Raw genomic sequence first — 56053 nt, forward strand, 5'->3', positions numbered from 1 at the left:
ACTGCCACGACAGCCCACTGATGGCCCCGACGGTGGACGCCATCCCGCCCCTGCGCAACGGACGGCGTGGACGCCCCCGCCAGCGCCCCGACAAGCTGCACGCCGACAAGGCCTATGATGCCAGAGCACGGCGTCGGGAGTGCCGGGCACGTGGGATCACACCGCGGATTGCCCGGCGCGGTATCGAGAGAAGTGACAGGCTCGGGCGGCATCGCTGGGTGGTCGAGCGCAGCCACGCCTAGTTCAACCGTGCCCGCCGCTTGCCCGTCCGCTATGAGCGGCGCGCCGACATCTACGAGGCTTTCACGCTCCTGCAAGCCAGCCTCATCACCCTCCGCCAGATCAGGCGGTTCTGTTAGGCGCTCTAAGTCATTGTCTTGTCGCATTTTCTTCGATGAACCGGCATCCACTTCGTCGGAAAATGCTCTAGAATCGCAGGCTCCGACGGCGATGCCGTCGCGGCCGCGCGATCCGCCGGCCGGGGCGGGATCCGATCGATCGTCCCCCCTTGCGGCCTCGCCCTACCCCCGCCCCGCCCGCCGCGCCGACACGGTCGCCAAAGCCGCCAGGTCCTTCTCGCCGTCGCCGTGGGCGAGCGCGTCGAGCAGGCTGTCGCGGAGCACGCTGGCGAGCGGCATCGGCACCCGGACGGCCTCGGCGGCGGCGAGCGCCAGGCGCACGTCCTTGGCGCCGAGCGCCAGCCCGAAGCCCGGCGGCTCGTAGCGGGCGGCCGCGATCGAGGCGCCGTAGTTCTTGTAGACCGGTGCGGAAAAGATCGTGTTCGTCAGAAGGTCGAGGAGGTCGGCCGCCGGCACGCCGTGGGCTTCGCCGAGCGCCGCCGCCTCGCCCATCGCCTCGATTGCCGCGACGATCATCATGTTGCCGGCGAGCTTGACGGCGTTGGCCCGGGCCGGCGCCTCGCCGAAGCGCCAGGTCTTCGCCCCCATCGCGTCGAGAAGCGGCTGCGCTGCGGCGATCGCCGCCTCGGGGCCGGCGGCCAGGATGTTGAGCTTGCCCGCCTCCGCCACGTCCGGCCGGCCGAAGACCGGAGCCGAGATATAAGGCACGCCGGCCCGGCCGTGGACCGCCGCCAGTTCCTCGGCGAGCGCGACCGAGATGGTGCTGGTGCCGAGATGGAGCCCCGGCCGCTCGGCCTGGTCGAGCAGGCCGCCCTCGACGATGACGGCGCGCAGCGCGGCGTCGTCGGCCAGCATCGTCACCGCCGCGTCGCCCCGGAAAGCCTCGGCCGGCGTCGCCACCGGCTCGGCGCCGTGGGCGCGCAGGTCCTCGGCGGCTTGAGCCGAGCGGTTCCACACCCGGACCCGGTGACCGGCCTTGACCAGGTTGAGCGCCATCGGCCGGCCCATCCGGCCGAGCCCGAGAAATCCGACATCCATCGCGATCCGTCTCCCGCGTCGTCGCGCGGGAGATAAGGCGTAATCGCCCGGCGTCAGGGCCTCACAGGCCGAGGAGCGCCGCCTTGTCGACGGACAGTACCTCGGCGATCTCGTCCAACGCCTTGTGCTCCAGCTCGCTGATGCCGCCCTGGTCGGCGACGTCGGCGGCGATGAGGAAGACGTCCTGGCGCTGCTCCAGCGGCCGGTCGGCGATGCCGCCGACGAAGCGCAGGTTCTCCAGCCGCCCGGCCCGGCTCTTGGCCCGGGCGATCGCCTCGTGCAGCTCCTGCTCGAGCTTCAGCACGCCGTAGGACTTGTGCAGGATCGGGTTGTTGCTGAGGTCGGCGAGCGCCGTCTCGATCTCCTGCTCGTCGATCTCCTGGTCGGCCAGGATCACGGCGGCGGCTGCCGAGCAGGCGGCGTGCAGGAAGGCGGTGTCCCCCGCATAGGACATGACGACCCGACCGACCCGGGTGAAGGCATCCTGAAACAGCCCCATGGCACGTCCTTCGGTCAAGGTCCCTCGGCCGGCCGCGGACGGCCCTCCCCACGCCCGTCCGGGCGCCGATCGAGCATGGATGCCCGGGCCCGCGCCCGCCGGCAAGGGCGGCACCGGCCCGCGCGGCGCGGCGGAGTGCCGAGGACGGCGCTTCAGCCTACGAAAAACCGCCGGCGTGCCCCGCCCGACACGCGCGGGGCCCTACCCGGTGACCTCACATGGCGATGACCTGCCGGATCGCCTCGCCGCGGTCGAGCCGGTCGAAACCCTCGTTGATCTGGTCGAGGGTCAGGGTGCCGGTCATCAGCTTGTCCACCGGCAGGCGGCCCTGGCGGTACATCGCGATGTAGCGCGGGATGTCGCGGGCCGGGACGCAGGAGCCCATGTAGCTGCCGCGCACCACCCGCTCCTCGCCGACGAGGCCGACCGGCGGCAGGGTGAAGCTGTGGTTCGGGTTGGCGAGGCCGGCGGTCGCCGTGGTGCCGCCCCGGCGGGTGATCCGGTAGGCGGTGTCGAAGGCCTTGACCGAGCCCGCCATCTCCAGGGCGTAGTCGACACCGCCGTCGGTGGCGTCGCGGATCGCCGCGACCGCATCGGGATCGGAGGCCAGGAACGCGTCGGTGGCGCCGAGCTCGCGGGCGATCCGGAGCTTGTCCTCCGACAGATCGACCGCGACGACCCGGCCGGCGCCGCTGGCCACCGCCCCGATCAGCGCCGAGAGGCCGACGCCGCCGAGGCCCACCACCGCGACGCTCTGGCCCATCTGCACCCGGCAGGTGTTCACCACCGCGCCGACGCCGGTCATCACCGCGCAGCCGAACAGGGCCGCCTCGACGAGGGGGATGTCGGGATCGATCCGCACGATCGAGCGGCGCGAGATCACCGCGTACTCGCCGAAGGCCGAGACGCCGCTGTGGTGGCTCACCTCCACCCCGTCGCAGCGGATGCGCTTGGCACCGGACAGGAGCGTGCCGCGGCCGTTGGCGGCGTTGCCGGGCTCGCACAGGGCCCCGCGTCCCTCGCGGCAGGGCGCGCAGCCGCCGCAGGTCGGCACGAACGACATCACCACGTGGTCGCCGCGTCTGAGGTCGGTCACGCCGGGGCCGAGCTCCTCGACGACCCCCGACGCCTCGTGGCCGAGCGCCACCGGCACCGGCCGGATCCGGTCGCCGTTGATGACCGAGAGGTCGGAATGGCACAGGCCTGCGCCCGCGATCTTGACCAGCACCTCGTCGGGCCCGGGCGGGTCGAGCTCGATGGTCTCGATGGTCAGCGGCCGGGTCTCGGCATAGGGCCGCGCCACGGGGGCGTGGTGCAGCACGGCGGCGCGAACGCGTAGGGGCACGAGTCATCCTCCCGGCGGGGCGCGTCTTGGTGCGGGCCCCGGCGGGATCAGGCTGGCAGCGGCCCTGCCGCCGGTCAACCGGCCGCGACGCATGCCGCCCCGGAGGGAGCCGGCCCGGGGCGGCTCACGCCGCGTCGTGCGCGCCGGCCCGCCAGAACGGGCGACGGGATTCGGCGACGGCCTCCCGGCGGCTCAGGCCGACATCGGCGAGCATCTCGTCGGTCATGCGGGGCAGGTCGCGGGAGAGGGCGCGCCGGGCCGACCAGCGGCGCAGCCAGCCCCGCAGGATCGCCACGCCGGCCAGGCGCGGTTCGTGCACGCGGCTCACGGTCAGCGTCCGCGGAGCGCCGGCGACGCGGTGCATCGGGAACGGGATGACGGTGGCGGCCACGGCGGATCTCATTCTGTCTCGCCCCCATCCCTACCCGGGCGGATCCCCGCCGTATATTGAGTTCTTCCACGCGCTTCGTGCGTAAAGCTCACGGATGGGCCCCATGCGCCAGTTGCCGCCGCTCGCCTCCCTGCGTGCCTTCGAGGCCGCGGCGCGCCTCGGTTCGGTCACCAAGGCGGCCGACGAGCTCGGGCGCACCCACGGGGCGGTGTCGCGCCAGGTGCGGGCGCTGCAGGAGCAGGCCGGCACCGCCCTGTTCGAGAAGGCCGGGACCGGCCTGCGGCTGACGCCGGCCGGCGAGGCCTTTCGCGGCGTGGTGGCGGGCGTGCTCGACGAGCTGGAGCGGGGCTACCAGCGGCTGCGCGATGCCGGGCGCGGGGCGACCGTCCACCTCGCCTGCGGGGCGACCTTCGCGATGCGCTGGCTGGTGCCGCGCCTGTCGGGCTTCTACCGCGAGCGGCCGACCGTGGAGGTCCGGCTCTCGATGACCTCGGCGCGGGCGCCCCGGGACGACGGGGCCGACCTGATGCTGAGCTGGGACCGGCTCGCCCGGCCGATCCGCGACGAGGCGCGGGCGATCCGCCTTGGCGACGTCGCCTTCGGCATCGTCTGCGCCCCGGCCTACCCGGTCCGGGCCGAGGGCGGGCGCCTCTGCGCCGAGACCCGGATCCGGCACGAGCACACGCCGCATTCCTGGCCGGCCTGGGAGGCGGCGACCGGCCGCGAGCTCGCGGCCGCGCGCGACATCGCCTTTCCGCATAACGGCCTGTGCATCGAGGCGGCGCTGTCGGGCCTCGGCGTCGCCCTGGTCGAGCAGATGCTGGTGCGCGACGACCTCGCGGCCGGGCGCCTCGTCGCGCCCGCAGGCTTCCACCGTTTCGCGAACGGCTTCGCGGCCCTTCCGGCGCCCGACCGTCCGCTCTCGCCGGAGGCCGCGGCCTTCCTCGACTGGCTGCGCCGGATGCTGGCCGAGGAGGCGTGAGGCCGGCGCCGCGCCGTCACAGGTTACCGAATCCTTTCACCAGTCTGGCGGTGCGTCCGTCGCAGAGCCGACGATCGCCAGATCTCGGCGGTCGACACAGGCGGCAAGTATGCCGTTGCGTTGCGAGAAAGACACGCAGCAACAAGCCCTGACTGAACATGGCTAATTTTGCATATTTTTTGAGCAGATGCACAACATTCGGTTTTGCCACGTTCCGGCCATACTGCCAGCTTGGCTGCAGTTGGCCCGGCCGTCACCGGCCCCAGATGGACTCCTCACCGTGGCAATGCGCTTCACCCTCAGCAGCCTGACCGTCGCCCTGCTGTCGACCGGCTCCGCCCTGGCCGCCGACCTGGCCGCCCCGGCCCCTGCCCCGGTGGCGGTTGTCGAGCGCTGCAAGGCGACCCTGTCGCTGCCGGCCTATGGCGGCGTGATCAAGCCGAACCCGAACCCGTCCTGCTTCACCCTCGGCGGCTTCGGCGACATCTACGTCGGCGGCGCGATCACCGGCTACGCCTACACTCAGACCAACCCGTTCCCGTTCTCGGCCGCGCCGCTGCCGAGCGACCGGGCGGCCCGGGTCGACTTCACCAACATCCAGGGCTGGATCCAGAAGGCCGACGGCCCGTTCCAGTTCTACGTCCAGGCCGGCGCCTACGCGATCCCGGCGCTCGGCTTCCTGAACTACAGCGCCCTCGACCAGACCGACCTGCTGTTCTCGCCGCTGCCGGTCGCCTTCGGCAAGTACGTCTTCAACGACAACTGGTCGATCCAGGGCGGCCGCATGCCGACCCTGATCGGCACCGAGGCGCCGTTCACCTTCCAGAACCTGAACATCTCGCGCGGCCTCCTGTTCAACCAGGAGAACATCATCAATCACGGCGTGCAGGTGAACTACAGCGACGGGCCGTGGTCGGCCTCGGTCGCCGGCACCGACGGGTTCTTCTCCGGCAACATCAGCTGGCTGACCGGCGCCGTCACCTACAAGCTCGACGACAACAACACCTTCGGCATCAACGGCGGCCTCAACCTCGACCGCACCGACGTGCTGTCGCGCAGCCTGCGCTACTCCTACGCGACCCCGCTGTTCCAGCAGAACAGCGGCATCCTGTCGATCAACTACACGTACTCGAACGGGCCGTGGACGATCACGCCCTACTTCCAGTACACGAACGTCGCGCGCGACTTCAAGATCGGCATCGCCGAGGGCGCCTCGACCTACGGCGGCGCGGTTCTCGCGAGCTACGCCTTCAACGACAACTTCGCGCTCGCCGGCCGCGTCGAGTACATCGCCCAGACCGGCGACCGCTTCGCCGGCGGCACCAGCCTGCTCTACGGCGCGGGCAGCTCGGCCCTGTCATTCACCGTCACCCCGACCTTCACCTTCGACCGCTACTTCGTGCGCGGCGAGTACTCGCGGGTGCAGCTCTACGACATCAGCCGCGGCGACCTCGCCTTCGGCACGCTCGGCACCGGCTTCGGCCGCACCGGCAACCGCACCTCGCAGGACCGCTACATGATCGAGGGCGGCATCACCTTCTGATTGCCGGCTGACGTCGGGCCCGACTCGTCCGCGCCCGCCCGGGACCTCCCGGGCGGGCGCTCTCGCGTTCGGGAGTTGCGCCGGGCGCGCGGACCGCTACAGACCGGGCATCTCCCGCGGAGCCGCCCGATGAGCGTCCTGCCCGACACCCCGACCCTGGTCGCCTACCTCGCCGCCTGCCTGGTGCTGTTCGTCACCCCCGGGCCCGACATGAGCCTGACGCTCGCCCGCACCATCGGCTCGGGGCGCCGGGCCGGCATCGTGACGGTCCTGGGCACGAGCCTCGGCACCCTGATCCACACGCTCGCCGCGGTGCTGGGCATCTCGGCGCTGATCGCCGCCTCGGCCACCGCCTTCACGGTGCTGAAGGTGGTCGGCGCGCTTTACCTCGCCTGGCTCGCCATCGACGCGCTGCGCCACGGCTCGGCGCTCACCGTGCGGGCCGAGACGGTGCGGGGCGGCCTGTGGCGGACCTTCTGCCTCGGGCTCGGGGTGAATCTCACCAACCCCAAGGTGGTGCTGTTCTTCCTGACCTTCCTGCCGCAATTCGTGCGCGCCGATTCGCCGAACCCGACCGGCCAGCTCGCCTTCCTGGGCCTCGCCTTCGTCGGCCTGGCCCTGCCGCTCGGAATCCTGATGGTGCTCGGCGCCGCCCGGGTCACCGGGGCGCTCCAGGCCCGGCCGCGGCTGATGCGGGGGATCGACTGGCTGTTCGCCGGACTGTTCGGGACCTTCGCGGCCCGCATCCTCCTGACGGTGCGCTGACCGCTCACGCGGAGGAGGCGACGAGGCGCAGATGCGTCGGCACCGGGCGGCCGGAGGCCCGGCAGACGCGGTCGCGGCCGGCCGCCTTGGCCTCGTAGAGCGCCGCGTCCGCCGCCCGGTACAGGTCGGCCGGCGTGTCGGCGCACGCGGACGGGGCGAGGCCGACGCTCACCGTCACCGCCCCGGCCGGGATGCCCGCCTGCTCGACCGCGAGCGTCGCCACCCCGGCGCGCAGGCGCTCCGCGACCCGGGCCGCTCCCTCCTCGTCGGTGTCCGGCAGGAGGAGGGCGAATTCCTCGCCGCCGATCCGGCAGACGAGGTCGTGCGGCCGGTGGATGGCCGCCGACAGGCAGCGCGCCAGCCCGCGCAGGACCTCGTCGCCGACGGCGTGGCCGTGGCGGTCGTTGATCCGCTTGAAGTGGTCGGCGTCGACGATCAGCATCGACAGCGGCCGGCCGGAGCGGGCGGCCTCCCGCCAGGCCGCGTCGAGGGCCCCGTCGAAGCGGCGGCGGTTCGGTAGCCCGGTCAGGCCGTCGGTGAGGGAGAGGCGGGCGAGCTCGGCCTCGACGGCGCCGCGGCGGCGCAGCTCGCGGCCGCACAGCAGGGCGAGCAGCAGCGCGACACAGAAGAGGGCGAGCAGCGTGCCGCCGATGACCAGGGCCTTGGCGCGCCAGCCGGCCTCGATCTCCTGGGTGCTGACCCCGAGGGCGAGCAGAAGCGGCAGGTTGCCGACCGGCTTGAAGGTGAAGAGCCGGTGTACGCGGTCGCGCGCGGCCCAGTCGGCGAAGCTGCCGGTGCGCTCGCGCAGGGCGCGCTGGAAGTTCGGCATCGCCGAGAGGTCGCTGCCGACGTCCCGCACGTCGTAGGGGAAGCGCACGATGCGGATGCCGTCCTCGCGCACCAGGTTGATGCTGCTGTCGCGGCCGAGGTCGAGCTTCTCGAGGATCTGCGTGAAGTGGGACAGCTTCAGCGTCGCGACCGCGACGCCGCCGAACGAGCCGTCCGGCTTCGCGATGCGCCGGCTGAACGCCACCGTGTAGGCCCCGGACAGCCGCGACAGGTAGGGCTTGCTGACGTAGAGCCCGGCATCCGGATCGCGCCGGTGGACCTGGAAGTAGTCGCGGTCCTCGAAGGTGCCGCCGGCCCCCGAGGGGTAGCGCGAGTTCAGGATCCCGGTGCCGTGCTCGTCGAACAGCACCAGGATGCCGAAGCCGTCGGCGGTCACGACGCGGTCGAACAGCACCAGCCGCCGCAAGTCCTCCGGCGCCCCGGCGACGGCGGGGTTCTCGACCTTGGCGATGAGGCCCTGCAGCGCCAGGTCGGTGATCTCGATGTTGCGGGCGATGTCGCGCTCGACCACCTCCAAAAGGCTGCGGGACGTCTCCTCGGCCCGCTGCCACATGTCCCGCCGCATCTCGTAGAGCATGAAGCCGGACACGACGAGCATCCCGAGGGGCGCCAGCAGGCCGAGCACGATGCTGACCCGGACGGCCTGCGGGCCGGCGAGGAGGCGGCGCGGCAGCGACATGGATGACGGTCTCTCGGATGGGCGTCCTGCGAGATGCGACCTCGCACCCGCAACCCTAAACAGGACTTTCACGCCCGTCACGGGCGCCCAGCTTCTTCCGATTGGTTGCATGGACCGCGAGCGTCTTTCGCGCACACGGTTACCATTTCGACAAGAGCGACCGAACGATCGGCGCGATCGGGGGTCAGCGCCGCGGGGCGGCCCACATCGTGAGGGCCCCGCGCCCGGCGAAGCGCCCGGCGGCGAGCCAGTAGACGAGGCCGGCCACCCCGCCGGCGCAGAACAGGATCGCCGTCACCCGCCCCTCCCCGGCCCCGGCGGGTCCGGCCCCGCCCCGCATCAGCCAGGGCAGGAGCGCGGTGAGGAGGCCGGTGGCGCCGCCGTACCAGGCGAGCGAGCGGAACCGCAGCACCTCGCCGACGACGGCGTTGAGCGCGGGGGGCACCGCGACGAGGAGCAGGATCGCCCGGCCGAGGTTGAGCGCCCCCTCGATCATGCCGGGATCGGGGGCGTAGCCCTCGGCGAGGTCGGAGAGCACCGCCTCGAGCCCCGACAGACCGAGGGTGCCGAGGAGGTCGCGCAGGACAGGGTCGAGCACGACGCCGATCCCGAGGGCGAGGCCGCCGCAGGCGCTCGCCATCAGGAGCGCGGTCGCGACCGCGAGGAGGCGCCCGAGGGACATGCCTTGGGCCCGCTCAGTCGTCGTCGTGGGCGCCGGCATAGACGCCCTCGGCGCCGATGCCCTCTTCCAGCATCATCCGGGCGCGGGCGCGCAGCTTCTCGGTCTCGCTCTTGAGCTGGCCGCAGGCCGCCAGGATGTCGCGGCCCCGCGGCGTGCGCACCGGCGAGGCGTAGCCGGCGTTGAACACGATCTCGGAGAAGCGCTCGATCCGCTCCCAGTCCGAGCACTCGTACTTCGAGCCGGGCCAGGGGTTGAACGGGATCAGGTTGATCTTGGCCGGGATGCCCTTGAGCAGCCGCACCAGCTCGCGCGCATCGCCGTCGGAATCGTTGACGCCCTTCAGCATCACGTACTCGAAGGTGATGCGGCGGGCATTCGACACGCCCGGATAGTCGCGGCAAGCCTGGAGCAGCTCGCGGATCGGGTACTTGCGGTTGAGCGGCACCAGCTCGTTTCGCAGGTCGTCGCGCACGGCGTGGAGTGAGATCGCCAGCATGGCGTTGGCCTCGATGCCGAGGCGCTCGAATTGCGGCACCACGCCGGAGGTCGAGACGGTGATGCGCCGGCGCGAGAGGCCTAAGCCCTCGTGGTCGCTCATCACGCCGACCGCGTCGATGACGTTGTCGACGTTGTAGAGCGGCTCGCCCATGCCCATGAAGACGATGTTCGAGACGAAGCGCGAGCCGTCGACCGGCACGAAGGCGCCCTTCGGCGGCGTCTTGCCCGGCCAGTCGCCGAGGCGGTCGCGGGCGACGACGAGCTGCGAGACGATCTCCTGGCACGACAGGTTGCGCACCAAGCGCTGCGTGCCGGTGTGGCAGAACGAGCAGGTCAGCGTGCAGCCGACCTGCGACGAGACGCAGAGCGTGCCGCGGTCGTTGGCCGGGATGTAGACGCACTCGATCTCGGCGCCGCGGTTGTGGTCGTGCTTGCCGGTCGGCGGCATGCGGATCAGCCACTTGCGGGTGCCGTCGCGCGACACCTGCTCGCTCACCACCTCGGGCCGGTCGAGGGTGTGGATGCCGGCGAGCTGGCCTTTCAGCACCTTGCTGACGTTGGTCATCTCGTCGAACGACGCCGCGCCCCGCACGTTGATCCAGTGCCAGAGCTGGCCGGCGCGCATGCGCTGCTCGCGCTCGGGCACGCCGATGGCGGCGAGCCGGCCCTTCAGCGCCTCGCGGGTGAGGCCGACCAGCGAGGTCGGGCCGGTGGCCTCCAGCGCCTCGGGGCGGATCTCGGGGGTCTTCTCGATCGCGGGAGCCGGACCGGGATGGGCCTCGGTGGGACCAGCGCCATTCCCGCGCCGGGCGGAGTCGAACGACGCCGTCGCCATGATACTTCTGACCTTCGGATGAAACGGATTGAACCGGGCATATAAGGGCAATCGGGCGGAAACGCGATTCCCCTGGGCAATCACGCCGCCCGCCCCTCGCCGAGCCGGGCGATCTCCCAGGGCGGCGCGATCTCCTCCCGGGTGGCGCAGAGGCCGGCCCGCGCCATGGCGCGCCCCGCCTCCGGCGCCGCCGTGAGGACGCAGAACGGTACCGCCAGGAGGCTGCCCAGCGTCAGCGGCAGGCTCCAGACGAGCAGCGCCGGCGAGACGAGGGCGAGCGCACCGCAGACGAGGAGCCCGAACAGCGTGACGCCCGGCAGGGCGGCCAATCCCTCGCCCCAGCGCAGGCCCCGCGCGTCCCGGTCCTGGGCGCCCCAGGTCCCGGCCCGGCCGAGCGCCAGCCCGATCATCGCGCCGGTGAGCCGCACCGACGAGGCGCCGAGCAGCAGGAACGAGGCCGCGACCTCGGCCAGCATCCCGGCGAGGAAGCGGCCGCCGCCATGGGCCGCCCGGGCCTCCCGGTCGGCCAGCAGGGCGGCATAGCCGGCGAGCTTGGGGGCGAGCGAGAGCAGGAGCCAGACGAGGTAGAGCGCGGCCGCGCCCGCCGCCGGGCCGTCGTGGGTCGCGGCGCGCCACGGCAGGAGCAGGAGCGCCAGGGTCAGGGCCGGCGGGTTGAGGAACATCAGCACCGCCCAGACGAGCTGGAACCGGCTCATCGGCAGGAGGCCCGGCATCGGCGGCAGGCGCAGGTACTGCAGGTTGCCCCGGCACCAGCGGGCGTCGCGGGCGAGGTGGTCGAGGAGCGTCGGCGGGTTGTCCTCGAAGCTGCCCTCCTCGATCGGCAGCACCCGGACCTCGTAGCCGGCCCGCCGCATCAGCACCGCCTCGACCTGGTCGTGCGACAGCACCGCGCCGCCGCCGCGCAAGGCGGGCAGCCGGCAATGCGCCGCGAAGGGGGCGATGCGCACCACCGCGTTGTGGCCCCAGAACGGGCCGCATTCCGCCCCCCACCAGGCGGCGCCGAGCGTGTAGGGCAGCATGCCGTGGCGCATGCCGAACTGGAACAGCCGCGCGAAGGCGCTGGCGGCCGGCGCGCCGACCGCGAGGCTCTGGAGGATGCCGAGGCGCGGATGGGCCTGCATGATCCGCACGAGGCGCAGGATCGCCGGGCCGGTCATCAGGCTGTCGGCGTCGAGCGGCAGCATCAGGTCGGCGTCGCTGCGGGCGCAGAACTCCTGCAGGTTGCCGGCCTTGTAGCCCGCGTTCTCCGAGCGGCGCCGGTAGCGGATGCGGGCGGCCTCCGCCTCGGGCAGGCCGGCGCGCCAGGCCGCGACCCAGTCCTCCTCCGCTTGCGCCACCTCGGGCCGGTCGCTGTCGCTCAGCACGTGGTAGCGGAACGCCGCCCCCTCCCCGGTACGCACCAGGCTCTCGCGCACCAGGGCGAGGCGCGACAGCGCCCGGGCCGGGTCCTCGTTGCGCAGGGTCATCACCACGGCGGTCGTCAGGTGGAGCGGCGTCTCCGCTTCACCGGCCGCGGCATGGGGCGCGGCGGCGAGGAGACCGGCCCGGCCGGCCCGCAGCAAGAGGAAGCCGATCGCGGCGTTCCAGACGCCGAGCACCGTCCAGGGCAGGGTGGCGATCCCGCAGGCCAGCAACGCGAGGTCGAGCCCGTCGAACCCGTCCTGGGCCAGCACCGCGGCCAGCGCGGCCGCGAAGGCGAGGCCGGTGACGAGGGTCAACCCGAGCACCGCGAGACGGCGGCGACGCAGGGTGATGCAGGCTTGCAGGCCCGTCGGCGTCGTGAGAGGAGCGCGGGCGGAACTCTCCGCGCGGGCGATCACCGAGGAGTCGGTTTGCGGCATCGTCAGGCATCCGAGGGCGGCACGGCTGAGACCGTGCGGGCGCTCTGGTATAGCGCGGCCGGGCAAGCGGAGCTGCGACACGAGCGCCTGCCCGCGCCCGATCCCGACGAGGTGCGCGTGCGCACCCTGTGGACGGCGCTCAGCCGCGGCACCGAGCGGCTGGTCTTCGAGGGCCGCGTGCCCGACGCGGTGGCCGGGCGGATGCGTGCCCCGGCGCAAGGCGGCGAGTTCCCGTTTCCGGTCAAGTACGGCTATTGCGCGGTCGGCGAGCTGCAGGAGGGCGGGCACGTCTTCGCGCTCCAGCCGCACCAGGAGGGGTTCGTCGCTCCCCGGGCGACGCTCTGCCCGCTGCCCCCGGATCTGCCGCCGCGCCGCGCGGTGCTCGCCGCCAACATGGAGACGGCGCTGAACGCCGCGTGGGATTCGGGCGCCGGACCGGGCGACCGGATCGCGGTGGTCGGCGGCGGCATGGTCGGGCTCCTCGTCGCCCATCTCTGCGCCGGCCTGCCGGGGGCTGAGGTCGAGCTGATCGACCGCGATCCCGCCCGCGAGGCGACGGCCCGGGCGCTGGGTCTCGCCTTCGCCCTGCCCGGGGCGGCCCGGCCGGAAGCCGACCTCGTGGTCCATGCCAGCGCCAGCGCGGCCGGCCTCGACCTCGCCCTCTCGCTCGCCGGCGACGAGGCGGCCGTGATCGAGCTGAGCTGGTACGGCTCCGAGCCGGTCGCGGCCCCTCTCGGCCTCGCCTTCCACGCCCGGCGCCTGCGCCTCGTCGGCAGCCAGGTCGGGGCGGTGGCGGCCTCGCGCCGCCCGCGCTGGAGCCACCGGCGGCGCCTGCTCAAGGCCCTCGACCTGCTGCGCGACGAACGCCTCGACGCCCTCATCACCGAGGAGGTCGCCTTCGCCGATCTGCCCGCCGCCCTCCCCCGCCTGCTCAAGCCCGGCGCGCCGGGCCTGTGCACGGTGATCCGCTACCCGTGATCCGCTCCTGAGGAAACAGCCCATGTACGCCGTCGAGGTCCGCGACCACGTGATGATCGCCCACAGCTTCCGGGGCGAATTGTTCGGGCCGGCGCAAGCCCTGCACGGGGCGACCTTCGTGGTCGACGTGGCGTTCTTCCGCGAGAGCCTGACCCCGGACGGGGTAGTGGTCGATATCGGCCGGGCGAGCGAGGCGCTGAAGACAGTGCTGGCGCCGCTCAACTACCGCAACCTCGACGAGATGCCGGAATTCGCCGGGGAGAACACCACCACCGAGTTCCTGAGCGGGCACATCCACCGGGCGATGGCCGCCGCCGCCCGGGCCGGCGACCTCGGCCCCGGCGGCGAGGGGGTGAGCCGCATCCGCGTGACCCTGCACGAATCCCACCTCGCGCGGGCCTGGTTCGAGGCGCCGCTCGGCTGATGCGCCTCGTCCTCGCCGTCCCGGGCGACCTCGCGGCCCCGACCGGGGGCTACGCCTATGCGCGCCGGATCCTCCGGCACCTGCCGGCCCTCGGCGTCGCGGCCGAGCCGTTGCGGCTGCCGGACGGCTTCCCGGATCCGGACGCCGACGACCTCGCCCGCACGCGGGCCGCGCTGGCGGGGGTGCCGGCTGAGGCCGCGCTCCTCGTCGATGGGCTCGCCTACGGCGCGCTGCCGCCGGACCTGATCCGCGCCGTCGGGCGGCCGATGGCGGCGCTGGTCCACCACCCCCTCGGCTACGAGACCGGGCTGTCGTCCGAGCGCGCCGCCGCCCTGGTGGCGGGCGAGCGGGCGGCGCTGGCGCTGGCGAGCCGCGTCGTCGCGACGAGCCACTACACCGCCCGGCTGCTCACCGCCGAGTTCGGCGTGGCGCCAGGGCGGATCACCGTGGCGGAGCCCGGCACAGCTCCGGCCGCCCGGGTGCCGCCGCGCACCGGCGCGTCCGTCCGGTTGCTCGCCGTCGGAACCGTGAGCCCGCGCAAGGGCTACGACGTCCTGGTGCGGGCGCTCGCGACGCTCGCCGACCTCGACTGGTCGCTCACCGTCGCGGGCAGCCTCGACCGGGTGCCGGAGAGCGCCGCGGCCCTGCACGCGCAGATCGCCGCGGCGGGCCTCGCCGGACGTATCACGCTCGCCGGCGCGGTGGCGCCGGAGACCCTCGACGCCCTCCATGCCGGGGCCGACCTCGCGGTCTCGGCCTCGCTGTTCGAGGGCTACGGCATGGCGTTGACGGAGGCGCTGGCCCGGGGCCTGCCCCTCGTCGCCACCACCGGGGGGGCCGCCGCCGAGACGGTGCCGGCGGGTGCCGGCCGCGCGGTGCCGCCCGGCGACGCCTCCGCCCTCGCGGCGGCGCTGCGCGACCTCATCGCCGATCCCGCGCGCCGGGCCGAGGCCGCTGCCGCGTCCTGGGCTGCCGGGCAGCGCCTGCCGGACTGGCCCGACACCGCGGCGGCCATCGCCGCAGCCCTGAGGACATCATGAGCGGCTTCAGCCCCGACTGGCTCGCCCTGCGCGAGCCCGCCGACCACGCCGCCCGCGATCCGGGCCTCGTCGCCGCGCTCGCCCGGGTGCTCCCGGGGCCGGTGCGGGCAGTCGATCTCGGCTGCGGCAGCGGCTCGAACCTGCGGGCGCTGGCGCCGCATCTCGGCCCGGACCAGGACTGGGTGCTGGTCGACCACGATCCGGCCCTGCTCATCGCTGCCCGGTCCCGACTCGCGGCCTGGGCCGAGCGGGCGGAGGCGGCCGGCGACGGGCTGGTCCTGCACCGCGGCGGTGCCCGGATCGCCGTGCGGTTCAACGCCCTCGACCTTGCGGCCGGTCCGGAAGCGGCCCTTTCGGAGGCGCCGCACCTCGTCACCGCGGCGGCGTTGTTCGACCTCGTGTCGGAGGCCTGGATCGCCGCCCTGGCGCGGGCGGTCGCGGCGGCGGGCGCCGTCTTCTACACCGCGCTCACCTATGACGGGGCCGAGGAGTGGACGCCGCCCCACCCGGCCGACGCCGCGATCCACGCCGCCTTCCTCGCCCACCAGGGCGGCGACAAGGGCTTCGGGTCCTCGCTCGGCCCGGCCGCGACCGCGGCCCTGGCCCGGGCCTTCCAGGCCCACGGCTACGCGGTCGAGACCGCGAACAGCCCCTGGCGCCTCGGGCCGGGCGAGGCCGCCCTGCTGCACCAGCTCGCCGAGGGCACCGCCCGGGCGGCGGCGGAAACCGGGCGGGTCGCCCTGGGGGAGGCCGAGGCGTGGCGCGAGGTTCGGCAGACGCCCGGGACCGGGGCGGTGATCGGGCATCGGGACCTGCTGGCAGTGCCGCCATCGGCCTGACGGGCCGTCGGAGTGGATCGAGCAGCGAGACCCTCCGTGGTGCCGTGCCGGTCCCGGCTGTGCGGTCCGGGAATGATCGGACGGGTGTGAACCCCTCACGAGACGAGCCGAGCGCGGGCTTCCCCCCCCCCCTCTCCTCGCGGGCGGGGAGAGGGGGAAACCCGCGCCTCTTTGTTCCCCCCGATCGTCCTACCCGGACGGGAGAGGGGAGACACCCGTTGTCATTATCCGAATAGAGCACACCGACATCGCGTCACAGCGGCAGCACCCCGTCGCTCTTCACCTCCTCCATCACCGCGTAGGTCCGGGTGTTGTTGACGCCGGGCAGCGACAAGAGCCCCTCGCCGAGGAAGCGGCGATAGGCCGGCATGTCGGCGACCCGGGCCTTGACCAGGTAGTCGAACCCGCCGCCGACCATGTGGCATTCCAGGACCTCCGGCGCACGGCGCACCGCGGCGGCGAAGCGCGCGAAGGCGTCGGGCGTGGTCTTGTCGAGGGAGACCTCGACGAAGACGAGCAGGCTCAGGCCGAGGCGCTGCGGGTCGAGCCGCGCGCCGAAACCCGTGATCACCCCGTCCTTCTGCAGCCGGCGCAGCCGCTCGCCGGTGGCGGTGGGCGACAGCCCGACCCGCTCGGCGAGCTCGACGTTCGGGATGCGCCCCTCGCGCTGGAGGATCTTGAGGATCTGCCGATCGACCCGGTCGAGCCCGTCCGTCATGTTCTCTGTCAAAGCCCGGTTTCGCCGCCGATCCTGCGGCAAACCGGCGATAAGCGCCATCGAAGCGCGGCGGAAGGGCGAATACGCTGGGAATCGCTCAGCCGCCCCGCCCGGACACGCCCGATGCCCGCTCCCCTCCCCGTCTTCCACGCCCCCTACGCCGCAGACGACGCCGCCCTCGCCCGGCTCTTCCTCGAGCGGGGAACCCTAGCGCCCGAGCGCGAGGCCCGGGTCGATCGGCTCGCCCGCGACCTCGTCGAGGCGATCCGGCAGGAGGGCGGATCGCTGGGCGGCGTCGAGGCGATGCTGCGCGAATACTCGCTCTCGACCAAGGAGGGGCTGGCCCTGATGGTGCTGGCCGAGGCCCTGTTGCGGGTGCCCGACGCCGCCACCGCCGACCGGCTGATCGAGGACAAGCTGCGCTTCGGCGGGTTCGAGCAGCACGCCACCCGCTCGGACGCCCTGCTGGTGCGCTCCTCGGCCTGGGCGCTCGGCCTCTCGGCCCGGATCATCCAGCCCGGCGACACCCCGGAGGGGATCTTGGCCGGCGTCGCCAAGCGCCTGGGGCTTCCGGCCGTGCGCCAGGCCGCCCGCCAAGCGATGCGGGTGATGGGCGGGCATTTCGTCCTCGGCGAGACGATCGAGGCGGCGCTCAAGCGCTCGGCGAGCGGACAGGGCCGGCTCTACCGCTACTCCTTCGACATGCTGGGCGAGGGCGCCCGCACCGCCGAGGACGCCCGGGCCTACAGGGAATCCTACGCCGCCGCCATCGAGGCGATCGGCCAGGCCGCCGGCAACAGGCCGCTGCCCGACCGTCCGGGCATCTCGGTCAAGCTCTCGGCGCTGCATCCGCGCTACGAGGCGGTCGGCCGCGAGCGGGTGATGGCAGAATTGGTGCCGGTGCTCCTCGACCTCGCGAAGGCCGCGAAGAGTTACGACCTCAACTTCACGGTCGATGCCGAGGAGGCCGACCGGCTGGAGCTCTCCCTCGACGTCATCGCGGCGGTGCTCGGCGACCCCGCGCTCGCCGGCTGGGAGGGGTTCGGCCTCGCGATCCAGGCCTACCAGAAGCGCTGCCTCCAGGTGATCGACCACGTCGCCGACCTTGCCGCCCGCCTCGACCGGCGCCTGATGGTGCGGCTCGTGAAGGGCGCCTACTGGGATACGGAAGTGAAGCGGGCGCAGGAGCGGGGCCTGCCCGACTACCCCGTCTTCACCCGCAAGAGCATGACGGACCTGAGCTACCTGGCGGCGGCCGAGCGGATGCTGGCCCATCGCCCGCGGCTCTTCCCGCAATTCGCCACCCACAACGCGCTGACCGTCGCGGCGATCGTCGAGCGGGCGGGGCCCGAGGCCGGCACCTACGAGTTCCAGCGGCTGCACGGCATGGGCGAGGCGCTCTACGCCCGGCTGCTCGCCAGCGTGCCGGGGGCGGCCTGCCGCACCTATGCGCCGGTCGGCGGGCACCGCGACCTGCTGGCCTACCTGGTGCGCCGCCTGCTCGAGAACGGCGCCAATTCCTCCTTCGTCTCGCAGGCCGCCGATCCGGCGGTCCCGGTCGCGACCCTGCTGCGCCGCCCCGCCGAGAGCGTCGGCAATCCCGACCGGGCCCGGCACGCCAGGTTGCGCCGCCCGGCCGAGATGTTTTCCCCCGAGCGGACCAACTCCGCGGGCGTCGAGTTCGGCGACCGGGCGGCGCTGGAGCGCCTGACGGATGCGATCGCCGGCGCGCGCGGGCCCGCCGAGGCCGCCCCGGTGATCGACGGCGCGACGCAACCCGGCACGGCACGCGACGTGGTGAGCCCGAGCGACGCCCGCACGGTCGTCGGCCGCGTCGTCGAGGCCTCGCCCGAGACCGCGGCCGCCGCGATGCAGGCCGCCCGCAAGGGCGCGGCCGCCTGGGGCAGGGTTCCGGCCGAGCGGCGCGCCGCGGCCCTGGAGCGGGCCGCCGACGCGATGGAGGCCGCGACCGGCCGGCTGATCCACCTGCTCCAGGCCGAGGCCGGCAAGACCCTCGACGACGCGGTGGCGGAGCTGCGTGAGGCGGTCGATTTCTGCCGCTACTACGCCGCGCAGGGGCGCACGCTCTTTGCCACGCCGACGAATCTGCCGGGCCCGACCGGCGAGAGCAACCGGCTGTCCCTGCGCAGCCGGGGGGTGTTCGTGGCGATCTCGCCGTGGAACTTCCCGCTCGCGATCTTCGTCGGCCAGGTCGCCGCGGCGCTGATGGCCGGCAACGCGGTGGTGGCGAAGCCCGCCGAGCAGACGCCGCTGGTGGCGGCCGAAGCCGTGCGCCTGCTGCATCGCGCCGGCATCGCCCCGACCGCCCTCCACCTCGTGCCGGGCGACGGCGCGGTCGGGGCGGCGCTCGTGGCGCATCGGGATGTGGCCGGCGTGGTCTTCACCGGCTCGACCGAGGTCGCGCGCCACATCAACCGGGCGCTCGCCGCCAAGGACGGGCCGATCGTGCCGCTGATCGCCGAGACCGGCGGCATCAACGCGATGCTGGTCGATGCGACCGCGCTGCCCGAGCAGGTCGCCGACGACGTGGTGATGTCCGCCTTCCGCTCCGCCGGCCAGCGCTGCTCGGCTTTGCGCCTGCTGCTGGTGCAGGAGGACGTGGCCGACAAGGTGATCGGCATGGTGGCGGGCGCCGCGCGCGAATTGCGCCTCGGCGATCCGCGCGACCCGGCGACCCATGTCGGTCCGGTGATCGACGCCGAGGCCCGCACCCGCCTCGACCGCCACGGCGCCGCGCTGCGCCGCACCGCAAAGGTGCATTACGCCGGCGAGGTGCCGGGCGAAGGCCACTTCGTGGCGCCTCAGATCTACGAGATCCCAGGCCCCGAGGCGCTGACCGAGGAGGTGTTCGGGCCGATCCTGCACGTCGCCCGCTACAAGGCCGCCGATCTCGACCGGGTGCTCGATGCGATCGATTCCACCGGCTACGGCCTGACGCTGGGCGTGCATTCCCGCATCGACGCCACGGTGGAGCGGGTGGTCGATCGGCTCTCCACCGGCAACGTCTACGTCAACCGCAACATGATCGGCGCGGTGGTCGGCGTGCAGCCCTTCGGCGGCCACGGCCTGTCGGGCACCGGCCCGAAGGCCGGCGGGCCGCACTACCTCACCCGCTTCGCCACCGAGCAGACCGTGACGATCAACACCGCGGCGGCCGGCGGCGACGCGGCGCTGATCGCCATGGAGGGGTAGGGGCGGCTCAGCCGTAGCGCCGCGCCGCCTCGACCGTCAGCCCGAGGCCGACCGAGCCGAAGGTGTCGCCCTCGACCACCCGGGCTCCCGGCGCCGCCGCCAGGATCGCTTCGCGGACCGGGGCGAGGCGGGTCGAGCCGCCGGTGAGGAACAGGGCGTCGATCGCCGACGCCTCCACCCCGGCATCGCGCAGGCAGCGGGTGATGCAGGCGCCGATGCGCCGGGCGAGGTCGGCGGAGTGGCGCGCGAGGTCGGGGCGGCCGATCTCGGCGACGAGGCCGGGCTCGACCCAGCCGAGGGGCAGCACGACCTCGTCGATCTCCGACAGGGCGATCTTGGCGTCCTCGATCTCCATCGCCAGGGTGTGTCCGCGCTCGGCCTCGATCACCGCGGCGAGGCGGTCGATCAGGTCCGGCCGGGCGACGTCGCGGCGGAGCGAGCGCAGCTCGCGCAGGGTCTTGCCGTCGTAGAGCCGGTTGATCTGCGACCAGGTGGCGAGGTCGTGGAAGTAGGACGAGGGCACGTCGAGGCCCGGCCGCTGCATCGGGCTGCCGAGGCCCAGCAGCGGCATCACCTCGCCGACGCTGAGGGTGCGGTCGAAGTCGGTGCCGCCGATCCGCACGCCGTCATTGGCCAGGATGTCGTCGGCCCGCTCCACCGCCCGGTGCCGCTCGGGGCCGAGCCGCACCACCGAGAAGTCCGAGGTGCCGCCGCCGATATCGGCGATGAGTGCCACCTCCTCCCGGTCGAGGCCGCGCTCGTAGTCGAGCGCCGCGGCGATCGGCTCGTACTGGAACGACACCTCGGTGAAGCCGACCTCCCGGGCGATGCCGGCCAGCGCGTCCTCGGCCCGGCGGTCGCCCTCCGGGTCGCCGTCGACGAAGTGGACCGGCCGGCCGTGGACCACCTTGGTCAGGGTCTCGCCGGCCTGCACCTCCGCCCGCGCCTTCACGGCGGCGAGGTAGCGGGCGATCACCGCCCGGAACGACAGCCGGCGCCGCCCGACCAGGGTCGTCTCGTCGAGGAGCGAGGAGCCGAGCACCGACTTGAGGCTACGCATCAGCCGCCCGGGCGTCCCCTCGACATAGGCGGTCATCGCCGCCCGCCCGATCGCCTCCTCGCCGCCGGGCGGGAAGAAGATCGCGCTCGGGATCGTGACCGCCTCGCCCTCCAGCCGCGCGAGCGCGATGTCGCCCCCGGCGGGCGTGACGAGGCCGAGCGTGGTGTTCGAGGTGCCGAAATCGAGGCCGCAGGCCTTCATGCCGAATCTCTGACGGTGCCGGGAGGGAGGGCGCGCGACCTAGCGGGTTCCGCCCGCCCGGTCCAGCCCGGGGGGTGTCGGCCCGTCCTGTCGCAGCGGAACAATGCGTCGGCTCGGCGGTTCTTCAGACCTGAGCAGTCGACGAACTGCACGAACCGAGGAGCTTCCCATGAGCAGCACCACCGACAAGATCAAGGGTCTCGCCAACGAGGCGGTCGGCAACGTGAAGCAGGGCATCGGTAACATGACCGGCAACGAGAAGTTGCAGGCCGAGGGCAAGGCCCAGGAGCTGAAGGGCGAGGCCCAGAAGACCACCGGCGACGTCAAGGACGGCATCAAGAATGCCGCCGACACGGTGAAGAGCAAGCTCTGATCCGCGCGAGGGCCGGCTTCGCGCCGGCCCGACTGCAGCGGACGTTCGGGCCGGTCCCTCGCAGCTCAGGCGGGAGGCCGGCCTTTTCGTTTTTCGCGTCCGCCGAACCCTTGCTCGAACTTGATGGAGACCGTGATGAACAGGGACCAGATCGAGGGCGGCCTGCGCCACCTCAAGGGCCGCGGCCAGACCGCGTACGGCGCCGTCGCCGGCCGTGCCCGGCCGCAGGCGGAAGGCGCTTTCAACCAGGTGGTCGGCGGGGCCCAGTACGCCTACGGCCGCGGCCGTCGCGTCGCCGAGGAGCTGACGCATGACGGAGCCGCGCTCGCCGGCGAGATCGAGAAGCGCGGGCGCGACGCCTACGCGCGCGGCATCTCGGCCTACGGCGAGGCCCGCCATCGCGGCCGCTCCGCCCTGCGCCGGGCCGAGTCGCACCCGACCGAGACGGTGCTGGCGGTGGCCGGCCTCGCCTTCGTCGCCGGCTGGCTGCTGAAGGGACGGCGCTGAGCCCCTGACCGGGGCCGAAGGCGCTCTCGGCCGGCGTGCCGTCGCTGCAACGCAGCGGTGCTTCGGTTGCAGCGCGGAGGGCGAGGGCCGGTTCGGCCTCGCCTCACGGGTGCATATGCTCTAGCTTGGCGATAATCCCGCGCCAGCCGAACGACCCAATGACCCAGAGCACGCCCCCCGGTCCGCCCACGATCGCCGCGGCCGACGCCGCCCAGGACGGGGCCCCGAGGGGCGCCGCCCCCGCCCTGCCGCCATCGGTGCAGGAGCATCTCGGCGAGCGCCTGCGCGCGCACTACGCCGCCGTCGAGGTGGAGGCGGCACCGGCCGCCTTCGCCGACCTGCTCGGGCGCCTGGAACTGGCGCTCGCCGCGCTCGGTGCACCGAAGAAGGACGGCTTTCGCGACGACCTGCTCGCGGCGACCCCGTCCCTGCGCCGCTTCGCCCTGACGCTCACCGCCAACCCGGCCCGGGCCGACGACCTCGTCCAGGACACGATGCTGAAGGCCTGGCAGAACCGCGACCGGTTCGAGGCCGGGACGAACCTCAGCGCATGGCTGTTCACGATCATGCGCAACGCCTTCTACTCCGAGCACCGCAAGCGCTCGCGCGAGGTCGAGGACAGCGAGGGCGCCTATTCGGCCCGCCTGACCTCCGCTCCCAACCAGGGCGACCGCCTCGACGTGCAGGACCTCCAGGCCGCTCTCAACAAGCTGGTGGCCGAGCAGCGCGAGGCCCTGATGCTGGTCGCGGTGGGCGACCTCTCCTACGAGGACGCGGCCGCGCTGATGCAGTGCAAGGTCGGCACGGTGAAGAGCCGGGTCTGCCGCGCCCGCGACAAGCTCGCCGAGCTCCTCGGCTATTCCGGTGGCGAACTCGGCGCGGACCGGCTCACCCGCTCGGTGATGGGGCATGCCGGCACCGTCTCGCTCGACGGTTGAGACCGACGGCCCGCCGGGACGGCCTACGGGGTCCGGTTCCGGCGCGTCCGCCGCGCCGGCACGCACCGGGCTCGCCGGAGGCCGGCAGGCACGCCCGATGTCGCCCTCTCGTCGGCGCTTGAGAACCCGGGATCCCGGATCTCCAGACTTCGGGTCTGCCGCGGAGCCTGATCCGCTGCTCCGGGCGCAAGACCCGCCCGGCTTCGGCGAGAGAACGCGCGTCGCCGCTTCGGGCTGACCTAGAGACGCGTCCTGCGCTAGGCTTCCGGCGAGGGGGCCCGACGCGGGAAGTCGTTTCGTGGCTCGAGTCGAGAACATCGACCACGCCGTTCGCGTCCGGTCTGCGGAGACCAGCGAAACGCCGAGACACTAATCGTTACGCCGGCGTCGTCCCTGAAATCGTTTGCTTCGCTCAAGTATGCATTGTTTTATTTTTCAAATATACGAACTATCTCTACCATGATTTGAATATCATCGCAGCAACCGCTGTCGGCTGCGCGCGGAAAAGTTCGTTCCAATCACCGGCCAGATAGTGCGGAGGAGTATATGATACGAAAATTATCGAAAGCTCGGCTGAACGAGATAGGCCGGAATCGGCTTTGAAACGTTCGAAATACGACAGACAAGGAACAACATCACAGTTAGACTAATTCCACCTCGCCTCAGCCGCGGGGATGCGCGAAGCGCGAGAAAGGGGCGGCGGAGCCCGCCTCCGGCAATCCATCGTGCTGCGGCCGTACCGCGAGGCGGATGCCTGATTTCCGGAGACGACAACGGTGAATGCGCCGGACGATTCACGAGCCCTCGCAGCCGGCCTCTTCGAAGGCAATCTCCTGCTCGAAGCCCTCGAGACCCGGGATCGCGCCCTGCTGGCGCCGTATCTCGAGCGCGGCCATCGCACCCGCGGCGCCGTGCTGTTTCGTGCCGGCGAGGACGTGTCGCACGTCACCTTCCCGCTGAACCAGACCACCGTGACGCTGGTCTCGCGCATGAACGACGGGCGGATGGTCGAGACCGCGACGGTGGGGCACGAGGGCGCGGTCGGCGGTATCGTCAGCCAGGGCTACCTGCCGGCCTTCAGCGAGGCGGTGGTGCAGGTCGCCGGCGATGTGCTGCGTCTCGACGCCGAGAGGCTGACCCGGGCCCGGGCCTCGTCCCCGACCCTGCGCGACCTGTTCGTGCGCTACTCCGACTGCCTGCTTGCCCAGGTGCTGCAATCGGTGGCGTGCAACGCCGTCCACCCGATCGAGGAGCGCTGCCTGCGCTGGCTCCTGACCTTCCAGGACCGGCTGGGAACGCCGGTCCTGCCGGTGACCCAGGAGATGCTGGCCGAGATGCTCGGCGTGCGCCGCACCTACCTCACCGGGGTGATCGGGGCGCTGCAGCGCCGCGGGCTGATCTCGGTGCGCCGCGGCCAGATCACCATCCTGGACCGGGCCCAGGCCGAGCGGTCGGCCTGCGAGTGCTACGGCCGGGTGCGTCACCACTTCCGCACCGTCCTCGGCGCGGTCTATGCCGAGAGCGGCGCCATCGTTGCGGTCGATCCGACGGCCGTGCAGGACAAGGCGCCGGAGAGGTAGACGGAGAGGGAAGCGGGCGGCCTCGGGTCAGGCCCCCCGCCCGATCCCGCGCCGGCCGGGGAGGCGGAGGCCGAGGATGCCGATCCTCCCGCGCGGGACGCCCCCGCGGCCGGCGCGGGATGCGCATGGGAGCGGCCGTGCTATGGCGCGGCCGGGCGCCGGTGCTATGAGACCGCCGCCGAGGGTCGCGGAAGGGGGCGACGGACCAGTGAACGACCGCCGCGAAACCGACCGCATCGACGCCGAGATCGGCCGGTCGGCGCCCAGCCACGACCCGTTCGCCGCCGCGGTGCGCGCCACGCGGATGCCGATGCTGATCACCGACCCGCACCAGCCCGACAACCCGATCGTCTTCGTCAACGCCGCCTTCTCCAAGCTGACCGGCTACGGGCGCGACGAGATCCTCGGGCGCAACTGCCGCTTCCTGCAGGGACCGGAGACCGACCGCGCCGACGTCGACAAGATCCGCGACGCCGTCGAGCGGCGCGTGGCGATCGAGATCGACCTCCTGAACCACAAGAAGAACGGCGAGCGGTTCTGGAACCGGCTGCTGATCTCGCCGGTCTTCGACCAGGACGGCGCACTGACCTACTTCTTCGCTTCGCAGTTCGACGTCACGCTGGAGCGCGAGCACCTGCACAACCTCGGCGAGGCGCTGCGCCGGCGCGAGCAGATGCTCGACGCCCTGGTCCGCTCCTCCTCCGAGGTGCGCTACCGGATCAGCGCCGACTGGAGCCGGCTGTATCAGCTCTCGGGCGGCGGCCTCCTCTCGGACACGACCTCGGCCAGCGCCGACTGGCTGGAGACCTACATCCCGCCCGAGGACCGGGCGGCGGTGCGGAGCGAGATCGAGCGCGCGATCCGCACCAAGACCTCCTACAGCCTCGAGCACCGGGTCTACCTCGCCGACGGCTCGGTCGGGTGGGCCTCGTCCCGCGCCGTGCCGGTGCTGGACGGCGAGGGCCGGATCACCGAATGGTACGGCGCGGCCACCGACATCACCGAGCGCAAGCGGCAGGAGGCGGCGACGCGCGACCTCACCGCCTCGCTGGGCCGGCAGGTCGCCGACCGCACGGCGGAGATGCGCCTCTACGGCGACATCGTGCAGTCGAGCGCCGCGCCGATCTGCGCCTTCGACACGCAGTACCGACTGATCGCCTTCAACCAAGCCCACAGCGACGAGTTCTACCGGATCTTCGGCACCCGGGTGCGCGTCGGCGACGTCTTTCCCGACCTGTTTCCGGCCGACCAGGCCCCGGTGATGCGCGGCCTGATGGCCCGGGCGCTGTCGGGCGAGATCTACACCGTGACCGAGGAGTTCGGTGATCCGGGCCTCGCCAAGCCGGCCTGGGAGGTCACCTACTCGCCCCTGCGCGACGGCGACGGCCGGGTGATCGGCGCCTTCCACCATGCTCGGGACATCTCCGACCGGCTGCGCGCCGAGACGGAGCTGGCCGCGACGCAGGAAGCCCTGCGCCAGTCGCAGAAGATGGAGGCGGTGGGCCAGCTCACCGGGGGCCTCGCCCACGACTTCAACAACCTGCTGGCCGGCATCTCGGGCTCGCTCGAGCTGATGCAGACGCGCCTGCAGCAGGGCCGGTTCAAGGACGTCGAGCGCTACATGGCGGCGGCGCAGGGGGCGGCCAAGCGCGCCGCGGCGCTGACCCACCGGCTGCTGGCGTTCTCGCGCCGCCAGACGCTCGATCCGCGCCCCACCGACGTCAACCGCCTGGTCGCCGGCATGGAGGAGCTGATCCGCCGCACCGTGGGACCGGGCATCGCCCTCGAGGTGGCGGCGCGGGGCGACTGGCCGGCGCTGGTCGATCCCTCGCAGCTCGAGAACGCGCTCCTCAACCTGTGCATCAACGCCCGCGACGCGATGCCCGAGGGCGGGCGGATCACGGTCGAGACCGGCAACGCCGCGATGGACGCCAGGGCGGCGCGCCGGCACGACCTGCCGGAGGGCGAGTACCTGGCCCTCAGCGTGACCGATACCGGCACCGGCATGACGCCGGAGGTGATCGCCCGGGTGTTCGAGCCCTTCTTCACCACGAAGCCGATCGGCGAGGGCACAGGCCTCGGCCTGTCGATGATCTACGGTTTCGCCCAGCAATCCGGCGGCCAGGTCCGGATCGCCTCCGCGCCCGGCGAGGGTACGACGGTGAGCCTGTACCTGCCGCGCCACGACGGGCCGGCCCCCGCCGACGCGGAGGCGACGGCGATCGCGGAGCTGCCGCGGGCGGCCGAGGGCGAGACCGTGCTCGTCGTCGACGACGAGCCGACCGTGCGGATGCTGGTCACCGACATCCTGGAGGATCTCGGCTACACGGCGATCGAGGCGGCCGACAGCGCGGCCGGCCTCAAGGTCCTGCGCTCGGACGTGCGCATCGACCTCCTCGTCACCGATGTCGGCCTGCCCGGCGGCATGAACGGCCGCCAGATGGCGGAAGCCGCACGGCAGACCCGGCCGGACCTGAAGGTGCTGCTGATCACCGGCTACGCCGAGACCGCCATCCTCGGCACCGGGACCCTCGCCCCCGGCATGTCGGTGCTGACCAAGCCCTTCGCCGTCGAGGTGATGGCCGCCCGCATCCGTTCAATCATCGAGGCCGGCCGCGAGCGGGCGCGGAGGGACGCCTGAGCGCCGTCCCTGCTCACCCGGTGCGGCGCGCCGTCCAGCGTCCAGAGCACGGGCTGATCCCCGCCAGGCTCCAGCGGCCGCTGCCGGCGGTGCCGCGCAGGCGGCCGCTGACCGAGACGCTGGCGAGCCCGCTGCGGATCGTGCCGGTGATACGCCCATCGGCGCCGGCACGCCCGGAGGCGTCGACCCCGTTGCCGCCGGCATCGTCCACCACGCCGTCGCGGATCACGATCGGGTAGCGGTAGGGACCGGTGCAATTGCCGGTCTCGGCGGTGGCAACGACCGACCAGGCCCCGTCGAAGCGTCCCGCCGACGGCGCGGCCGAGGCCGGGCCGGCAGGGGCCAGGAGCAGGGCCGGCGCGAGGGCGGCGGCGAGGACCGGAAGGCGGGATGAGGTCATGGTCTCCTCTCGGGTCGACGATGGTCGCTGCCGGGCCGGGCACGGATGGGGGGACCATGCCGTGCCCGGCCGGCGACCGTTCCGAACGCCTCGGGGGAGGGCGCCGGAACGATGGGGGACGCCCGCGGGGGGCGGATCGGGATGGGGAGCGCCGATCGGGACTCCGGTCTCAGGCGTGCCCGAGCTCCTTCTCAGACGTGCCCGAGCTCCTGGGCGAGCCGGTCGCGGGCGCGGCTGACGCGGCTCTTCACGGTGCCGGGGGGACAGCCGATGACCACGGCGGCGGCCTCGTAGGTCAGGCCCTCGACCCCTACGAGGAGCAGCGCCTCGCGCTGGCTCGGTTCGAGCCGGTCGAGGGCGTCCTGCAGGTCGCGCAGGTCCGCCCGGTGCTCCTGCACGGCATCGCTCGTGAGGGCGGCGGAATGGACCCCGTCGGGATCCGCCACCTCGAGGCGATGGCGCCGGCGCCCGTTGAAGAAGCCGTTGCGCAGGATCGTGAACAGCCAGGCCGACAGGCTGGTGCCCGGCACGAACTGGCGCCGGTGCTCCCAGGCCTTCAGCAGGGTGTGCTGCACGAGGTCGTCGGCATCGGCGCCGTGCTGGGCGAGCGACAGCGCGTAGCGCCGCAGCCGCGGCACCGCGCCGAGGAGCTCGTCCTTGAACGCCGCCGACACCTCGCGCCCGGCCTCGGCGGTCTGCAGCGCCCGCGTCAGCCGCGCCAGCACGTCGCCCAGGCGCGAGCCGGCCTCGACCGCGACGATCTCGGGATAGTATTGCCGCAGCTGCCGGCCGAGATGCGACTGCATCAGGGCGAGGGCGGCGTCCGGTGCGACATCCGGTTCGCGCGTCACGTCGTCTGTTCCCACGGTCCAGGACCCGTCAACGTTCGTCCCGCCGGGCTAGACCGCTCGGCCCAACGGACTAGTCCCGTGGGGCAGTGCGGGGAGCAGGCGACGACACGATTTATTTCTGGTCGCCGGCAATTACGTCAATGATACGATTTTACCGGTGAAATTGCCTGCCGTCACGGAACCCGATGGCGCGCGATCCGTTTGTGCTCCGCTGCCCGAGAGGTAGCCGCGAGACCGCCGCTCCCGGCGGTCCGCCAGCACGAAGGGACCGCACCGGCCGTGACCGCAGGCGTCGACAGGCATGAACTCCGGCAGATCATCGCCGGCCTCAGCGAGGGCGTGATCCTGGTCGAGCCCGACCAGACCATCGCCTACGCCAACGAGGCCGCCCTCGCGATGCACGGCGCCGAGAGCCTGGACGAGATCGGCCCGACGGTCGACGCCTACCGCGAGCGCTTCGCCCTGCGCTACCGCAACAACCGCGCGCCGGAGAACTACCCGATCGAGCGGGTGGTGGCCGGCGAGCGCTTCCACGACGTGGTCGTGGAGGTGACCCGCACCGACAAGCCGGATGTCGGCTTCGTGCATTCCCTGCGCAGCCTGGTGGCGACCGACCGGGAGGGCAAGCCGAGCTGCCTCGCCCTGATCCTCAAGGACGTATCGGACCAGTTCGAGGCCGAGGAGCGCTTCGAGCGCACCTTCAACGCCAACCCGGCCCCGGCCGTGATCACGCGGCTCGCCGACCTGCGCCACGTCAAGGTCAATGCCGGCTTCCTCGAGATGACCGGCTACACCCGCGACGCCGTGATCGGCCGCAGCGTCTACGAGGTCGACGTGCTGGCCAACGCCCGCAACCGCGATCTCGCGGTGTCGCGGCTGAACCAGGGCGGCACGATCCCCCAGATGGAGGCGCGCCTGGAGCTGCCCGACGGCGGCGGCCGCTTCGTCATCGTCGCCGGCCAGCCGATGGAGATGGGCGACGAGCCCTGCATGCTGTTCACCTTCGCCGACCTCGAACTGCGGCGGAAGGCCGAGACGGCCCTGCGCCAGAGCGAGGAGCGCTTCGCCAAGGCGTTCCGGCTGACGCCGGTCCCGACGCTGCTGGCCCGCGCCGAGGCGTTCCAGGTCACCAGCATCAACGAGGCCTTCGGGCGTGTGTTCGGCTTCGGCGAAGACAAGGTTGTCGGGCGCTCGCCGGCGGAGTTCGGGCTCTGGGTCTCGGACGAGCAGCGCCGCCGGTTCGAGGACGTGCTGACGCGCACCGGCTACGTCCTCGGTCTCGAGGTTTGCCTGCGCCACGAGAGCGGCGCCGACCTCGACTGCCTCGTCTCGGCCGAGCGCGTCGTCATCGGCGACGACGAGTTCGTCCTGATGGTCCTGCAGGACATCACCGAGCGCAAGCACACCGAGCGCGAGCTGTTCGACGCGATCGAGACGGTGATGGCCGACACCTCGTGGTTCAGCCGGGGCCTGATCGAGAAGCTCGCCAACCTGCGCCGGCCGGGGCGCGAGACTCCCGGGGCCGCGGTACCCGACCTGACCCTGCGCGAGCGCCAGATCCTCAATCTGATCTGCTCGGGCCTCGACGACGATGCCATCGCCCGCAAGCTCGGCCTGTCGCGCAACACCGTGCGCAATCACGGCGCCGCGCTCTACCGCAAGCTCGGCGTCCACCGCCGGACCGAAGTGATCCTGTGGGGCCGTGAGCACGGTTTCCCACTCCAGGCTTCTGGTAGCTGATGTTCAGCATACCAGTATCTTTCTACCATTGAACGCGCGCCAGGAGGGCACATCTGCAGGCCGGTCGGAGTTTTCTCTCACTCTTCACGGAGTTGCTCATGACCAAGCGCGCGACATCGACTTCCACCGAGCAGGTCAAGGGCTCGGTGAAGGAGGCCATCGGCAAGATCACCGGCGACGTCCGGGTCGAAGCCGAGGGCCGGCGTCAGAAGGGCGACGGGCACTCCCCCAGGGAAACCGCACCGCGCCGGGACTGACGGCACAGGTCATCCGGCGATCCCCAGGGGTCGCCGTCCCACCCACCCCGATCACCAGGAGACTTCAGATGGTTGACACCGATCGCCTCACCGGCGCCGCCCGCGAGCTCGGCGGCAAGATCCAGGGCGCCGTCGGCGACCTGACCGGCTCGCACCGGGATTCGGCCGAGGGCCGGTTCCGCGAGGCCCAGGGCGCGGCCGAGAACGCCTACGGCCAGGCCAAGGACGGCGTGCGCCACGCCGCCGACCGGGCGCAGGACTACGCCGGGGACTTCGCCCACGACGCCCGCGGCTATGCCGAGGACGCCCGCGACTACGCCGAGGATGCCTACGAGCGCGGCAGCCAGGTTCTGCGCCGCGGCACCCGTCAGGTCGGCCATCAGGTCGCCGAGTACCCGGTCGCCTCGCTGGTGATCGCCGGCCTCGTCGGCTTCGGCCTCGGCCTCCTCGTGAGCGCCAACCGCGACTGATCGCGCGACCGACCGCGTCGCGGCCGGACATCGCGAGCCCCGGGGAATCCGGCGCAGGAGAGCGCCGCGCGGCCCCGGGGCCGCCCCCGACCCATCGATGCATGAACGACCCGGAGTAACCACGTGACCATCCAGACCCCCGTTTCCCCCCTCGCGACCGCCGCCCAGGCCGACACCCGCGCGGTCCTGCTCAACCAGGTCTCCTGGGGCGCCATCTTCGCCGGCGCCGTCACCGCCCTGGTGACCCAGGTGATCCTCAACCTCGTGGGCGTCGGCGTCGGCCTGTCGTCGGTCGGCGTGAACGCCAGCGACAACCCGGCCGCCTCGACCCTGTCGACGGGCGCCGGCCTGTGGTTCGTGGTTTCGGGTATCGTCGCCTCGCTCGCCGGCGGCGCCATCGCGGGCCGCCTCTCCGGCAAGCCGCTGCCGGGCGCGGCCGCCCTGCACGGCCTCGTCTCCTGGGCGGTGACGACCCTGGTGGTGATCTACCTCGTGACCTCGGCGGCCAGCGGCCTCGTCGGCGGCACGCTCAGCACCGTCTCGAGCGCGCTCGGCGGCGCCGGCAACCTCGTCGGCGGCACCGTCCAGACCGCCGCCCAGGCCGCGGCCCCGTCGCTGTCGAAGATTCAGAACCCGCTCGAGGGCATCGAGGACAAGGTGCGCCAGCAGGCCGCCGGCCAGGACCCGCAGGCCGCCCGCGACGCCGCCGTGGCCGCCGTGCGCGCCGTGCTGACCGGTGACGCGGCCCAGAAGGAGCAGGCCAAGAACCGCGCCGCCGACGCGCTGGCCAAGGCCCAGGGCATCTCGCCCGACCAGGCCAAGACCCAGATCGACGACTACCAGAAGCAGTACGAGCAGGCGGTCGCCACCGCCAAGCAGAAGGCCGAGGCCGCGGCCGTGACCGCGAAGTCCGCCGCCACCCAGGGCGCCTTCTACGCCGCCATCGCGCTGCTGCTCGGCGCCGCCGCCGCCTTCTTCGGCGGTCGCCTGGGCGCCCCGAAGCTGGTCGGCGCCTACGACACCACCCGCCGCGTCTGACGCGGCGCCGGCCCCCGCCCGCCGGGCGGGGGCCGGTCCCCTCCCGCCCGTTCTTCACGCCCCCGAAGGAGAGATCTCGATGAGCAGCACCACGGACAAGCTCAAGGGCCTGGCCAACGAGGCCGTCGGCAACGTCAAGCAGGGCGTCGGCAAGGTCACCGGCAACGACCGCCTCGTCGTCGAGGGCAAGGCCCAAGAGCTCAAGGGCGAGGCCCAGCGTACCGTCGGCGAGGTCAAGGACGGCGTGAAGAGCGCCGCCGACAGCCTGCTCGGCCGCAAGTAAGGCCCGACCAGGCCACACCCGACATCCGCGGCGGGCCCGCCCCGCCGCCCTTCCGTTTCGAGACTCAGGAGGACAGCATGAACCGCGATCAGATCCGTGGCGCGTCCCGTCACCTGAAGGGCCGCGCCCAGACCGCCCTCGGCGGCCTCACGGGCGACCCGGCCCAGCAGGTTCGCGGTGCCGCCAACCAGGTGGCCGGCGGAGCGCAATACGCCTACGGCCGCGCTCGCGACCGGGCCGAGGACCTCATCGACGACGGCCGCCACCTCGCCGAGGCCGCCCGCGAGCGGGCCGAGACCCTGGCCGGCACGACCCGCGACTACGCCGAGGACTTCGCCGACACCGCCCGCAAGCAGGCCGGCCACGTCATCGAGGACGGGCGCCACGCCGCCCGCGAGGTGCGTCGCCGCGGCGAGACCTATGGCCGCCAGGCCCTCGCCTATGCCGACGGCCACCGCACCAACACCGTGCTGGGCATCGCCGCCCTCGCCTTCGCGGCAGGCTGGCTGTTCCGCCGCCGTCACTGAATCGGCGGTCGCGACCGGGACGTCGTCCGGATGCACCCGTCCCCGACGACGACCGATCGCCGCCCCGCGCGGTGGAGCCTTGCCTCCACCGCGACCTCTACAGCGCAGGCGCGACCCGACCGGGCAGGTGTGGCACCGACTGAATCGGTGACGGCAAGCACGAATGCCGTATCGCAGCGTCCATCCCGGCGAATTGTTTCGTGGCATCGCGCCGGTATCTGTCGTTCTGTCGCAGCATTCCCAAAGAACGATCGATTTGTATCGGGATCTTTTCTCGCTTGCGGGCGTTGGAAGCTGAAATCAATCCGCAAGCCTTGAAAAGGAGACTACCATGCTGCGCAAGATATTCATGTTGTTCGTCCTGCCGAAGCTGATCGCGCGATTCAACCGCCGCGGCACCAGCCCCCGGCACGGCCGGACGTACTGAGCAGCCCCATGCAAGGGCGCATGAAACGAGGACAGGAACCGACACCCTCATGAAGCTCCCCTTCGTCGCCGCCGCGACCCTCGCGGCCCTCGTCGTCGGCAGCCCCGCCTCGGCCGCCCCGGCCGAGGCCGGTGCCGCCGCAGCGGCCCTCGTCCGCGGCGACCTGCCGACGGAATTCTCGCAGTACCGGCGCTTCGGCCGGCCCAACGGCTACCGCCGGGGCTACGGGTTCCGGCGCGGCTACGGCTATCGCCGCGGCCCGGGCGTCGGTGCCGCGGTCGGGGCGGGCGTGGCGGGCCTCGCGGCCGGGGCGATCATCGGTGGCGCGATCGCCAACTCGCAGGCCCAGGCCGCCCCGGTGGTGGTCCAGGGAGGTCCCGACCCGGAGACGGTCGCGGCCTGCGCCCGGCGCTTCCGCTCCTACGATCCGGCGAGCGGCACCTACTTGAGCAACGACGGCACCCGCCGTCCCTGCCCGTGCCCCCCTGCACGGCCGTCGTCCCCAGGGGAGTCCCTAGGGGCGGCGGCCGTGCCGTTCGAGGGCGGGAGCGAACCCGGCCACCGTCCCACCGTTGTGCCGGCATGTCAGCACACGCTCCCCTCCCCACCACCCTCCCCGCCCGATCCGGGCGCGCCCTCTCCCCGGCTGCAGGCCTCGCGCTGGCAGGGGCGGCCATCCTCGGCGCCAGCGCGGTCGAGGCGGGTCGTCGCGCCCGGGCCGCCGAACGGGCGACGCCGCCGGTCGGGCGGTTCGTCGAGGTCGGCGGCACGCGCCTCCATGTCCTCGAGCGCGGGCACGGCCCGGCCCTCGTCCTGCTCCACGGCAACGGCAGCCTGATCCAGGACTGGCTGGTGAGCGGACTCATCGAGCGAGCAGCGACGACCCATCGGGTGATCGCCTTCGACCGGCCGGGCTTCGGCCACAGCGAGCGGCCGCGCAGCCGGATCTGGACCCCGGCGATGCAGGCCGGCCTGATCCGCGGCGCACTGCACAGCCTCGGGGTCGAGACGGCGACGATCCTCGGCCATTCCTGGGGGACCCAGGTGGCGATCGCCCTGTCGCTGCAGGATCCCGGCCGGGTACGGTCCCTGGTCCTCGAATCCGGATACTACTTTCCCTCGCCGCGGATCGACGGGATGCTGTTCACGCCCCAGGCCCTGCCGGGCCTCGGCGACCTGATCAGCCACACGGTCGCGCCGGTCGCCGGCCGCCTGCTCTGGCCGCGCATCCTGGCGCGCCTGTTCGGGCCGAGCCCAGTGCCGGAGCGCTTTGCCCGCGACTTCCCGGTCGAGATGGTATTGCGCCCCTCGCAGCTGCGCAGCGCGGCCGCCGAATCCGTCCTGATGGTGCCGGACGCCTTCGCGCTCCGGCCGCATTACGGCGAGTTGCGCCCGCCGGTGACGATCCTGTCCGGCACGGGCGACCGCCTGGTCTCCCACGCCGAGCAGTCGGCGGCCCTGCATCGCCGGATCCCGGGCAGCCGCCTCGTCGCGGTCGAGGGCGCCGGCCACATGCTGCACCAGATCGCGCCCGACCGGGTGCTCGACGCCCTGGCGGCCGCATGAGGAGCGCCGCCGGGCAGGCCCGCGGGGGCCGCAAGGATCGCAGCATCGAGAATCACGCCCTCGAGAATCGCCGCCCGGCGCGGCACCCGATTGCAACGCGATCGGGCGCTGCTCTAGGAGGTGACTCGACGTCCGCCGGCCCCGGCCGGCCCCCTCCTGAGCGGTCCTTCCCGACGTGACGATCCTGAAACGTGCGCGGCGCCTCGCCGAGACGGGGCGCCAGTGGTTCGTGCCTCCCCCGGGCCCCGTGGCCTGGAGCCGGCTCTACAATTGCGGCGTGCTCGTCGCCCTCAACCCGGAGGCCGACGCCGACGCGGTGAGCCTCGCGCTTGCGCAGGGCGGGGAACGCGATCAGCCCCTTCCCGTCGACCGGCGGTTCGTCGAGCAGGGCGTCACCTACCTGCACGCCGTCCTCGACCCGGCCTTGCTGGCCGGCTCCCGCCGCCTGAGGCTGACGGTGACCGAGCCGGGCCGGGCCGAGCAGCAGCAGGTCGCGGTCGGGCCCGGCCACCACACGGTCCACCTCGACGGCGTCTCGGGCGGGGTGCTGTCGGGCTGGGTCTCGTCCCTGTCGCCGGACCCGCTGCCGGCCCTGCACCTGATGGTGGACGGCCTGGAGGGCGAGCCGGTCCGCCCGGACGTCTACCGGCCGGAGCTGCGCTTCGGCGGCCACGAGGGTGGCTGGAACGGCTTTCGCTTCACCCTGCCGGCCTGGGCCCTCGACGGGCGGCCCCACACGATCGGCGTGCGGGCCGGCGAGACGGTGGCGACGCTCGGCGCCTACGCGCCGCACCTGCGATCGAGCCTCCACATCGAGGCGCCGGACCGGGTCACCGGCTGGGTGTTCGACGAGGCCGGGCCCGACCGGCCGACCGTCGTGCGGGCGGTCCGGGACGGCGAGGAGGTGGCGCAGGTCGAGACCCACGCGCGCGCCGATCTCCTGGACCTGTTCGGCCGCCACTCCGCCGCCTTCGCGTTCCCGCCCGGGGCGCTCAAGCCGGGCACCGACCTCGCGGTCGGCCCGATCGGCGCCGGCGAGGTGATCGGCCACCTGCGCGGCACCATCGAGCTCGCCCGGGCCGAGGCCCGCGCCCTGCTGCTGCCGAACGATCCTTCGGCAACCCGCGAGGAGCGCCTTGCCGTCCACGACCGCCTCGTGGCGGCGATCCGGCCCGGCGGCGGTGCCCGCCTCGTCCTCGGCGAGCCGGCGGTGCCGGAGGCGGACCTGCCCGGGGCCGCCCGCACGCCGCCGCCGGCCTGCGCGATCGTGCCGGTCTATAACGGCCTCTCCGACCTGAAGGCCTGCCTCGCCTCGCTGCTGCCGCAGCTGGCGCCGGGGCGGATGCGGGCGCTCGTCATCGACGACGCCTCGCCCGATCCGGCGGTGACGCGCTACCTCGACGACCTGGCGGCCGAGGCCCGTCCTGGCCTGACGGTGCTGCGCAACCGGGAAAATCTCGGCTTCATCGGCACGGTCAACGCCGGCTTCGCCCTGCTGGAGCCGGGCGAGGACTGCGTCCTCGTCAACGCCGACACGGTGCTGGCGCCCCGCGCCCTGGAGAAGCTCGCCGCCGCCTGCCACCGCCGGCCCGGCATCGCCAGCGCCACGCCGCTGTCGAACAACGCCACCATCCTGGGCTTCCCCGGGATGCCGGAGGCGCAGGGACCGCTCCTCGGCCTGCCGCCCGCCGCGATCGACGCGGCCCTCGAGGCCGCCGCCCCGGCGCCCGTCACGCTCCCGACCGGCATCGGCTTCTGCCTCTACCTCAACCGGCAGGCCCTCGACGAGGTCGGGGCGCTCTCGCCCGAATGGGGGCGCGGCTATTGCGAGGAGGTCGACTGGTGCCTCAAGGCCCGCGACCTCGGCTGGATCCACGTCGCGGCCACCGACACCTATGTCGAGCACGAGGGCTCGGTGTCGTTCGGCAAGGGCGAACGGCTGGCGATCCTGGAGCGGAACCACGCCCGCCTCGTCGCCCTCTATCCGGAATACCAGGACGAGGTCGACGCCTTCCTCGCCGCCGATCCGCTCGCGCCGCTCCGGCTCGCCGTGCTCGGGCGGCTCCTCGCCGCGCGGCTGCAGCGCCTGACGCTCCATGTCGGCCACGGCCTGGGCGGCGGGGCGACGCGCTACGTCGATCAGATCCGCGGCCTCGCCCGGGCCCCCGACCACGAGATCGGCCACCTCGTCCCTTCGCGCGGGCGGCTGTCGCTGACGCTCGACACCGCCCGGGCGGCCCTGACCCTGGGGCCGGACGAACTCTTCGGCCTCCTCGAGAGGCTGGAGGAGGCCGGGATCGCGGTCGACCTCCACCTCGACGCCCGCCTCGGCTACGATTCCGTCTTCCTCGACCGGCTGCTCTCCGGGCGCTGGCCCTACGCGGTCACCCTGCACGACTTCCAGTGGTACTGTCCGAAGGTCCACCTGGTCGACGGGCGCGACTTCTACTGCGAGGAGCCGCCGGCCGACGTCTGCCGCCACTGCACGGTGCGGGGGGTCACGCACGACTACGCCGACCAGAACGCCCTGATGGGCGGCGGCCTCGGCGGCTGGCTGGCGACGAACGAGCGCATCCTGCGCGGGGCCCGGCGCCTCGTGGCGCCCTCCCACGACACCGCGGCGCGCTATGCCCGCCGCCTCGGGCTCACCGGGATCGCGGTGGTGCCCCATCCCGAGGCGGCGCCGGCCCACGCCGCCGCGCCGCCGCGCCGGCCGCGGACCGGCGCCGTGCGGGTCGCCGTCGTCGGCTCGCTCGGCAACCACAAGGGCTTCGAGCTCGTCGTGGCGCTCGCCGAGCGCGCGGCCCGGGAGCGGCGGCCGATCGCCTTCACGGTGATCGGCTCCGTCGCCGACCGGGACCGCGCCGCGCGGGTGCCGGGCCTCACGGTGACCGGCCCCTACCGGCCCGACGACCTGCCGCGCCTGCTCGCCGAGACCGATCCCGACTACGTGTTCCTGTCGAGCGTCTGGCCCGAGACCTATTCCTACGTCCTGTCGGAGGCCTGGGCGGCGGGCTACCCGGTCGTCGCCCTCGACATCGGCGCCCCGGCGGAGCGCATCCGCGCCGAGGGCGGCGGCCTGCTGCTGCCGTTCGGCCGCGACACGGCCGCCCTGCTCGACGCCCTGGTGGCGGCGCGCGGTCAGCTGGCCGAGGTCGCGATCCCGGCCCTGCCGGCGGCCGCGCCGAGCCTCGCGGCCTACGAGGCGGCGATCGAGGCATCCGCCGGCGAACGGGCACCGGACGGCGCATGACGGCGGGCGGAGGAGCGAACGACATCGCTCCTCCGCCGATCGTCGGCGTCATGCGATGTCCGATCGATCGCGCGGGCGTGTGGAGCCTGCGGCTCCACCGCGCGGGCTTTCGAGACGAGATCCGGCGGCGATCGTCCGGATCTCGTGTCACCGGCGGAAGCGGGTCACCGCGGCGCCGCGCCGTCCGGGCGGTTCGACGGCAGCCCGCCGGGCGCGTCCGGGTAGGCGGTGCTCGGCACCGGGCCGGCCCGGCCCACCGAGCTGCTCGGCGCCGCGGTGCGGTTCGTGTCCGCCGCCCCCGAGGGACCGGGCGCCGCCGGGCACGGGCCGGGGCCCGGGCAGGCGGCGTGGTCGGTGGCGACGGAGCGGCCGTCCCGCTCGGCCGCCGGCTGGCCGCCGGGGCTGTTGGGGTAGGCCGCGGCCCCGCCGGGCTGGGTCGCCGGCGCGACCGGCGTCGGCGAACCCTGCGCCAGGGCGGCGCCGGCGAGGGTCCCGCCGGCGAGCAGCCCGAGCAGGGGCGGGGCGAAGCGGAGGGCGAGCGGGCGCATCAGATCTCCCGCCGCTGCATCGCGCCGGCGATGTGGTCGGCCTGGCGGAGCGCCAGCGCCACGATGGTCAGGGTCGGGTTGCAGGCCGCGCCGCTGGTGAACTGGCTGCCGTCGGAGACGAACAGGTTCTTCACGTCGTGGGTCTGGCCGAACTTGTTGACCACGCCGTCCCGGGCCTTCGCGCTCATCCGGTTGGTGCCCATGTTGTGGGTGCTCGGATAGGGCGTGACCGGATAGGTCACCGTGGCGCCGACCGCCTCGTAGATCGCCGCGCCCTGCTTGTAGGCGTGGTTTCGCATTGCGACGTCGTTGGGATGGTCGTCGAAGTGGACGCTCGCCACCGGCATGCCGTGCTTGTCCTTGACCGCGGGATCGAGGGTGATGCGGTTCGTCTCCTGCGGCAGGTCCTCGCCGACGAGCCACATCCCGGCCATGCGCGGGTACTGCTCCATCGCGCTCGTGAAGGAGCGGCCCCAGGCGCCGGGATTGAGGAAGGCCGCCATGAACGGCACGCCGAGCGAGACCGTCTCCATCTCGTAGCCGCCGGCAAAGCCGCGCTTGGGGTCGTGCCGGGCCTCGTCCCGGATGATGCCGGCCATCGTGGTGCCGCGGTACATGTGCACCGACTTCTCGAACACGCCGTAGACGCTGCCGGTCATGTGGCGCAGGTAGTTGCGGCCGACCTGGCCCGAGGAGTTGGCGAGACCGTCCGGGAACTGCGCGGACGCGCTGTTGAGGAGCAGCCGCGGACTCTCGATCGAGTTGCCGGCCACCGCGACGATGCGGGCCTTCTGGCGCTGCAGCTTGCCGTCGCCGTCGGCATAGACCACGCCCGTCACCTTGCCGGACGCGTCGTGCTCGATGCGGATCGCCATGCAGTTCGGACGGACCTCGAGGTTGCCGGTCTCCTCGCCGCGCGGGATCTCGGCGATCAGGGTCGACCACTTCGCGCCGGACTTGCAGCCCTGGAAGCAGAAGCCGATCTGCTGGCACGAGCCGCGATCGTGCCGCTCCTGGCTGTTGATCGCCATCCGGCCGGTATGGACCTCCGTGTAGCCGAGGCGGCGGGCCCCGGCCTCCATCACCTTGAAGTTGTTGTTGCCCGGCAGGCCCGGGATGCCGTTGGTGCGGGTCACGCCCATCCGGTCCTCGGCCTTCGTGTACCAGGGGTCGAGCTCGGCCCGGGTGATCGGCCAGTCGAGGAGGTTGGCGCCGGGGATCGCGCCGTAATGGTCTCGGATGCGGAATTCGTGCTCCTCGAAGCGCAAGGAGGCGCCGGCCCAGTGCACGGTGGAGCCGCCCACCGCCTTGACGATCCAGGCCGGCAGGTTGGGGAAGTCCCGCGCCACCCGCCACGAGCCCGAGGTGGTGCGCATGTCGGTCCAGGCGAGCTGGGCGAAGCTCGCCCACTCGTCGTTGACGAAATCCTCCATGTTGTGGCGGGCGCCGGCCTCGAGGATGACGGTGCGGATGCCCTTGAGCGCCAGCTCGGTGCCGAGCGTGCCGCCGCCGGCGCCCGAGCCGACGATGACGACGAGGCCGTCGTCGTTCAGGTCGAATGTGGCCATGGTTTCCTCCGGCCCGCGCGGCCCGGTCGCGGCCGATCCGGCGCGGTGTTCATTGATTGTTCTTTAGTTGACGCTCGATAGATCGGTGGGCGTTGCCGGGCTAGAGCGCTTCACGATTGCGTTGCAATCGCGATGCACTCTAGGTTTTTGATTTTGCCGCATTTTCTTCGACGCCCCGGCATCCACTTCGTCGGAAAATGCTCTAGACCTTCGGCAACCAGTCGATGTCGTTGAATCCGCGATTGATGTAGCCGCCCTTGTCGGCGGACGCGCCCTCGTAGCCGAATTTCGGCCACAGCTCGGGCTGGTTGTAGAGCGAGACGACGAGGTCGGAACGGATCTTCTTGAAGAAGTCGGTGTGGCTGATGCCCTCGAGGATGACGACGCGGTCGGCCTCCCAGCCGATCTGGGCGTAATCGACCTTGTGGCGGGCCTGCGAATCCTCGTTGAGGCGGCGCACGCCGGAGGTCAGCAGCGTCTTCACGCCCGCGTCTGCGGCGGCCTTGCCGTCCCAGGGCTTGATCGCCGTGATGTAGTAGACGTCGCCGAGGAAGTCGTGCGGGTAGATGTCCCGTGCCATCTTCACCAGGGTCTTCAGCTCGGCCGGGGCCAGGGCGGCGCCGTTCTCGGCCCAGGCCTCCGAGACCTGGAGCCCGGCGCCGGTGGCGAGCGCCGCGGCCGGGGCGGCGACGGCGGCGGTCTGCAGGAAGCCGCGGCGGCTGAACCGCGCGCGCGGATCGACTTCTCTCATGGGCGTCTCCTCGGGATCGTTTCTGTGCGGTCTGTCGTCTGCATCGGGCCGGGGCGCGTCTGCGCGCGCTTCCCGGCCCGGCTCGATCGGGGCCTCAGGCGAAGCGACCGCCCTTCTGGATCACCTCGATCTTGTAGCCGTCGGGATCGGTGGCGAAGAAGAACCGGGCGAGCGTCTTGCCCTGGTGCTGGAAGTCCTTGACCGGGGTCGCGGGCAGGCCGGCCTCGGTGAAGCGGGCATGCTCGGCGTCGACGTCGTCCACCACCACCGCGAGGTGGCCGTAGCCGTCGCCGAGGGCGTAGGGCTCGGTGCGGTCGAAGTTGACGGTGAGCTCCAGCTCGAACGGCGACGAGGGATGGCGCAGGTAGACGAGCGCGAAACCGTCGAAGCCGATGCGCTCGGCGAGCTCCAGGCCGAACGCGCGGGCGTAGTAGGCGCGGGAACGCTCCTCGTCGAGGACGCGGATCATCGAGTGGACGGGCTTGGCCATCGGCAGCGGGAACCTCGTGCGGTGGGGGGCGCCGCGAACGGTCGCCCGGGTGTCGGTGCTTAGACTAGCTCCAGGGAAGGATCCCGGGTGGTAGCGGGATGTGACGCCGGGTGCGCTGCGCTCCCCGGCCGCGCGGTGCTCCCGCAACGGAATCCCGGGCCGCCCGCACGTCGTGACCGCGATGCTTGTTCCGCTCCGCCGCGTGCGCGAGTGCACATCTCGCCGCTTCGCGACGTCCTATATTCCAATCACCGCAAGAGAGCGGGCCACGAAACCCGGCCCGCAGCGCAGACAGGAGACTGAATACCAGATGAAGACCCGTATCGCCGCTGTCGTCACCGCGCTTGTCCTTGGCGTCGCTCCGATCTCGTCCGCCATGGCATTCAGCGCGAATTCCCCCTTCAACCCGTTCGCCCCGCGCGACGTCGAGACCACCGGCTCCATCGGCCCGGCCAATACCAGCGTGCCGTTCTACGGCGCCTGCCCGATGAGCTCGGCCTCGGAGGGCAACGCCAACCAGCAGAACTTCCCGGTCAAGCAGTACGGCCAGACCTCCGGCGGCCAGCGCTGCTGAGCGCGACCGGCCTGGGAAGACGCCGACACGAATCCGGAAGATCGAGGGAATTTGAAAATGAGTGAGATGAAGCTCCTGCGCGCCGTGTCCTACGGCATGATCGGCGTCCTGGCTGGCGGCCTCGCGATGACCGCCTTCGGCACCGCCAGCGCCCTGATGAACATGTGACCGAGGACCGCCCCGCAAGGGCGGTCCTTCGTTCGTGGAGCGGCCGGTGAGCGGCCGGCCCCGGAACCGCTGCGGGCCCGAGGCGCTTCCCATCCCGATTACCCCGATCTTGGCGCCCGCCGGAGACCGTCATGCCCCCGCTCGCTCGCCTTGCCTCCGTCCTCATCCTAGTCGCCGGCACCGTGCCCGCCCTGGCGATCTCCGACCGGCGCGACCAGCCGACCCAGGCCGATCTCCCGAAAGCCGATCGGCCCGACGACGCCCGCGGCGGAGGCCCGGGCATCGCACCGCCCCGGGCGCTCAAGCCCGACACGCAGGTGACGCCCACGCGGGCGACGCCCGGCGGCACGCCGGCGCGGACCGACCCCCTCGACAAGCTCGACCCCAAGGACCGCCGCGCCACCGGCGGCGGTGACGGGGCGGGCGATCGAAGGTAAGGCAGGCGCCCCACGACGCCGCCTCGGTGGACGCTCCCCGCATGACGACGCCCCGCCCGACGGCTTCTCCCGGCCCCGTCATCCTGTTCGATACCGCGTGCGTGCTGTGCTCGGCCAATGCCCGCTTCGTGCTGGAGCGGGACCGGGCGGCGAGGTTCCGCCTCGCCGCGATGCAGGGCGAGGTCGGCCGGGCGCTCTCCCGCCGTCACGGCGTGGATCCGGACGACCCGGCCACCCTGCTCGTCGTCGAGGGGGCCCGGGTGCGCCGGGACAGCGACGCCATCCTCCACATCTACGAGACGCTCGGGTATCCCTGGCGGCTCGCCGGGATCCTCCGCCTCGTCCCGGCCCGACTGCGCGATCCCGTCTACCGGCTCGTCGCGCGCAACCGCTATCGCCTGTTCGGCAAGCGCGACGAGTGCTGGGCGGCCCCGGCTCGCTACCGGGACCGCATCCTGTAGGGCCGTCCCCGATCGGGGCAGAGGCCGTCGCCAGGCGGTCCGATCCTCGGCGAGGATGAGGTCGGCGGACGTTTCGCCCTCGCCGTCGCGATCCGCGCATCCTCTCGCCGGGCCGGTCGACGCCCCCGAGGCAACCGGGGCGGCCGAGCACGGTTAACCAGGATGCAAATGCGCGGAGGGGAGACGCACCCATGGGTCTGCTCGATCAGGTCATCGGCTCGGTGCTCGGCAACGTCCTCGGAGGCGGGAGCCGGCACGAGGAGAGAGGCGGCGGCGGCACGGGGGCGATGTCGCCCATCGTCAAGGCGCTGCTGATGCTGCTCGCCGCCAAGGCGATGAACGGCGGCTTCGGCGACATCTTCGGCGGCGGGCGCCGGCCGGCGCCGCAGGGCGGGCCGGAGGACGGCTACGTCCCCGACCCGCACGGCTACGGCGCACCCGAGCCGCGGGACGAGGGACGGGGCCGGCGCGGCGAGGATCCGAACAATCCCTATTCCGACCTCGCCGGAATGCTCGACGGCCCGGGCGGCGGCACCGCGTCCCCCTCCCCCTCTCCGGCGGGCGGCGTGCAGAATCCGTTCGACCCCAGTTCCTTCGACCAGGGTACCGGCCCCTATTCCCGCCTCGACCGGGAGCAGCCCGACGACGCGGCCGGCGGCGGCCTCGACCAGCTGATCGACCGCTTCCGCCGCGGCGGCCTCGGCGACGTGATCGAATCCTGGATCGGCTCCGGCCACAACCGCTCGATCGAGCCGCGCCAGCTCGCCCAGGCGCTCGGGCCCGACACGGTCGACACCCTGAGCCGGCAGACCGGCCTCAGCCGCGACGACCTGCTGTCGCAGCTCGCCCAGGTGCTGCCGGGGGTGATCGACGGCCTGACCCCGCAGGGCCGGCGCCCGAACCACGACGAGATGCGCGGCTGGTGAGACCGGGGGCGCCCGGCACGTCCGGGCGCCTGCTCGCGCGACCGATGACACGAGTTGCGCCGGCTGTAGAGCGCACGAGGACGGACCGATGGCCTACGAGCTGCATTACTGGCCGTGCATCCAGGGCCGCGGCGAGTTCGTCCGCCTGGCGCTCGAGGCGGCGGGGGCGGATTACCTCGACGTCACCCGCGAGGACGGCATCGACGACATGCTGGAGCGCCTCGGCGCGCCGCCCCGCCCGGCCTTCGCGCCGCCCTTCCTGCGCGACGGCGACCTCGTGATCGGCCAGGCGTCCGCGATCCTGCTCCATCTCGGTCCGCGCCTCGGCCTCGTCGGCGAGAGCGAGACCGACCGGATCTGGACCCATCAGATCCAGCTCACCATCGCGGACGCGGTGGCGGAGGTGCACGAGACCCACCATCCGATCGCCACCTCGCTCTTCTACGAGGACCAGAAGCCCGAGGCGGTCCGGCGGGCGGCGGCTTTCCGCGACGAGCGGATCCCGAAATTCCTCGGCTGGCTCGAGCGGGTGCTGGGCGCCAATCCCGCCGGACCGCGCCACCTCGTCGGCGACCGGTTGAGCTACGCCGACCTCTCGCTGTTCCAGCTCGTTGAGGGCCTGGCCTACGCCTTCCCGCAAGCGACCGAGCGGGCCCTCGCCGCGACCCCGATGGTGGTCGCCCTGCACCGGCGCGTCGTCTCGCTGCCACGCGTCGCCGCCTACCTGGCGAGCGACCGGCGCCTCCCGTTCAGCGAGGACGGCATCTTCCGGCGCTACCCCGAACTCGACGGCTGAGCGCTCCGTGCCTGTCGCCCGGCCGCCACAGGCGCCGTACCGCACCAACCGGCCCACAACCCATTGATTTCGATGAATTTCTTCAACCCGGCGTTGCCCGGGCGCCACAGGCTGTGTCCGTAAGTGAACAGCCTGTGGGCGAGCTTAACAGAAAATTAACCATTTCGGCGCGACACTCGCCTTAACAAATCATTCACGAATACGCGCCGCGAGGCGCAAGCCGGATGCCCTCTCGGCAAGACCGCGACGGTTTCGGCTCTTCTTCCGACAATCAGACGGCAAGCAATCTCGCGCCTTTGCTGGACGCGGAGCAAGACGTCTCGTCAAAATATCTTGGGGGCTGGCGTGTACATCGTGGTCGACGAGCGGGAAAGCGTGGCCGCACAGTACGTTCAGGGCTTCGGCGCGGAGGGCGTGCCGGCCCGGGGGCTGGACGTGAGCGACATCCGGACGTGGATCGACGCCACGCCGCCCCAGGACCTCGACGCGGTCCAGGGCTTCGTCATCGGCGACTGCGCCGACCGCACGGCGTTCACCGCGGCCTTGCGCGGCCTGTCCCGGGCGCCGATCATCGCCCTCAACGAGACCCGCTCGCTCGAGCAGACCCTGGCGCTGTTCACCGCCGGCATCGACGACGTGGTGCGCAAGCCCGTCCATGTCCGCGAGATCATCGCCCGGGCCGGCGCGATCCGCCGCCGCACCAACCGCAGCGACGCCAAGCCGGCGAGCACCCCGGACAAGAGCGGCCGCCTGACCGTCCACGCCGACGGGCGCGATCCGGAGATCGACGGCCAGAGCCTGCTCCTGCCGCGCCGCGAGCGCGACATCCTCGACTACCTCGCCCGCAACCGCGGCCGGCCGGTGACCAAGGGCCAGATCTTCAAGTCCGTCTACGGCGACCTCGACACGGCGGTCGACGAGAGCGTGGTCGAGGGTCACATCAGCAAGCTGCGCAAGAAGCTGCGGATGCGTCTGGGCTACGACCCGATCGAGGCCAAGCGCATGACCGGCTACACCTTCGTCGGTTGATCCCACCCGGAACGCATCATGAAAGAGCCGCCCGCGACCCTGACGGTCGCGGGCGGCTCTCGTCGTTCAGAAGGATGGCAGCGGTCCCCGGGGGGACCGCCCTCCCCCGCTTAGCGGAAGAGCGAGAGGACGTTCTGGCTCGCCGAGTTGGCGATCGAGAGCGCCTGCACCGCCAGCTGCTGCTGCGTCTGCAGCGCCTTCAGCTTCGTCGACTCCTCTTCCACGTCCGCGTCCACCAGGATGCCGATGGTGCGGTCGTTGGCCTTCATCAGCGTGTCGACGAAGGTCTTCTGACCGTCGATCTGCGTCTTGTTGGCGCCGAGCTTCGTGCCCGCATCCGTCACGCTGGCGATCGCCTTGTCGACCATGTTCAGGATGCTGGCGACGTCGGCGTCACCGGCCGAGCCGACCAGGGTCGAGATGTTGAAGTTCGCCACCGAGTAGGCGCCGGCCGAGATGGCGGTGTAGGTGCCGGAGGTGGTGTCGAGGATGCCCTTGCCGGTGGTGGTGGTGGAGGCCGTGCCGGCGCCCGCCGCCGCGTTGGTGCCGGTGATCGTCTGGCCGGCCGTGAAGCCGAAGCTCGTCACGTCCGCGCCGTTCGCCGTCACCGACGAGTTCGTGCCCGCGCCCGTCGTCGTCAGCACGAGCTTGCCGCCCACGAGGCTGACGGTCGCCGTGCTGTTGGCCGCCTTCAGCTGATTGTTGATCAGAGTCACCGCGTCCGCCCCGCTCAGCGTCGCGGCGCCCGAGGACACGGCCGAGCCGGCATTAGTGTAGGCTGCGGCGTTCAGCGTCACGGTGGTCGCCGGGCTGCCGGTACCGTCGTCGACCGTGAGGATCTTGGTGTTGGCACCCGAGATGTTGAGGGCCGAGTAGGCCGTACCGGCGGTCAGCACCGGCGCGTTCGAGCTTGCCCCGAAGCCGATGTCGGCGGGGGCGAACTTGGCCGAGTCCGTCGGATTGGCGACGCCGATCTTGAGCGTGGCGGCGGTGCCGGTACCGACGGTGGCGAAGGTCAGGCGGCCGGCGGTGTCGAGGCCGGCGGTGACCTTGCCGCCGAGCTTGGCGGTGCCGGAGGCCGCGATCTGGTTGTTGATCGCCGCGAGCAGCTCGTCGGTGGTGACCGCAGCGAGATTCTTGGCGGTGGACTTGAGGGTGTCCTTGTCGAGCTGGATCGCCGCGCTGGCGCCGCCGCCGAGATCGATGACGAAGTTGATCTGCTTGGTCTGGCCGGCCGTCACCGTGGCGAAGTCGGCGGTGCCGCCCGAGAAGGCGCCGGTGCCGGTGAGCGAGGTCGAGCCGACGACCTGGGCCGCGGTGGCGGGCTTCGTCACCGTCGTGCCGGCGTTGCGGTCGTAGAGCTTGATCGAGGCGACGTCGACGTTGACCATCGAGAAGGTGATCGTGCCGTCGGAGGCGCGGGCGAAGCCGGCCACGACCTTCTGGGTCGCCTGGTAGTTGGTGTTGGACGGGCTCGAATCGACCGAGAGCCAGTTCTGGCCGCTGGCGTTCGAGGAGTCGGCGGTGGCCTTCATCTTCGACTGGATGGCCGAGATCTCGGTCTGGACCTTGGCGCGGTCGACGCCCGGGGTCAGGGCGCTCTGCAGCTTGCCGCGGATGTTCTGCAGGTCGGTGATGATCGAGTTCAGGCCGTTATAGGCGGTGTCGACCGACGACGAGCCGAGGCCGAGCGAGTCCTTGACCGCCGAGAGCGAGGCGTTGTCGGTGCGCACGGTGGTGGCGATCGACCAGTAGGCGGCGTTGTCGGACGCGGCCGAGACGCGCTGGCCGGTCGAGACGCGGTTGCTCGTCATGTCGAGCTGGGTGTTGATCGACTTGAGGGTCGTCAGCGCCGTCATCGCGGCGTTGTTGGTCAGCAGGCTGGTCACGGATCTGTCTTCCGGGCTGAGAAGGGAGGAGAGTTCGGCTCACCGGGCTTGCACCGATGCGACCTGTCGGTCGGTCGAGGGACCGGAGCGGGCCTTCGACGACCGGGACGGACCTGCGGGGATCCATCCGTCGCGCAATCACACCTCCGGACTCGCACCGGATCAGCGGACCGACATCATGTCCTTGGATCTCGCCGGAGACCCATCCGCTGGATTGTTGCCGGCGGCGCTGCCGTGTGTTGCCGGTGGCGCCGCTCGATAGGGTGATAATGGCTTGATAGGCTTACGAAGCGATTAACCACACAGCGCCCGCATCGTCCCGTAGAGGCGAGCATTGGGCCAGCAACGATCTGTGGATACGTCGTAGAGAGACGGCACGATCCTGGCCCGGGGCGGGATGGCGTAGAAAATATCTTAACCAACGCCTCGGCGGCCGCATCGATCGGGGCCGGATACCATGGCCTCCGGCGCCTGCCGCTCCGTCCCGGAACGCAAGAAGGGCCGCGCTCGACCCGAGCGCGGCCCTTCTTGCGACCAGGATGACGGCGGCCCCCGGGGGACCGCCCTCCCCCGCTTAGCGGAAGAGCGAGAGGACGTTCTGGCTCGCCGAGTTGGCGATCGAGAGCGCCTGCACCGCCAGCTGCTGCTGCGTCTGCAGCGCCTTCAGCTTGGTCGACTCCTCTTCCACGTCCGCGTCCACCAGGATGCCGATGGTGCGGTCGTTGGCCTTCATCAGCGTGTCGACGAAGGTCTTCTGGCCGTCGATCTGCGTCTTGTTGGCGCCGAGCTTCGTGCCCGCATCCGTCACGCTGGCGATCGCCTTGTCGACCATGTTCAGGATGTTCTGCACGTCGGCATCGCCGTTCGAGCCGACGAGGTTCGAGATGTTGAAGTTCGCCACCGAGTAGGCGCCGGCGCCGAACGAGGCGTTGTAGTTGCCCGCGGTGGTGTCGAGGATGCCCTTGGCGGTGGTGGTGGTGGAGGCCGTACCGGCGCCCGCCGCCGCGTTGGTGCCGGTGGCCGTCTGGCCGGTGGTGAAGCCGTAGAGGGCGTCGGGCGCGGTGACCGTCACCGAGGAGTTGGTGTCGGCGCCCGAGGTCGTCAGGCTGAGCTTGCCACCCGCGAAGCTGGCGCTCGCGGTGTTGCCGGCCGCCTTGAGGGCGATGTTGATCAGGGTCGCCGCATCGGCGCCGCTCAGCGTCGCCTTGGCCGAGCTCACCGCCGAACCGGCGGCGTCGTAGGCCGCGGAGCTCAGCGTGACGGTCGTCGTGGTGGTGCCGTCGTTGATCGTGATCGCCCGGGTGTTGGCGCCCGAGATGTCGAACGCCGCCGAGTAGTTGCTCGCCGCGGTCAGGGCCGGCGCGTTCGAGGTCGCGCCGAAGCCGATGTCGGCGGCGACGAACTTCGTGGAGTCGGTCGGGTTGGCGACGCCGATCTTGATCGTGGCGGCGGTGCCGGTGCCGACGGTGGTGAAGGTCAGGCGGCCGGCGGTGTCGAGGCCGGCGGTGACCTTGCCGCCGAGCTTGGCGGTGCCGGAGGCCGCGATCTGGTTGTTGATCGCCGACAGCATCTCGTCGGTGGTGACCTTGCTCAGGTCCTTGGCGGTGGACTTCAGGGTGTCCTTGTCGAGCTGGATCGTGGCGCTGGCGCCGCCGCCGAGGTCGACGACCAGGTTGACCTGCTTGGTCTGGCCGGCCGTCACCGTGGCGAAGTCGGCGGTGCCGCCCGGGGTGAAGGCGCCGGTGCCGGTGAGCGAGGTCGAGCCGACCACGAGCGCCGCGGTGGCGGGCTTCGTCACCGTGGAGCCGGCGGTCCGGTCGTAGAGCTTGATCCCGTTGACGTCGATGTTGACCATCGAGAAGTTGATCGTGCCGTCGGAGGCGCGGGAGAAGCCGGCCACGACCTTCTGGGTCGCCTGGTAGTTGGTGTTGGTGGCGGTCGAATCGACCGAGAGCCAGTTCTGGCCGCTCGAGTTCGAGGAGTCGGCGGTGGCCTTCATCTTCGATTGGATGGCCGAGATCTCGGTCTGGACCTTGGCGCGGTCGACGCCCGGGGTCATCGCGCTCTGCAGCTTGCCGCGGATGTTCTGCAGGTCGGTGATGATCGAGTTGAGGCCGTTATAGGCGGTGTCGACCGACGACGAGCCGAGGCCGAGCGAGTCCTTGACCGCCGAGAGCGAGGCGTTGTCGGTGCGCACCGAGGTCGCGATCGACCAGTAGGCGGCGTTGTCGGACGCGGCCGAGACGCGCTGGCCGGTCGAGACGCGGTTGCTGGTGGTATCGAGCTGACTGTTGATCGACTTGAGGGTCGTCAGGGCAGTCATCGCGGCGTTGTTGGTCAGCAGGCTGGTCACGGCGATGATTCCGGTCTTGCGCGTGGGCGGGAATGTGGGATGGTCTCCGGGCTCGCACCGGGGCAGAGAAAAGGTCCAGTGCTCGCCGTCGCGAAGCACAGATCCGTCTGCGCACTCATACACATCCGGCTTCTCACCGGGGTCAGCGGTTCGACATCATGTCTTGAGCTTGTAAAAGCCCATCCGCTGCGCCTGCCGCGGCGGCCTTAGTTGGCCCCGCCGACAGGAGGGACTATCGCGATTCCCGCCTTATCAAGCGATTAAGCCGGCGCCGCCGCGTCGGGAAGCCTGGGGATACCCGGGATAACTTCAGGGTAACCCGCGGGGGAATCGGGGAGAATCCCGCCCGCCGGCCCCGGGACGGCGGGCCGGCCGCCGCGCGAAAAAGCCCCGCGCAAGCCACCGGTCCTAGACCCGTCGCCATCAAAGACGGAGCGTTGCGGGACATGGGAATCCTCGTCGGCCTGCTCATTGCCATCGGCTGCATGCTCGGCGGCTTCGTGGCCATGGGCGGCCACCTGATCGTGATCTGGCAGCCCTGGGAGTTCGTCATCATCGGCGGCATGGCGGCCGGCACCTTCGTGATCGCCAACCCGATGAAGACCGTGGTCGATTCCGGCAAGGCGACCATGGAGGCGTTCAGCGGCAAGGGCCCCAAGCGCAAGGACTTCCTGTCCCTGCTCGGCCTGATCCACGCCCTCCTGCGCGAGATCAAGACCAAGCCGCGCAACGAGGTCGAGACCCATTTCGACGATCCGGCGAATTCCGAGATCTTCAAGAACTACCCGGACGTGACCAAGGACCAGGGCTTGGTCCTGTTCATCTGCGACTATTGCCGGCTGATCCTGATCGGCGGCGCCCGCTCGCACGAGATCGAGGCGCTGATGGAGGAGGAGATCGGCACGCACAAGAAGTACGCGCTGAAGCCCTACAACGCGATCAACACGGTGGCGGAGGCGCTGCCGGCGCTCGGGATCGTCGCGGCGGTGCTCGGCATCGTGAAGGCGATGGGCGCGCTCGACCAGTCGCCCCAGATCCTCGGCGGCCTGATCGGCGCGGCGCTCGTCGGCACCTTCTTCGGCGTGTTCGCCTCCTACGGCGTGCTGGCGCCGCTCGCCATCAAGGTGAAGGGCGTGCGCGAGAAGCAGTGCTCGGTCTACACCATCGTGAAGCAGAGCCTGATCGCCTACATGAACGGCGCCCTGCCCCAGGTGGCGATCGAGCACGGCCGCAAGGGCATCGCCGCCGCCGACCGCCCGACCATCGACGAGGTCGAGGCCGCCACCGTGCCGGGCGCCCAGAACCGCGAGGCGGCGTGACCCCGTCGCGACGCGGCCCGACCCCGACCACCCGCGCAGCGGCCTGAGGGCCGGGACACCGCCAGCCATGGACCCGACGATCCTCAAGAACCCCGCCGACATCCGCGCCCGCATCCAGGAGGCCGCCGGCCTCTCCCTGGACCGGCTGCCGATGCTGCAGCTGATCTTCGACCGCCTGGCCACCGCCTGCGGCGACGGCCTCAAGCACCTCGCCGCCTCCTCGATCCTCTACTCCCTGAGCGGGGTCGAGAGCGGGCGCTTCGGCGAGTTCCTCGACGTCTACGATTCGAACGCGGTGGTGGGCATCTTCCAGGCCCCGGCCTGGGACGGCCACATCCTCGTCGGCTTCGACCGCGACTTCATCTTCACGATGGTCGAGGTGCTGTTCGGCGCCGACGGCTCGGAGCAGCCGGTCGACGACGAGCGCGCCTTCTCGGCGATCGAGCTGCGCATCGCCCAGATGATCCTGGAGCAGGTCGGCCGGGCGCTCGAATCCTCCTTCGGCCTCGTCTCGAAGACCGCCTTCACCCTGGAGCGCACCGAGACCCGGATGGAGTTCGCGGTGATCGGCCGGCGCAGCAACAAGGCGATCCAGGCCAAGTTCCTGCTCCAGGCGCTCAACCGCGGCGGCGAGATGTTCATCATCATCCCGCAGACGGTGCTCAACCCGCTCAGGCCGAGCCTTGCCAAGGTGCTCACCGGCGAGACCAGCACCCGCCGCGACCCGCGCTGGACGAGCCAGATCGCCGCCGAGGTGCAGAAGACCACGGTCCACCTGCGGGCCGTGCTGGAGGAACGCCACCTGAGCCTCGGCGAGATCGCCGGGCTCAAGGTCGGCCAGGTGATCGCCCTCGACGCCACCCCGGCGACGCGCATCAAGCTCGAGGGCAACGACAAGGCGCTGTTCTGGTGCCATGCCGGGCAGTCCCAAGGCGCCTACGTCCTGCGGATCGACGAGGCCATCAACCAGGACAAGGAAGGGGCGGAGCATGGTGTCGCTGGTTGACGGGGTGCTGCTCGCCGCGCTGGTGGGCACCACCGCCTGCGTGCTGCCGCTCTACCTGAAGCTCAAGCGCCTCGACCGCGCCCAGGCCGAGTACGGCCGGGCGGTGGCGGCCTCGGGCCACGCGCTCGCCAGCGCGGGCGAGGCGGTGCGCAGCTTCACCGGCGAGGGCCGGGAGGTGCTGGAAGCCCTGAGCGCCAAGATCGAGGAGGCGAAGGCGACGCTCGATGCCCTCGAGGCCGGCCGCCGCGCCGCGGTCCGGGCCGAAAGCGGGCGTTGAGCATCCGGCGGGGTGGCGCCGCCGCCCGCAAGCCTCGGATCAGCTTGACCACTTAGGACTGTCACGGACTTCAGGATCCCACGCGAGCCCGCGATGAGCACGAGCCCCTTCTCCGATGCCGGCGCCAGCCCCGTCTTCCCGAGCCAGGGCGCCCCACAGCCGGGCGTTCCGGTGGGCGAGGACCCGCGCAACCTCGATTCGATCCTGCGCATCCCGGTCCTGGTGCAGGTCGTGCTCGGCTCGGCCACCATGCCGGTCGCCAACCTGATGAAGCTCGGCCGCGGCGCGATCGTGGCCCTCGACCACCGGGTCGGCGAGCCGGTCGACATCATGGTCAACGGTCGGGTGATCGCGCGCGGCGAGATCGTCATCGTCGAGGAGGACAATTCCCGCTTCGGCGTCTCGCTGACCGAGGTGGTCGGCCCGGCCGACGCAGCGCAGAACGGCTGATCGCGTGAACATGGCGGCCTCCCCCCCGGCCCTGCGCGGCGCCTCCCGGCAGCTCGCGCCCGTCGACCAGGTCGCGACCCTGCTCCTGGCGATGGGCAAGCCCGCGGCGGGACGGCTGCTGAAGTACTTCGAGCCGGACGAGATCAAGCGGATCACCCACTCGGCCTCGCGGCTCGGGGCGGTGAGCCCCGACCAGGTCGACACCGTGATCGAGCACTTCGCCGAGGAGTTCGCCGGCGGGGCGAGCCTGGTCGGCACGGTGCAGGAGGTCGAGAAGCTCCTCACCGGCCTGATCCCGGCCGACCAGCTCGCCGACATCCTGGCCGAGGTACGCGGCAACGCCAACCGCTCGGTCTGGGAGCGGATGTCCTCGGCCTCCGAGAGCGTGCTGGCGAGCTACCTCGTCAAGGAGCACCCGCAGACCGCCGCCCTGATCCTGTCGCGGGTCAAGCCCGCCTTCGCTGCCAAGGTGATGGGGCACCTGCCGCTGCCGGTGCGCAACACCGTGATGCGCCGGATGCTGAGCTTCAAGCCGGTGACCGACGACGTCATGCAGGCGATCGAGCGCGGCCTGCACGAGGACTTCCTGATCAACGGCTCGCGCAACTCGGGCGCCGACACCCACGCCAAGATGGCGGACATCATTAACAAGATGGACCGCCAGCAGATGGACGAGGCGCTGACCAGCCTCGCCGACACGCGGCCGAAATCGGTCGAGATCCTCAAGGGCCTGCTCTTCACCTTCGACGACATCGTCAAGCTGGCGCCGCGCGCGCGCACCACCCTGTTCGACGCGGTCCCCAACGACCGGCTGGTGCTGGCGCTCAAGGGCACCGAGGCGGAGTTCCGGACCGTGGTGCTCAGCGCGCTCTCGGCCCGCGTGCGCCGCATGGTCGAGCACGAGCTCAACGGCGGCGATCCGGCGGCCCAGCGCGACGTGATGGAGGCGCGCCGCAGCATCACCGACCTCGCCATGGACATGGCGGGTCGCGGCGAGATCGAGATCAACCCGGGAGGCGAGGATGAAGCCCTCATCCGCTGAGCACGCCCGGGGCCTCGACCATGTCTGAGGAGACCGACCAGGAGAGCAAGACCGAGGCCGCGACCGAGCGGAAGGTGCGCGACGCGATCGAGAAGGGCGACGTCCCGTTCTCCCGCGAGGCGCCGGTCTTCGCCTCGATCCTCGGCCTGCTGGTCTGCCTCAGCCTGGTGGTGCGGGACCGGGCCGCGGCGCTGGCCCGCGACCTCTCCTCCTTCCTCGACCATCCGGGGGGCTTCGCCCTCGGCAGCGCCGAGGACGCCCTGACCCTGATGCACGCCACCGGGTTCGCGCTCGCCCGGTTCCTGACGCCGATCCTCCTCGTCCTGATCGGCTTCGGGCTCGTCGCCTCCCTCGCCCAGAACGTTCCGAGCCTCGTTGCCGACCGGATCGCCCCGAAATGGAACCGCGTCTCCCCGGCCTCGGGCTGGAGCCGGATCTTCGGCCGCTCCGGCCAGGTCGAGTTCCTGAAAGCCGTCCTTAAAGTCTCCTCGGTCAGTCTCGTCGTCCTCCTGCTCCTGCGCTCGGAACAGGGCAAAGCCGTGAGTGCCATGTTCGTCGACCCGAGCCAGCTTCCCGAGCTGATCCTGACGACCGCGATCCGCCTGGTCTCGGCCGTCAGCATCGCCACCATCGTGATCGTCGCCGGCGACCTCGTCTGGGCGCGCCTGCGCTGGCAGCGCTCGCTCAAGATGTCGCGCCAGGAGATCAAGGACGAGCACAAGCAGGTCGAGGGCGACCCGACCGTGAAGGCGCGCCTGCGCTCGCTCGCCCAGGACCGCACCCGCAAGCGGATGCTCGGCCAGGTCGACCGCGCCACCGTGGTCATCGCCAACCCGACCCACTTCGCGATCGCGCTCCGCTACGAGCCCTCCGAGGGGCCGGCGCCGATCGTGCTCGCCAAGGGCCAGGACCTCATCGCCCTGCGCATCCGCGAGATCGCCGAGCAGAAAGGCATCCCGGTGATCGAAGACAAGCCTCTGGCAAGGTCGCTGTACGATGCTGTCCAGGTCGACCAGATGATTCCGGCGGAATTCTATCGCGCGGTCGCGCAGATCCTGTTCTTCCTGTTCGCGAGACAACGATGATCCCTCACGACCACGATCTCGCGCAGGCCCGGGCGATCCCCGGCGACGTGGTCGCGGCGGCCGAGGAGGTCTTCGCCACCGCGATCCGCGACTTCATCACCGAGTTCTGCCTGCTCGACGGCAGCGTGCTGATCGGCTGGGTGCGGGGCGAGCGCCACGGCAACATCGCCGACCTCGTCGCCTCCTCGGCCGAGCCGTTCTTCAAGGACGCCACCCTGACCTACGCCGACGCCTCCGACGTCTGCCTCGACTGGGGCCGCTCGATGAAGGTGGTGCTCGACATGGAATTCGCGGCGAAGTCCGTGACGGTGTTCTTCAAGCTCGTCCTCGACGGCTGCTTCGTCGGCGTCGCGATCCAGCGCATCCTGGCCGAGGACGCGCCGCCCCTGCGCCTCGACGCCTTCGCCCGCGCCCTCTCGGACGCCCGGCTCTCAGCCTGAGCCACGCAAGCGCTGCAAGAAATCCTTCCGCCGATCATCGGGCGCGGGCGTCTCCTGTCCACGGGAAGCGTCCGCGCCCGATTTTTTCCCGGACGACCTGTCCCGGGGGCCGGCGCGGGTGATTCGGCCCGTCACCGCCCGCGCGTCGCACGGCCCCGCGCCGGCCGGCTCGCCCCCCAACGTCGGTTGTGGCAGCGTTTGCACTACCTCCGGTCGAGCTAACCGCCGCCTAACGCGTCCGCGCGCACACACCTGCCGCCAATTCTTAAAAAAGCCCTGCGAAGCGGGCTTGCTGCGACGCAGCAATCATTGACCGGCCGCTCCGGCCGCGACATGAATTCGAGCGGCACAACTCGGGGACGGCAGGACTTCGGAACGGCGCGCGCATATCGGGCGCACCGTGGCCGCAGATTCCGCACCGGGAGTGCAAGACGGGGCACAGGTTGGAGCGCAGCACCACTGCGACATCTGGCCGGGCTCGATGAGGGTACGACAGATGTATTTCTTGGTCGATACCAGGAAATCCGTGAATGCGGGCTTCAAAGCCGGTTTCGACCGAGAAGGCGTGTCGTCTTTTTCGTTGTCGCCGGAGGAGTTCACGAGCTGGATCGAGTCGGCGTCCCGCAGCGACCTCGATGCGGTGCAGGGCTTCCTGCTCGGCGATTTCGACGAGCGCGCGCGCTGCGCCAGCACGATCCGCCGCCAGTCCCGCGCCCCGATCATCGCGCTCGCTGATTCGCGCTCGCTGGAACAGACCCTCGTCCTGTTCGACGCCGGGATCGACGACGTGCTG

At 71.9% G+C, this 56053-nt stretch carries 53 protein-coding genes and 2 pseudogenes (1 of these 55 cut by a window edge); 37 read left to right on the forward strand and 18 right to left on the reverse strand.

The window, feature by feature from the left end; translation table 11 throughout:
* Positions 1–359, forward strand: a pseudogene (locus tag V3T34_RS05090) (transposase); the annotation flags it as partial.
* Positions 360–521: 162 nt separating this feature from the next.
* Here the strand turns inward: V3T34_RS05090 and V3T34_RS05095 are convergent.
* The 4 genes from V3T34_RS05095 to V3T34_RS05110 all read right to left on the reverse strand — a co-directional run bounded on the left by V3T34_RS05095 (position 522) and on the right by V3T34_RS05110 (position 3632).
* Complete coding sequence (locus tag V3T34_RS05095; RefSeq protein ID WP_091888470.1) at positions 522–1397, reverse strand: NAD(P)-dependent oxidoreductase; 876 nt, start codon at positions 1395–1397, stop codon at positions 522–524.
* A gap of 61 nt (positions 1398–1458) precedes the next feature.
* Positions 1459–1896: a tellurite resistance TerB family protein gene (locus tag V3T34_RS05100; protein ID WP_060848154.1), complete on the reverse strand. Its 438-nt coding sequence runs from the start codon at positions 1894–1896 to the stop codon at positions 1459–1461.
* A gap of 214 nt (positions 1897–2110) precedes the next feature.
* Entirely contained in the window at positions 2111–3241 is a 1131-nt protein-coding gene (locus V3T34_RS05105) for a zinc-dependent alcohol dehydrogenase family protein (protein WP_091888468.1), read from the reverse strand.
* 124 nt (positions 3242–3365) lie between these two features.
* Positions 3366–3632, reverse strand: a complete 267-nt coding sequence (locus V3T34_RS05110) for a DUF1127 domain-containing protein (protein WP_244533337.1) — start codon at positions 3630–3632, stop codon at positions 3366–3368.
* Between the two features lie 103 nt (positions 3633–3735).
* On the opposite strand from V3T34_RS05110, the gene V3T34_RS05115 reads away from it, so the two are divergent.
* The 3 genes from V3T34_RS05115 (at position 3736) to V3T34_RS05125 (ending at position 6922) form a co-directional block, all read left to right on the forward strand.
* Positions 3736–4614, forward strand: a complete 879-nt coding sequence (locus V3T34_RS05115; RefSeq protein ID WP_091888466.1) for a LysR substrate-binding domain-containing protein — start codon at positions 3736–3738, stop codon at positions 4612–4614.
* Positions 4615–4894: 280 nt separating this feature from the next.
* Entirely contained in the window at positions 4895–6157 is a 1263-nt protein-coding gene (locus V3T34_RS05120) for a porin (RefSeq protein WP_082742599.1), read from the forward strand.
* A 129-nt stretch (positions 6158–6286) separates the two neighbouring features.
* Positions 6287–6922 (forward strand): LysE family translocator, encoded by a 636-nt coding sequence (locus V3T34_RS05125; RefSeq protein ID WP_060848158.1) that lies wholly within the window; start codon positions 6287–6289, stop codon positions 6920–6922.
* Between the two features lie 4 nt (positions 6923–6926).
* Here the strand turns inward: V3T34_RS05125 and V3T34_RS05130 are convergent, their stop codons facing one another.
* The 4 genes from V3T34_RS05130 to mdoH form a co-directional block, all read right to left on the reverse strand.
* Complete coding sequence (locus tag V3T34_RS05130; RefSeq protein ID WP_305077522.1) at positions 6927–8450, reverse strand: sensor domain-containing diguanylate cyclase; 1524 nt, start codon at positions 8448–8450, stop codon at positions 6927–6929.
* Positions 8451–8634: 184 nt separating this feature from the next.
* Complete coding sequence (locus V3T34_RS05135) at positions 8635–9132, reverse strand: hypothetical protein (protein WP_305077524.1); 498 nt, start codon at positions 9130–9132, stop codon at positions 8635–8637.
* A gap of 13 nt (positions 9133–9145) precedes the next feature.
* Positions 9146–10465, reverse strand: coding sequence for a dual-specificity RNA methyltransferase RlmN (gene rlmN / locus V3T34_RS05140; RefSeq protein ID WP_060848161.1), 1320 nt, complete (start codon positions 10463–10465; stop codon positions 9146–9148).
* 80 nt (positions 10466–10545) lie between these two features.
* Positions 10546–12327, reverse strand: a complete 1782-nt coding sequence (gene mdoH, locus V3T34_RS05145; RefSeq protein ID WP_305077525.1) for a glucans biosynthesis glucosyltransferase MdoH — start codon at positions 12325–12327, stop codon at positions 10546–10548.
* Here mdoH and V3T34_RS05150 point away from each other — a divergent pair.
* From V3T34_RS05150 to V3T34_RS05165, 4 genes are read left to right on the forward strand one after another with little or no spacing between them, the layout of a single operon-like run.
* The gene (locus tag V3T34_RS05150) at positions 12319–13305 is read left to right on the forward strand and encodes a zinc-dependent alcohol dehydrogenase (RefSeq protein ID WP_407942676.1); all 987 of its coding nucleotides are present in this window, start codon (positions 12319–12321) and stop codon (positions 13303–13305) included. The genes mdoH and V3T34_RS05150 overlap by 9 nt on opposite strands.
* A gap of 22 nt (positions 13306–13327) precedes the next feature.
* Complete coding sequence (locus V3T34_RS05155) at positions 13328–13729, forward strand: 6-pyruvoyl trahydropterin synthase family protein (RefSeq protein WP_305077526.1); 402 nt, start codon at positions 13328–13330, stop codon at positions 13727–13729.
* Complete coding sequence (locus tag V3T34_RS05160; RefSeq protein WP_305077527.1) at positions 13729–14769, forward strand: glycosyltransferase family 4 protein; 1041 nt, start codon at positions 13729–13731, stop codon at positions 14767–14769. Before V3T34_RS05155 ends, V3T34_RS05160 begins: the two co-directional genes overlap by 1 nt.
* Entirely contained in the window at positions 14766–15608 is an 843-nt protein-coding gene (locus V3T34_RS05165) for a class I SAM-dependent methyltransferase (RefSeq protein ID WP_305077528.1), read from the forward strand. The genes V3T34_RS05160 and V3T34_RS05165 overlap by 4 nt, the downstream gene beginning before the upstream one ends.
* A 253-nt stretch (positions 15609–15861) precedes the next feature.
* Here V3T34_RS05165 and V3T34_RS05170 read toward each other — a convergent pair whose 3' ends face one another.
* Positions 15862–16326: an Lrp/AsnC ligand binding domain-containing protein gene (locus V3T34_RS05170; protein ID WP_060848166.1), complete on the reverse strand. Its 465-nt coding sequence runs from the start codon at positions 16324–16326 to the stop codon at positions 15862–15864.
* 123 nt (positions 16327–16449) lie between these two features.
* Between V3T34_RS05170 and putA the strand changes: the two genes are divergently transcribed.
* Positions 16450–19539, forward strand: coding sequence for a bifunctional proline dehydrogenase/L-glutamate gamma-semialdehyde dehydrogenase PutA (gene putA / locus V3T34_RS05175; protein WP_305077529.1), 3090 nt, complete (start codon positions 16450–16452; stop codon positions 19537–19539).
* A gap of 7 nt (positions 19540–19546) precedes the next feature.
* Here the strand turns inward: putA and V3T34_RS05180 are convergent, their stop codons facing one another.
* Entirely contained in the window at positions 19547–20800 is a 1254-nt protein-coding gene (locus V3T34_RS05180; protein ID WP_305077530.1) for an Hsp70 family protein, read from the reverse strand.
* 169 nt (positions 20801–20969) lie between these two features.
* Here V3T34_RS05180 and V3T34_RS05185 point away from each other — a divergent pair, with 169 nt between their 5' ends.
* From V3T34_RS05185 to V3T34_RS05205, 5 genes are all read left to right on the forward strand, one after another.
* Positions 20970–21173, forward strand: a complete 204-nt coding sequence (locus tag V3T34_RS05185) for a CsbD family protein (protein WP_048431213.1) — start codon at positions 20970–20972, stop codon at positions 21171–21173.
* 135 nt (positions 21174–21308) lie between these two features.
* Complete coding sequence (locus V3T34_RS05190) at positions 21309–21680, forward strand: CsbD family protein (RefSeq protein ID WP_091888484.1); 372 nt, start codon at positions 21309–21311, stop codon at positions 21678–21680.
* 158 nt (positions 21681–21838) lie between these two features.
* Positions 21839–22618: a NepR family anti-sigma factor gene (locus V3T34_RS05195; protein WP_091888444.1), complete on the forward strand. Its 780-nt coding sequence runs from the start codon at positions 21839–21841 to the stop codon at positions 22616–22618.
* A gap of 776 nt (positions 22619–23394) precedes the next feature.
* Complete coding sequence (locus tag V3T34_RS05200; RefSeq protein WP_060848170.1) at positions 23395–24198, forward strand: Crp/Fnr family transcriptional regulator; 804 nt, start codon at positions 23395–23397, stop codon at positions 24196–24198.
* Positions 24199–24406: 208 nt separating this feature from the next.
* Entirely contained in the window at positions 24407–26839 is a 2433-nt protein-coding gene (locus V3T34_RS05205) for a PAS domain-containing protein (protein ID WP_305077531.1), read from the forward strand.
* Between the two features lie 13 nt (positions 26840–26852).
* Here V3T34_RS05205 and V3T34_RS05210 read toward each other — a convergent pair whose 3' ends face one another.
* Entirely contained in the window at positions 26853–27239 is a 387-nt protein-coding gene (locus V3T34_RS05210; RefSeq protein ID WP_060848172.1) for a hypothetical protein, read from the reverse strand.
* 191 nt (positions 27240–27430) lie between these two features.
* A complete protein-coding gene (locus V3T34_RS05215) occupies positions 27431–28090 on the reverse strand; it encodes a sigma-70 family RNA polymerase sigma factor (RefSeq protein WP_305077532.1) in 660 nt (219 codons plus the stop codon).
* A 279-nt stretch (positions 28091–28369) separates the two neighbouring features.
* Between V3T34_RS05215 and V3T34_RS05220 the strand changes: the two genes are divergently transcribed.
* The 9 genes and pseudogenes from V3T34_RS05220 to V3T34_RS05260 all read left to right on the forward strand — a co-directional run bounded on the left by V3T34_RS05220 (position 28370) and on the right by V3T34_RS05260 (position 37651).
* Complete coding sequence (locus V3T34_RS05220; RefSeq protein ID WP_060848173.1) at positions 28370–29830, forward strand: helix-turn-helix transcriptional regulator; 1461 nt, start codon at positions 28370–28372, stop codon at positions 29828–29830.
* Between the two features lie 98 nt (positions 29831–29928).
* Positions 29929–30087 carry a CsbD family protein gene (locus V3T34_RS05225; protein ID WP_082742601.1) on the forward strand — a complete coding sequence of 53 codons (159 nt, stop codon included), beginning with the start codon at positions 29929–29931 and terminating at the stop codon, positions 30085–30087.
* 68 nt (positions 30088–30155) lie between these two features.
* Positions 30156–30557 carry a CsbD family protein gene (locus V3T34_RS05230; RefSeq protein WP_060848174.1) on the forward strand — a complete coding sequence of 134 codons (402 nt, stop codon included), beginning with the start codon at positions 30156–30158 and terminating at the stop codon, positions 30555–30557.
* Positions 30558–30680: 123 nt separating this feature from the next.
* On the forward strand, positions 30681–31595 hold the full coding sequence (locus V3T34_RS05235; protein ID WP_060848175.1) for a hypothetical protein: 915 nt from the start codon (positions 30681–30683) through the stop codon (positions 31593–31595).
* A gap of 79 nt (positions 31596–31674) precedes the next feature.
* Entirely contained in the window at positions 31675–31878 is a 204-nt protein-coding gene (locus tag V3T34_RS05240) for a CsbD family protein (RefSeq protein WP_305077533.1), read from the forward strand.
* A 77-nt stretch (positions 31879–31955) separates the two neighbouring features.
* Entirely contained in the window at positions 31956–32405 is a 450-nt protein-coding gene (locus tag V3T34_RS05245; protein WP_305077534.1) for a CsbD family protein, read from the forward strand.
* Between the two features lie 476 nt (positions 32406–32881).
* Positions 32882–33310 (forward strand): annotated as a pseudogene (locus V3T34_RS05250) (BA14K family protein); the annotation flags it as partial.
* Between the two features lie 104 nt (positions 33311–33414).
* Entirely contained in the window at positions 33415–34398 is a 984-nt protein-coding gene (locus tag V3T34_RS05255) for an alpha/beta fold hydrolase (RefSeq protein WP_091888434.1), read from the forward strand.
* Between the two features lie 175 nt (positions 34399–34573).
* Positions 34574–37651, forward strand: a complete 3078-nt coding sequence (locus tag V3T34_RS05260) for a glycosyltransferase (RefSeq protein WP_305077535.1) — start codon at positions 34574–34576, stop codon at positions 37649–37651.
* 164 nt (positions 37652–37815) lie between these two features.
* On the opposite strand, the gene V3T34_RS05265 is transcribed toward V3T34_RS05260, so the two are convergent.
* The 4 genes from V3T34_RS05265 to V3T34_RS05280 all read right to left on the reverse strand — a co-directional run bounded on the left by V3T34_RS05265 (position 37816) and on the right by V3T34_RS05280 (position 41008).
* Positions 37816–38199 (reverse strand): hypothetical protein, encoded by a 384-nt coding sequence (locus V3T34_RS05265; RefSeq protein WP_060848181.1) that lies wholly within the window; start codon positions 38197–38199, stop codon positions 37816–37818.
* Positions 38199–39767, reverse strand: a complete 1569-nt coding sequence (locus V3T34_RS05270) for a GMC family oxidoreductase (protein ID WP_060848182.1) — start codon at positions 39765–39767, stop codon at positions 38199–38201. The genes V3T34_RS05265 and V3T34_RS05270 overlap by 1 nt, the downstream gene beginning before the upstream one ends.
* 202 nt (positions 39768–39969) lie before the next feature.
* Complete coding sequence (locus V3T34_RS05275; RefSeq protein WP_060848183.1) at positions 39970–40518, reverse strand: twin-arginine translocation signal domain-containing protein; 549 nt, start codon at positions 40516–40518, stop codon at positions 39970–39972.
* Positions 40519–40612: 94 nt separating this feature from the next.
* Positions 40613–41008, reverse strand: coding sequence for a VOC family protein (locus V3T34_RS05280; RefSeq protein WP_060848184.1), 396 nt, complete (start codon positions 41006–41008; stop codon positions 40613–40615).
* A gap of 310 nt (positions 41009–41318) precedes the next feature.
* On the opposite strand from V3T34_RS05280, the gene V3T34_RS05285 reads away from it, so the two are divergent.
* From V3T34_RS05285 to V3T34_RS05310, 6 genes are all read left to right on the forward strand, one after another.
* Entirely contained in the window at positions 41319–41582 is a 264-nt protein-coding gene (locus V3T34_RS05285) for a hypothetical protein (protein WP_060848185.1), read from the forward strand.
* A 299-nt stretch (positions 41583–41881) separates the two neighbouring features.
* The gene (locus V3T34_RS05290; RefSeq protein WP_305077536.1) at positions 41882–42187 is read left to right on the forward strand and encodes a hypothetical protein; all 306 of its coding nucleotides are present in this window, start codon (positions 41882–41884) and stop codon (positions 42185–42187) included.
* A 41-nt stretch (positions 42188–42228) separates the two neighbouring features.
* Positions 42229–42648 (forward strand): thiol-disulfide oxidoreductase DCC family protein, encoded by a 420-nt coding sequence (locus tag V3T34_RS05295; protein ID WP_305077537.1) that lies wholly within the window; start codon positions 42229–42231, stop codon positions 42646–42648.
* A gap of 191 nt (positions 42649–42839) precedes the next feature.
* On the forward strand, positions 42840–43574 hold the full coding sequence (locus tag V3T34_RS05300) for a YidB family protein (protein ID WP_305077538.1): 735 nt from the start codon (positions 42840–42842) through the stop codon (positions 43572–43574).
* A gap of 88 nt (positions 43575–43662) precedes the next feature.
* Positions 43663–44370 (forward strand): glutathione S-transferase, encoded by a 708-nt coding sequence (locus V3T34_RS05305; protein WP_305077539.1) that lies wholly within the window; start codon positions 43663–43665, stop codon positions 44368–44370.
* A 345-nt stretch (positions 44371–44715) separates the two neighbouring features.
* Positions 44716–45399 (forward strand): response regulator transcription factor, encoded by a 684-nt coding sequence (locus V3T34_RS05310; protein WP_305077540.1) that lies wholly within the window; start codon positions 44716–44718, stop codon positions 45397–45399.
* 110 nt (positions 45400–45509) lie between these two features.
* On the opposite strand, the gene V3T34_RS05315 is transcribed toward V3T34_RS05310, so the two are convergent.
* Positions 45510–47288 (reverse strand): flagellin N-terminal helical domain-containing protein, encoded by a 1779-nt coding sequence (locus tag V3T34_RS05315; protein ID WP_305077541.1) that lies wholly within the window; start codon positions 47286–47288, stop codon positions 45510–45512.
* 574 nt (positions 47289–47862) lie between these two features.
* Positions 47863–49641 carry a flagellin N-terminal helical domain-containing protein gene (locus V3T34_RS05320; protein ID WP_331369107.1) on the reverse strand — a complete coding sequence of 593 codons (1779 nt, stop codon included), beginning with the start codon at positions 49639–49641 and terminating at the stop codon, positions 47863–47865.
* Positions 49642–50087: 446 nt separating this feature from the next.
* Between V3T34_RS05320 and motA the strand changes: the two genes are divergently transcribed.
* The 8 genes from motA to V3T34_RS05360 all read left to right on the forward strand — a co-directional run.
* Positions 50088–50960, forward strand: coding sequence for a flagellar motor stator protein MotA (motA, locus tag V3T34_RS05325; protein WP_060848193.1), 873 nt, complete (start codon positions 50088–50090; stop codon positions 50958–50960).
* Between the two features lie 67 nt (positions 50961–51027).
* Positions 51028–51966, forward strand: coding sequence for a flagellar motor switch protein FliM (locus V3T34_RS05330; RefSeq protein WP_305077543.1), 939 nt, complete (start codon positions 51028–51030; stop codon positions 51964–51966).
* Positions 51950–52243, forward strand: coding sequence for a hypothetical protein (locus V3T34_RS05335; RefSeq protein ID WP_060848195.1), 294 nt, complete (start codon positions 51950–51952; stop codon positions 52241–52243). The genes V3T34_RS05330 and V3T34_RS05335 overlap by 17 nt, the downstream gene beginning before the upstream one ends.
* A 93-nt stretch (positions 52244–52336) precedes the next feature.
* Positions 52337–52693, forward strand: coding sequence for a flagellar motor switch protein FliN (fliN, locus tag V3T34_RS05340; RefSeq protein WP_060848196.1), 357 nt, complete (start codon positions 52337–52339; stop codon positions 52691–52693).
* A gap of 10 nt (positions 52694–52703) precedes the next feature.
* Positions 52704–53735: a flagellar motor switch protein FliG gene (locus tag V3T34_RS05345; RefSeq protein WP_060848197.1), complete on the forward strand. Its 1032-nt coding sequence runs from the start codon at positions 52704–52706 to the stop codon at positions 53733–53735.
* Between the two features lie 20 nt (positions 53736–53755).
* Positions 53756–54820: a flagellar biosynthesis protein FlhB gene (flhB, locus tag V3T34_RS05350; RefSeq protein ID WP_060848198.1), complete on the forward strand. Its 1065-nt coding sequence runs from the start codon at positions 53756–53758 to the stop codon at positions 54818–54820.
* Positions 54817–55260, forward strand: coding sequence for a hypothetical protein (locus tag V3T34_RS05355; protein WP_091753184.1), 444 nt, complete (start codon positions 54817–54819; stop codon positions 55258–55260). Before flhB ends, V3T34_RS05355 begins: the two co-directional genes overlap by 4 nt.
* Positions 55261–55756: 496 nt before the next feature.
* A protein-coding gene (locus tag V3T34_RS05360; protein WP_060848200.1) for a response regulator transcription factor crosses the window boundary here: on the forward strand, positions 55757–56053 show its 5' end (the start). The gene runs 426 nt beyond the window's last position; only the first 297 of its 723 coding nucleotides appear in the window; it begins with the start codon at positions 55757–55759; the stop codon falls past the right edge of the window.

It is taken from the genome of Methylobacterium ajmalii (assembly GCF_036448855.1).
In the GTDB taxonomy this organism is placed as follows: Bacteria; Pseudomonadota; Alphaproteobacteria; order Rhizobiales; family Beijerinckiaceae; genus Methylobacterium; species Methylobacterium ajmalii.

What these genes read in the sequence shown, in the direction of transcription:
- flhB (WP_060848198.1), top strand. Translation starts at nt 53,756, where the DNA reads ATGTCTGAGGAGACCGACCAGGAGAGCAAGACCGAGGCCGCGACCGAG.
- V3T34_RS05290 (WP_305077536.1), top strand. Translation starts at nt 41,882, where the DNA reads ATGCCCCCGCTCGCTCGCCTTGCCTCCGTCCTCATCCTAGTCGCCGGC.
- V3T34_RS05130 (WP_305077522.1), bottom strand. Translation starts at nt 8,450, where the DNA reads ATGTCGCTGCCGCGCCGCCTCCTCGCCGGCCCGCAGGCCGTCCGGGTC.
- V3T34_RS05210 (WP_060848172.1), bottom strand. Translation starts at nt 27,239, where the DNA reads ATGACCTCATCCCGCCTTCCGGTCCTCGCCGCCGCCCTCGCGCCGGCC.
- V3T34_RS05255 (WP_091888434.1), top strand. Translation starts at nt 33,415, where the DNA reads ATGTCAGCACACGCTCCCCTCCCCACCACCCTCCCCGCCCGATCCGGG.
- V3T34_RS05160 (WP_305077527.1), top strand. Translation starts at nt 13,729, where the DNA reads ATGCGCCTCGTCCTCGCCGTCCCGGGCGACCTCGCGGCCCCGACCGGG.
- V3T34_RS05330 (WP_305077543.1), top strand. Translation starts at nt 51,028, where the DNA reads ATGGACCCGACGATCCTCAAGAACCCCGCCGACATCCGCGCCCGCATC.
- V3T34_RS05095 (WP_091888470.1), bottom strand. Translation starts at nt 1,397, where the DNA reads ATGGATGTCGGATTTCTCGGGCTCGGCCGGATGGGCCGGCCGATGGCG.
- V3T34_RS05170 (WP_060848166.1), bottom strand. Translation starts at nt 16,326, where the DNA reads ATGACGGACGGGCTCGACCGGGTCGATCGGCAGATCCTCAAGATCCTC.
- V3T34_RS05300 (WP_305077538.1), top strand. Translation starts at nt 42,840, where the DNA reads ATGGGTCTGCTCGATCAGGTCATCGGCTCGGTGCTCGGCAACGTCCTC.
- rlmN (WP_060848161.1), bottom strand. Translation starts at nt 10,465, where the DNA reads ATGGCGACGGCGTCGTTCGACTCCGCCCGGCGCGGGAATGGCGCTGGT.
- V3T34_RS05240 (WP_305077533.1), top strand. Translation starts at nt 31,675, where the DNA reads ATGAGCAGCACCACGGACAAGCTCAAGGGCCTGGCCAACGAGGCCGTC.
- V3T34_RS05305 (WP_305077539.1), top strand. Translation starts at nt 43,663, where the DNA reads ATGGCCTACGAGCTGCATTACTGGCCGTGCATCCAGGGCCGCGGCGAG.
- V3T34_RS05125 (WP_060848158.1), top strand. Translation starts at nt 6,287, where the DNA reads ATGAGCGTCCTGCCCGACACCCCGACCCTGGTCGCCTACCTCGCCGCC.
- V3T34_RS05265 (WP_060848181.1), bottom strand. Translation starts at nt 38,199, where the DNA reads ATGCGCCCGCTCGCCCTCCGCTTCGCCCCGCCCCTGCTCGGGCTGCTC.
- V3T34_RS05355 (WP_091753184.1), top strand. Translation starts at nt 54,817, where the DNA reads ATGATCCCTCACGACCACGATCTCGCGCAGGCCCGGGCGATCCCCGGC.
- fliN (WP_060848196.1), top strand. Translation starts at nt 52,337, where the DNA reads ATGAGCACGAGCCCCTTCTCCGATGCCGGCGCCAGCCCCGTCTTCCCG.
- V3T34_RS05295 (WP_305077537.1), top strand. Translation starts at nt 42,229, where the DNA reads ATGACGACGCCCCGCCCGACGGCTTCTCCCGGCCCCGTCATCCTGTTC.
- V3T34_RS05155 (WP_305077526.1), top strand. Translation starts at nt 13,328, where the DNA reads ATGTACGCCGTCGAGGTCCGCGACCACGTGATGATCGCCCACAGCTTC.
- V3T34_RS05280 (WP_060848184.1), bottom strand. Translation starts at nt 41,008, where the DNA reads ATGGCCAAGCCCGTCCACTCGATGATCCGCGTCCTCGACGAGGAGCGT.
- motA (WP_060848193.1), top strand. Translation starts at nt 50,088, where the DNA reads ATGGGAATCCTCGTCGGCCTGCTCATTGCCATCGGCTGCATGCTCGGC.
- V3T34_RS05285 (WP_060848185.1), top strand. Translation starts at nt 41,319, where the DNA reads ATGAAGACCCGTATCGCCGCTGTCGTCACCGCGCTTGTCCTTGGCGTC.
- V3T34_RS05345 (WP_060848197.1), top strand. Translation starts at nt 52,704, where the DNA reads ATGGCGGCCTCCCCCCCGGCCCTGCGCGGCGCCTCCCGGCAGCTCGCG.
- V3T34_RS05275 (WP_060848183.1), bottom strand. Translation starts at nt 40,518, where the DNA reads ATGAGAGAAGTCGATCCGCGCGCGCGGTTCAGCCGCCGCGGCTTCCTG.
- V3T34_RS05135 (WP_305077524.1), bottom strand. Translation starts at nt 9,132, where the DNA reads ATGTCCCTCGGGCGCCTCCTCGCGGTCGCGACCGCGCTCCTGATGGCG.
- putA (WP_305077529.1), top strand. Translation starts at nt 16,450, where the DNA reads ATGCCCGCTCCCCTCCCCGTCTTCCACGCCCCCTACGCCGCAGACGAC.
- V3T34_RS05115 (WP_091888466.1), top strand. Translation starts at nt 3,736, where the DNA reads ATGCGCCAGTTGCCGCCGCTCGCCTCCCTGCGTGCCTTCGAGGCCGCG.
- V3T34_RS05165 (WP_305077528.1), top strand. Translation starts at nt 14,766, where the DNA reads ATGAGCGGCTTCAGCCCCGACTGGCTCGCCCTGCGCGAGCCCGCCGAC.
- V3T34_RS05225 (WP_082742601.1), top strand. Translation starts at nt 29,929, where the DNA reads ATGACCAAGCGCGCGACATCGACTTCCACCGAGCAGGTCAAGGGCTCG.
- mdoH (WP_305077525.1), bottom strand. Translation starts at nt 12,327, where the DNA reads ATGCCGCAAACCGACTCCTCGGTGATCGCCCGCGCGGAGAGTTCCGCC.
- V3T34_RS05195 (WP_091888444.1), top strand. Translation starts at nt 21,839, where the DNA reads ATGACCCAGAGCACGCCCCCCGGTCCGCCCACGATCGCCGCGGCCGAC.
- V3T34_RS05270 (WP_060848182.1), bottom strand. Translation starts at nt 39,767, where the DNA reads ATGGCCACATTCGACCTGAACGACGACGGCCTCGTCGTCATCGTCGGC.
- V3T34_RS05185 (WP_048431213.1), top strand. Translation starts at nt 20,970, where the DNA reads ATGAGCAGCACCACCGACAAGATCAAGGGTCTCGCCAACGAGGCGGTC.
- V3T34_RS05180 (WP_305077530.1), bottom strand. Translation starts at nt 20,800, where the DNA reads ATGAAGGCCTGCGGCCTCGATTTCGGCACCTCGAACACCACGCTCGGC.
- V3T34_RS05230 (WP_060848174.1), top strand. Translation starts at nt 30,156, where the DNA reads ATGGTTGACACCGATCGCCTCACCGGCGCCGCCCGCGAGCTCGGCGGC.
- V3T34_RS05335 (WP_060848195.1), top strand. Translation starts at nt 51,950, where the DNA reads ATGGTGTCGCTGGTTGACGGGGTGCTGCTCGCCGCGCTGGTGGGCACC.
- V3T34_RS05245 (WP_305077534.1), top strand. Translation starts at nt 31,956, where the DNA reads ATGAACCGCGATCAGATCCGTGGCGCGTCCCGTCACCTGAAGGGCCGC.
- V3T34_RS05100 (WP_060848154.1), bottom strand. Translation starts at nt 1,896, where the DNA reads ATGGGGCTGTTTCAGGATGCCTTCACCCGGGTCGGTCGGGTCGTCATG.
- V3T34_RS05190 (WP_091888484.1), top strand. Translation starts at nt 21,309, where the DNA reads ATGAACAGGGACCAGATCGAGGGCGGCCTGCGCCACCTCAAGGGCCGC.